Origin of the sequence: Nevskia soli DSM 19509, from assembly GCF_000711955.1 — a bacterium.
GTDB lineage: Bacteria > Pseudomonadota > Gammaproteobacteria > Nevskiales > Nevskiaceae > Nevskia > Nevskia soli.
Genome location: NZ_JONR01000023.1, coordinates 56,868 through 101,057 on the forward strand (window position 1 = coordinate 56,868; position 44,190 = coordinate 101,057).

Below are 44,190 nucleotides of genomic sequence, written 5' to 3' on the forward strand. Positions count from 1 at the left end.
AAATAGGCGTTGGCCTGCAGCACCAGCCGGTGCACCAGGCAGATGAACACCACCAGCAGGGCGCCCAGCCACTGCGCGTGGGCCACCAGGAATTCGACGGTCGCGTCCAGCCTCGGCGGTGCCAGCCAGTAGTCCCCGTTGGGCAGGTTCATGCGTTCGCGCGAGTTGCGGTAGACGCTGCTCATCACGGTCACCACCAGCGAGGGGAAGCCGGTGACGAAGATCAGCATGAAGGCCACGTAGTTGACGCGCGACATGAAACCATTGGCTTCGCCGCTGGCCGCGAAATGCGAAGCCACCAGGCTGGGCAGGGTGTTCGAGGTCGCGGCGACATAGCCAAGCCCGCCCACCATGATGGCGATGAACAGGCTGCGCGACAGCGTGCGGCGCACGGCGGAACCCCGGCCCGGCCGGAGCGTTCGGCGCCGCCTCAGCCCTGCCTGGGCGGCAGCGGCACGCCGCGGCGGGTGAGCAGGTCCTTCAGGCGCTGGATGGCGGGGAAGATTTCCTGGTTGCGGTCGGCGCCCTGCTGGTCGTAGGCGCGCTGCTCGGCTTCGACGATCTCGCGGTCCTGGCCGAAGATGCCCTCGGTGAACCAGTGGATGAAGGGCCACAGCAGGTGGATCATGCCGGGGATGCCCGGCTTGCGGATCATGATCAGGCCGTAGGTCTGGTTGGCGCGCTGGTCGACGTCGGTCGGCATGTAGGCGTTCCACAGGTCCAGCGCCGGCTGGTCGGTGCCGGAGCCCGCGGTCCAGAACTTCAGCGTCTGGTAGGGATAGCCGGTGCGGATGGTCATCAGGTCGTGGCCGTCCTTCGCCACGTCGTGCTTGCCGCGGCCGATCATGAAGCGCTCGCCCAGCGGCTGCTTGCCGGCGGCGCGCGAGAAGGTGTAGTCGGCTTCCAGCCAGTCGTCGCCCTCGCGCACGTCGAGCAGGGTCGGGCGGATGCTGCCCATCAGGCTGCGGTGCAGGAACTGATGGTTCATGTCCATCAGGTTCTCGTGCATGAACGAGTAGTGGCAGTTGATGGTGCGGTCCAGCAGGCGGTGCTTGTAGGCCGGGTTGGAATAGGTCGGCAGGTCCGGGAACGGCGTGGTCTCGGCCAGGGCCTGGTTGCCGGTGAAGACGAAGATGAAGCCGTACTGCTCGCGGGCGGCGTAGCTGCGCACGCCGTTGGGCAGGGTCTGCTTTTCGTCGAGGTAGGGCACGTTGATGCACTTGCCGCTGCGGTTGTAGGCCCAGCAGTGGTAGCTGCACAGCAGGCGGTCGCCTTTCACCACGCCCAGGTGCAGCGGCACCTGGCGGTGCGCGCAGCGGTCTTCCAGCGCGAACACGTCGCCCTGGCCTTCGAGCGGCCGCACCAGCACGATCGGCTCGCCGCCGAAGGTCACGCCCAGGGTCTTGCCCGGCTTGAGGTCGCGGGCGCGGGCCAGCGGGTACCAGTGATCCGGATGCAGACCGGTGCGGCGCAGGTCGCGCGGACCCCCGCGTTCGGTGGCATCGATGCGGTGCAGCGTGTGTACGGAAGACATGGTCCGGCGTGCTCCATTGGAAATGGCCCGGATCAGGCCGGGAAAAAAACCGCCTTGCACCAAATAAGGAGTGCGGCGTTCCAAGATGCTAGCACGGGGCTTGCCAAAGCCGAACCCTGGGCCCGGCGCCGGGGGCCAGGGCGGCCGGATCGACGCGGACCGGCGCGGGTTTGCGGCAGGGGGGGCCAAGGCTTTTATACTGGACCCCACAGGCCACCCGAGTGGCCGCCAACATCCGGGAATATCCATGACTCGCACCGTTGAACCGTGGGGTCGGCGTCTGCGCCGGCCCGGACTTGCCGTTGTCGCGGCCCTGCTGCCGCTCGCCGCCGCCCATGCCGCCGAAGGCATGTGGACCCTGGACAAGCTGCCGGCCAAGGATCTGCAGGCGCGCTACGGCTTCACGCCGGACGCGGCCTGGGTGCAGCATGCGCAGCGCTCCTCCCTGCGACTGGCCGGCGGCTGTTCCGGGTCCTTCGTCTCGCCGGACGGCCTGGTGCTGACCAATCACCACTGCGTGCGCGAGTGCGTGCAGCAGCTCTCCACCGCCAAGAAGAATTTCGTCGCCGATGGCTTCTACGCGAAGGAGCAGAAGGACGAGGTGCTGTGCCCGACCATCGAGTTGAACCGCCTCGATGAAATCAGCGACGTCACCGCCCGCGTCAAGAAGGCCACCAGCGGCCTGCAGGGCGCCGCCTTCAGCAAGGCGCAGAAAGCCGAGCAGTCGAAGATCGAGGCCGAGTGTGTCGGCGCCGACAAGGAGCGCACCCGCTGCGACGTGGTCGAGCTGTACCACGGCGGCGTCTACGACGTGTACAAGTACCACCGCTTCCAGGACGCGCGCCTGGTGTTCGCGCCGGACGAATCGATCGCCTTCTTCGGCGGCGACCCGGACAACTTCAACTTCCCGCGCTATGACCTCGACATGGGCATCCTGCGCGCCTACGAGGACGGCAAGCCGGCCAAGGTCGCCGACTACTTCCCGTTCTCCAAGAACGGCGCCGAGGAAAACGAGCTGACCATGGTGCTGGGCCACCCCGGTTCCACCCAGCGCCAGCTGACCATTGCCCAGCTCGAGCGTCGCCGCGATGTCGACCTGCCGTCGCGCCTGATGTATGCCGCGGAAGAACGCGGCATGCTCAACCAGTTTGCCTCGGAAAGTCCGGAGTCGGCGCGCACCAGCGAAGCCGACCGTTTTTATCTTGAGAACAGCATCAAGGCGCTGAAGGGCCAGGAGCAGGCGCTGCTCGATCCGGAAGTGTTCAACTACAAGCGCAAGCAGGAAAGCGAGCTGCGCGCCTTCGTCAACGGCAGCCCGGCGCGCAAGGCCAAGTACGGCAAGGCCTGGGACGAGATCGCTGCGGTGCAGGCCAATTACCGCGAGTTCGAGATGCGCTGGAAATTCATCGAAGGCCAGCGCGGCTTCCAGTCGGATTATTTCGGCTTTGCCCGTGACCTGGTGCGCGGCGCTGCCGAACGCGGCAAGCCCAATTCGGAGCGCCTGCACGAGTTCACCGACGGTGCGCTGCCGACGCTGACGCAGGAGCTGTTCTCCGATGCGCCGATCTATCCCGCGTTCGAGCAGGTCGAGCTCGGCTGGTCGCTGACCAAGCTGCGTGAATGGCTCGGCGCCGACGACGCCACCGTGCGCCAGGTGCTGGGCAAGGAAGCGCCAGAGCTGATGGCCAAGCGCCTGGTCGAGACCACCAAACTGGGTGATCCGGCGGTGCGCAAGGCGCTGTGGGATGGCGGCCAGGCTGCAATCGACGCCTCCACCGATCCCTTCATCCTGCTGGCCAGGCAGGTCGATCCGGAAGCGCGCGCCCTGCGCAAGCGTTACGAGGATGAAGTGGAAGCGGTGGAAAAGAAGAACGCTGAACTGCTGGCCCAGGCGCGCTTCGAGAAGTACGGCACCAGCGTCTATCCCGATGCCACCTTCACCCTGCGCCTGTCCGACGGCGTGGTCAAAGGCTGGAACGAGAAAGGCGTGCCGGTGAAGCCCTTCACCGAAATCGCCGGCGCCTTCGACCGCGCCACCGGCTTCGATCCGTTCAAGCTGCCGGACTCCTGGATCAAGGCCAAGGACCAGCTCAACGGCGCGCAGCGCTTCGACTTCGTCACCAGCAACGACATCATCGGCGGCAATTCCGGCAGCCCGATGATCAACCGCAAGGGCGAGATCGTCGGCCTGGTGTTCGACGGCAACATCGAATCCCTCGGCGGCGCCTACTGGTTCGACGAGCGCGTCAACCGCACCGTGGCCGTGCACAGCGGCGCCATCGTCGAGGCCCTGCGCAAGGTCTACGGCGCGGACCGCATCGTCAACGAGATCGAGGCCGGCCGCAACAAGTAGCCGCCATATCGCGGACGCTGCACGGTCCGTGAACTGAAGTACCAGGCCTCCGGCCGGCGCAATGCCAGCCGGAGGCCTTTTTTTGCTTTAGGCTGTCGGTACATTCGCAGGGAAGCAAGAATGTGCTGCGTTTGCTGAAACTCCTGGCCTGCTGTTGCCTGCTGCCGCTGCTCGCCGCGTGCAGCACCACGCGGCTGGCCTACGATCACCTCGACACCCTGCTGCGCTGGCAGGTTTCGAAATACGTCGATCTCGATGCGCAGCAGCGGCAGTACCTGGACACCGAGTTGCAGCAGCTGTGGATCTGGCACCGGCATACGCAATTGCCGTCGTACGCCACCGACCTGCGGCAGCTGGCCGCCGCGGCGCAGACGGGGCCGCTCAGCCGCGAGCAGCTCGAAACCGTCAGCGTGAAGATCCGTAACGACTGGGACCGCTTGGTGGAACACGCGCTGCCCGACTACGCCCGGGCCCATGTGCTGCTCAGCGATGCGCAGGTGGCGGACATGATCCGGCGCATCGGTGCGGAAATCGAGCGCCGCTCGCGCAAATCCCTGAACCGCAGCGAGCCGGAACGCCGGGCACGCCTCGTTGAACGGATGGACGACAGCCTGCGCGACTGGATCGGCCGGCCCAATGCCCGGCAACGTGAACTGGTCGAGCAGTGGGCCGCGCAGGTGCAGCTCGCCACGCCGGAACTGACGCGGGGACGGCTCAACTCCCTGGACCACTATGCCGCGGTGCTGGGCACCCGGGCGCAGCCCGGCTTCGAACAGCGCATGCGCGAATATTTCCTCGGCCCGCACCCGGCGGACGATCCGCAGTCGCTGGAATCCGTGGAACGCCGGCGCTGGCTGCAACTGCTGGCCGATCTCTCCGCCACCCTGGACGCGGCCCAGCGCGAGCACCTGTGCAAGCGGCTGCTCGGTTATGCGGCTGATTTCGAAGCCCTGGCAGCCGAGCCTGGATAGCGCTACGCGCTTCCGGATCCGGGGGCGCTGGAGCCCCATGCATGAAAACACCGCGCCTTGACCGAATCCTTGTGTTCATGATTATATAGACCAGTCGTTATAATACAGATCGAGTTGAAGTCCATGGAACCCGCAGCCCGCACCCGCCTGATCGAAACCACCGCCCGCCTGCTGCAAACCCAGGGCTACCACAACACCGGCCTGAACCAGATCGTGAGCGAGAGCGCGGCCCCCAAGGGCTCGCTCTACCACTACTTTCCCGGCGGCAAGGTCGATCTCGCGGTGGCGGCCATCCGCCATTCCGCCGCCGCCACCGCGCAGCAGCTGGCCGCCCTGTCCATGGCCCAGCCCAGCGCGCTGCTCGGGCTGAGCGCCGTGATCGACCATTTCATCGCCGAGTTCGAATCCTCCGCTTTCCAGAAAGGCTGCCCGATCGCCACTGTCACCCTGGAACAGGCCGCGCTCGACGATGCCATCCAGGCCGCCTGCGCCGGGGCCTACGCGTTATGGCAGCAGGGGCTCGAAGCCTGGCTGGGCGCGCTCAAGGTTCCCAACGCCGCTTTCCTCGCCGAACACCTGCTGGTCCTGATCGAGGGCGCCATGCTGCTGTCGCGCGCCCAGCGCGATTGCGCGCCGCTGCGCCGGGTCAGGAGCGGCCTGCCTCTTCTGCTCAACCTTTCCGGGAGTGCCGCATGAACAAGTACCTGCACCCGCTGCTGGGCCTGCTGCTGTCCTGCACCATCGGCGGCGCTCTCGCCGATACACCCGCGTCACCGGCAACGCCGGCCCCATCCGCCGGCGTCGCCTTCTCCCTGATCAAGACCGGTCACACCCATGCGCAGGCCGGCATGGTCTATTCGGGCGGCAGCTTCTTCCAGAAGCTGGAGATCAACCACGTCGCCGTGCTGGTGCAGCATCCGCGCGGCAGCTTCCTGTTCGACAGCGGCTTGGGCAAGGACATCGCGGCGCAGTACCGGCAGGACATGCCCTGGTGGGCCAAGCCCTCGTTCTATTACGAGCCGCCGGTGAATCCCGCCCGCACCCAGCTCGATCAGGCCGGCATCGCCGTGCCGCGCATCATCCTCAGCCACAGCCACTGGGACCATGCCAGCGGCCTGGTGGATTTCCCCGAGGCCGAGGTGTGGATCACCGCCGAGGAGCGCAACTGGGATCGCCGGCATCCCGGCTTCCCAGGTTCTTTCCCCTCCCAGGTCGGCCCGCCGTCGATCCAGTGGCACACCTACGCGCTGGAAGACAAACCCTACTTCGGCTTCCCCCGCAGCCTGGATCTGTTCGGCGACGGCAGCGCCGTGCTGCTGCCCTTGCCCGGCCACACGCCCGGCGCCGTCGGCCTGCTGCTGACGCTCGCTTCCGGCAAGCAGTACCTGTTCTGCGGTGACACCGTATGGTCGGCCGAGGCCTTGAAGGACTCGAGTCCCAAGTCCTTCCTCGCCAGCCTCATCGCCGACAATGATCGTGAAGGCACGCAGCACGCCATCGAGCTGCTGCACAAGCTGATGCTCCAGCACCCGGGCCTGGTGGTGATGCCGGCGCACGATGCGGCGCTGCAGGACACGCTGGGCTATTTCCCGCAGTGGGTGCGATGATGGATTGGGGCGCGTAAAAGCGCTCCAATCCAGGATCATGTCATCCTGAGCGCAGAAGGATCTGACAGGCATCTCAATAGAGGAATCCGCGAAGTGCTGAAGCGCGCACTGCTGTTCGTAGTCATCCTGATCGGTACGCTTGTCGTCATCGCGGTGGCGCACACCGCGCTGACGCCGCGGGTCAGCGTTGCTGTGGTCCCGCTGAGCCAGCTACCCGTCGACAAGCAGGCCGTGGCCGAACGGCTGGCCGCCGCCGTGCGCTTCAGCACCATCTCCTGGGAAGATCCCAAGGCTCAACCCGATTCGCAATTGCCCCAGCTCATCGCCTTCCTGCGCAGCAGCTATCCCCTGGTCTTCTCGAAACTCCAGCAGGAGGAATTTCCCGGCCTGGGCCTGCTGCTGAAATGGCCGGGCCGCGACGCGCAGGCCTTGCCGGTCCTGCTCGCCGCGCACCTGGATGTGGTGCCGGTGGAGCCGGGCACCGAAGCCGGCTGGCAGCATCCGCCGTTCTCCGGCGATATCGCCGATGGCTACATCTGGGGACGCGGCACACTCGACGACAAGCTGGTGGCCTTGTCGATCCTGGAAGCGGCGGAAGCCATGCTGGCCCAGGGCCTGCAGCCTCGCCAGACGCTTTACTTCGCCTTCGGCGGCGACGAGGAAATCGGCGGTGAACAGGGGGCGGCGCATATCGCGGAACATCTGCGCCAGCAGGGCGTAAAGCTGGACTACGTGCTCGACGAAGGCCTCAGCATCACCGACGGCTTCATCGCGGGCCTGAAGAAACCGGCGGCGCTGATCGGCATCGGACAGAAGGGCTACGCCACCTTCGCCCTGAGCGCCAGCGGACCCGGCGGCCATTCCTCCGTGCCGGTGGATCTCAATCCCCTGGTGCTGGTGTCGCGCGCCGTGGCGCGCATCGATGCGTCCAAACCGCAGCTGACCATGCCGGAGCCGGTGCGGCAGATGCTGGCCGGCATCGCGCCGGAGACGCCGCCGGCGATGCGGGTGGCCTTGAGCAATCTATGGCTGAGCAAGCCGCTGGTGCAGGCCATCTTCAAATCGCAACCGGCGACGCGGGCGATGCTGCAGACCGTGGTGTCGCCGACCGTGTTCCGCTCGGGGGAGAAGGACAATATCGTGCCGCAGCAGGCGCGGGCGGAGATCAATGTGCGGATCCTGCCGGGGGATACCGTGGCGGCCGTGCGGCAGCGGTTCGTCAAGGCGGTGGATGATCCGCGGGTGAGCATCGAGCTGGTGGCGGGCTCGACCGAGCCTACGCCGGTATCGGATAGTGGGAGTCCGGGCTATCGCACGCTGGCTGGCGCTATCCATTCCACCTATCCCGACGTCGTTGTTGCGCCGGGGTTGGTATTGGCTTTGACCGATTCGCGGCATTACGTCGATATCGCGCAGAACATTTATCGGTTTGGGCCGATGCGGTTGAGGCCGGAAGATCTTGCGCGGATTCATGGGAGCAATGAGCGGATTTCGGTGGAGGACTATGCGGCGGCGGTGCGGTTCTTTGCTACGTTGATGTCGGCGCCGGCGCTCTGATCGAAACTTTTATGTTCGCGCTTGCGCGCGCGGCATTGACCGCGCCGGCACATACGCCAAGGTTTCGAAGTGAGGGGCAAAACCGCGATTGATGCGCTTCGCCCAGCACATCCTACGAACCGACGCGAACCCCACCTTGAATTCTTCGCGGATACGGATTGAATCCCGACACGACACTTCCAATCAATGAATCAAGGTCATGCCGCAAGTCTTTGCAGCACCACGGTCAAACGTCATCGTATGCTCGCATCCCGCGGCGGCAGCACAACGCTCGATCAGGCAATCGGCGAAATCAGCCGGGCCATCCCGGAAAATGCGAACGGCTTTCCAGATCGTTTCAGCGCGTTCCACTACGAATTCCTTGGTACGGAGAAGACCTTCCAGGGCATCGCCAAGTTGAGCACGCTCTATCGCGTAGCAGGACTCCATGACCCAAATCAATTCCACTATTGAAACAAGAGCGATAAAGCCAGGTGCGTCCACGGTCAGCGATTCGATAAGCTTTGATGCCAGAAGCGATTGCTTCGCATCGTCCTGCATGATGTAGCGCACCAGGACATTCGTATCCAGGCCGATCACCGCGCGGATGCTCCGCGGGCGCTGATCGCCGCATTCATGTCTTCGATCGACACCGCTTTTCTGGACTTTCCGAACATGCCCTTGAGCGCAGTTACCGGACGCGTCGCCGCGATGAATTCGTACCTGCCCGGCCCCACTTCGACGAACTCGACGCGATCGCCGGCATCGATATGCAATGCATCCCGAACTGAGGCAGGGATGGTGATCTGCCCTTTGCTGGTCAGTGTTGCGGTGGCCATGATCCGATCTCCGAATATTCCTTACATTATAGTAAGGAATATTAAATTTACAACGCCCGGCTCGGGACGAAGCGGATCATCGCTGACAGGTCGGGCAATAAAAACTCGACCGCTGCCCCAACACCAAGCGCTTGATCGGCGTCTTGCAAACATAGCAAGGCAATCCCTCGCGGTCATAAACCCGCAGCTCCTGCTTGAAGTACCCGTTGGACCCATCGCTGCCGCGAAAATCCCGCAGCGTGGTCCCGCCATGCTCGATGGCGACACGCAGCACATCGAGTATCGCCTTGGCCAGCTTGCCGTATTGCGCCCGCGTGACCTTGCCGGCCGGAGTCTTGGGCCGGATGCCGGCATGGAACAGCGCCTCGGAGGCGTAGATGTTGCCGACGCCGACCACGATGCGTCCATCCATGATGAACAGCTTCACGGCGGCACTGCGTCCGCGCGAGCGCTCGAACAGGTAGTCGCCGGAGAATTCATCCGAGAAGGGCTCCGGTCCCATCTCGGCGAGCAGCACGTGATGCATGTCCGCCGCCGGCCACGGCAGCACGGCGCCGAATCTTCGCGGATCGTTGAAGCGCAACAAGACCTTGCCGGAGAGCAGCAGGTCGACGTGATCGTGCTTCTTCAGCGGCGTGCCGGGCTCGAGCACCAGGAGCCGGCCAGTCATGCCGAGGTGCACGATCAGGCGGTCGCCGCCGAGATCGAAGATCAGGTACTTGCCGCGTCTTGATACGCCGTGGATTTTCTTGCCGCGGGCGAAGTCGGCGAATTCCGCGGGGATGGGCCAGCGCAGGCGCGAGTCGCGCACGGTGACTTCGCGGATGGTGTGGCCGACGACATGCGGCTCGACGCCGCGGCGGATGGTTTCGACTTCGGGGAGTTCGGGCATGTATGCAGTTTCGCCGATTCGGACGGCGGCGCAAATCGGCGACCTGTTTGCCTCTCCCTCCGCGACCGAAGGGAGTCCCCTTCTCGGGAGGAGAGGCCGCGCCGCGAGGCGCGGGTGAGGGGCGCATAGGAATAACGCGCCTACTTCGTCGATGCTGCGTCCCTCACCCCAACCCCTCTCCCGAGGGGAGAGGGGCTTTTGTGCCAGCGGCCGGTTTCGGTGCTGTGACTCAAAAAGAAACCCGCCTTGCGGCGGGTTTCGGAATCACGATTTGGCGGGTGCCGGCGCTGGAACCGGCGGCACCGCTTCGACCTTCTTGTCGGGCGCCGGCACCGTCTGCGGCGTGGCCGGTGGCGGCGGCGGTTCCGGCAGCTTCAGCAGCTTGTCGGCGTCGCCCTTGGCCAGGTCGTACTGCACCTTGAGGTCGGCGCGCTCCAGCACCAGCTGCGGATCGCGGCCGGCGATGTTGAACGTGAGAACCGTGCCGTCCTTGAGCGTGATCAAAGCGGTCTGCGGATTCGCGGCCGGCTTGGCGTCGGCCGGGGTGGCGGCGTTCCACAGCGCGCGCGCCGAGGTCCAGGTGTCGACGAACTTCTGCAATTCGTCGCTGCCGGCCTTGGCGTCGGCCGGGTCCGTGGTCCAGGCCTTGCCGTCGGCGGTGCGGGCCACCTTGAGACCGGGCACGGCGATGGCGGCGATCTGCGCGCCTTCCGGCAGCAGGGTCTTGGCCACGAGGTCCGAGTAGTCGGCATCCAGCGCCGAGGCGGGCGGATCGTCGATCAGGCCGATCTTGCCGCCGGTTTCCACATAGCGCCGATAGTTGAGCGGCTCGGTGCCGCCGAAGTCCACCTCGACGTCGTTGAGCGTCAGGCTGAACCCGGGCGGATCGAGGCCGAGGTCGGACAGCTTCTTCACGTCCTTCGGATCGATGCTGGTCTTGGCTTCCGCCGTGGCCACGCCGAGCAGGGAATTCAGCTCGTAGGGATCGGCGGCCACCTGCACCGGCGCGGTCAGCGCCCACTGGCGGCCTTTCTTCTCCAGCACGATGTCCGCGGCGTTGGGATGGTGCAGCGTCAGCTTGTCGATGGCCTCGGCTTTCAGCGCGGTCAGCGGCAGGCCTTTCGGCGCTTCCTTCTTCTTGCCGAAGTACAGCGCGCCGACCAGGGCCACCACGATGGCCATCAGGATCAGGTTGAGTCGCAACTGCTTCACTTGGGTCTCCGCAGGATCATGCCGATGGAATCACTTGCGGCGCCGCCGCACCCAGCGCGTGATGCCGTAGCCGAGCAGCAGCACCGGCAGCACCAGGGTGTAGCCGACGGCCACCAGCCAGGTGGTCCAGCCCGGCAGGTAGAGCGAGGTGTCCGGCGCCTTGGGCACGTCGATGTTGAGCAGGGCGTCGCGCGAGGCCAGCCACTGGATCAGGTTCAGGCCCAGCTGCTTGTTGCCGAGCTGGCCCAGGTTGGCGTCGGCGAGGAAATCGGAATCGCCCACCACCGCCACGCGCTGCACGCGCGCGCCGGGCTTGTCTGCGTCCGGCTTGGCCTTGGCGTCCGGCGCAGTGGATTGCGGCGCTGGACGCGACATCGTCAGGCCGATGGTCAGCGGGCCGATCTTGTCGCCGGCCTTGTCGTCGAAGGTGATCGGGCCCTGCATCGGGCCGGTTTCCAGCCAGGAGCGGTCGCTGGTCTGCAGCAGCGGCAGCACGTCCCAGCCGGCGGCGCGGTCGGCGTCCTGGTCGAAGGTCAGCGGGCGCACCAGCGGGAAGGCGGTGACATCGACGAAATCGCGCGTCACCGGGTTCGGCGGGTAGTCGGTGGCGAGGTAGACCGCCGGGCTGCCGGAGCCCAGCTCCTTGTAGTCCGGGAACACGGCGAAGCCATTCTCCCAGGTGATGCCCAGCGTCTTGCCCACGGCTTCCAGGCCGGGGGGCTGCGCCGGATCGTTCAGCCACAGCAGGTTGCCGCCTTCCTTGACGTACTCGTCGATGATCCTGATCTCGCCGTCGAGCAGCTTCTGCGTCGGGCTCGCCACCACCAGCACCGAAGTGTTGTCCGGCACCTTGGGGGTCTTCACCAGGTTCAGGCCTTGCACCTTGAGGCCCTTCTCGCGCAGGGCCTGCGCCAGCTGCACGTAGCCGTTCTGCGAGGCGCCTTCCTCTTCACTGCTGCTCGGATTCAGCGTGCGCTCGCCGTGGCCTTCGAGGAACACCACGTAGTGCTCGCCCGAATCCATCAGGCGCTGCAGCGCGCCGGTGACGGTGGATTCGGACAGCACGCGCAGCGACTCGCGGCGGCCCTGGTACTCGACCACCACCTCGCCCGGCTGGTCGATCTTGTAGTCCTTGACCTTGACCGGATCCTTCGACGGATCGACGAACTCGATCTCGATATCGGGCTTCACCCGCTTGTAGCGGTTGATCCACATATCGATGTCGCGGCGCATCTCCGAGTCCGGATAGAGGAAGCCGGTGAACTTGATCGGCTCCTTCATCTGCGCCAGCAGTTTCTGGCTGGCGGGCGTCAGCGTGTTGCGGCCGCCCGCGGTCCAGTCCGCCTCCAGCTTGTAGCGGACGGAGAGGAAGCCGAGCAGGCCGATGACCACGGCGATCAGCAGGCCATTGAGCAGTTGTTGCAGCAGTTTGGAATTCTTGGGATTCATAGGGCTTTGATCAGTGCGTTGAGCATCCGGCGGCCGGCATTGCCGGCCGCCGGGCGATCCGCTTCAGTTGCGCTCGATATCCAGCCGCAGCACGGCCAGCCACAGGAAGAACACGGTGAACAGCAGGTAATAGACGACGTCCGCCGTATTGAAAATGCCCCTGCGGAGGCTCTCGAAATGCCCGATCAGGGACAGGTAGCCGAACACCGGCGCGAACGGGATCTGCTGGTTGGCCACGATCTGGATCAGCCACACCAGCAGCAGCAGGCCGAAGCTCAACACCGCGGCGATGGTCGGCTCGCGCGTCAGCGTCGATACGAACAGGCCGGCCGAGCCGAAGGCCAGCATCATCAGAAACAGGCCGAGCAGGCCGGCGGCGATGAAGCCCAGGTCCAGGTGCGTGCCGGAGAGCAGGGTCAGCGGCATGATCGCCAGCAGCAGCAGCGTCGCCAGCATGAACACCACCAGGCCGAGGAACTTGCCCAGCACGATCTCGATCAGCGAGGCCGGCGCCGAGAACAGCAGGGTGATGCTGCCGTTCTTGCGCTCCTCGGCGAACAGCCGCATGGTCATCAGCGGCATCACCAGCAGCAGCAGCACCGTGGCGAAGCCGAACAGGCCGCCGCCGATGTAGTCCGCCACGCCCTGGTACTGGTCGGCGACCTGCGCGTTCTGCGCGTAGCCGAACAGCATGGTGGCGAAGATGAAGCCGAGGATCAGCTGCAACACGAACAGCACCGCCCAGGCCAGCGGTGAGACGAAGATGCGGCGTGCTTCGACGCGCGCGATAGTCAGGACTGTGCTCATGCCGGTAGCTCCGCGAGTAGCGTGGAGGGGCCCTGTGCGCAGCACGGGGATCCTAGCGTTACGAGTCGGTGCCGGCATGAACGCAATGAAACTTCTCCAAGGGTGATGGTCATGTTCATGCCGCCTTCTGGGTTTCATGGACCGTGATGTCGCCGGAGGTGAGTTCCACGAACACCTCCTCCAGCGTCTTGGATTGTGAACGCAGCTCGAACAGGCCCCAGCCGTTCTTTGCCGCGGCTTCCGCCAATGCCTCGCGCGGGTCGGTGCCCGGGTCCACGCCCAGGCGGAACAGCCCGCCGTCCAGTGCCTCGGCGCGGTTCACGCCGGCCAGGCCTTTCAGGGTTTCGATGGAGGGCGGCCGGCGCAGGCCGGCGATGACGCTCTCGACGCGATGCTGCGCGGTGTTCTCGATCGACTCCGAGTAGACCGAGCGGCCCTTGTTGATGATCATCACGCGGCTGCACACCGCCTGGATCTCCGGCAGGATGTGGCTGGACAGGATCACGCTGTGGCTTTCGCCCAGCTGCTTGATCAGGGCGCGGATCTCGCGGATCTGGATCGGATCCAGGCCCACGGTGGGCTCGTCGAGGATGATCACCGGCGGCCGGTGGATGATGGCCTGGGCCAGGCCGACGCGCTGCTGGTAGCCCTTGGACAGGTTGTGGATCAGCCGCTCCGCCACTTCGACCAGGCCGCAGGCCTGCTTCGAACGCGTCACCGCGGCTTCGCGCTCGGCGGCCGGGATGCGGTGCAGACCGGCGCAGAAGCGCAGGTACTCGTCCACCGTCAGTTCGGGATACAGCGGCGGCTGTTCCGGCAGGTAGCCGAGGCTGGACTTGGCGCCCTTCGCGTCCTGCGCGAGGTCGATGCCGTTGATCGTCACCGTGCCGCCGCTGGGGGCCAGGCAGCCGGCCAGCATCTTCATGGTGGTGGATTTGCCGGCGCCGTTGGGGCCGAGCAGGCCGAGGATTTCACCCTTGCGCAGGGTCAGGTTGAGGCCGCTTACCGCCATCGTCGCGCCGTAGCGCCGCGACAGCTCACGCGCCTCGATGAGGATCTGGTTTTCCATGGATGGGGATGGTTGGCTTGTTTTTTGGGAGTGACGCGGGCCTGTGTGACCGGCCCCGCTGGCCCGGAGTTCCCGGGCGCGCCGTACTATAAAGCAGTGGCTAGTGGTTAGTGATTAGTGGCTGGTAAAAAGCCAAAAACGGCAAGGCCTGGTATAGACGCGCCTTTTACTGGCCACTAATCACTAACCACTGGCCACTGTCTTCACTACGAAAGATTGATGTAAGGGTCCGGATCCCCGGGCGGACGCCGCCGGTAGCGCTTGTAGCTCCACCAATACTGCTCCGGCAGGCGCATGACGCAGCCTTCCACGCCCTGGTTGAGGGCCACCGGGCTCAGCGTAGGGTTGTCGATGCCGGGCGGGGCGCGTTCGAGCTGGAAGCGGAAGCCGCGGCCCCAGGACAGGCGCTCGGCGACGATGAACCACACCGGCGCGGCATTGCGGGCGGCCAGCTTGCCGACCAGGTCCATGGTGTTGGCGGGAATGCCGAACAGCGGCGCGAAGCGGGTGCCGGACTCTTCCGGCGGATCGTGGTCCGGCAGGATGCCGACCAGCTCGCCGCGCTTCAGCGCCCCCAGCAGGGCTTTGACCCCGCCGCCGGTGGTCGGCACCGGCTTCACCCCGGGCAGGCGGCTGCGGCCCCGCAGGATCACCGCGTCGGAGGCGCCTTTCTGCGGCTTGTACAGCACCGTGATCGGGCCGGCCTGCGAGCAGAAGAAGCTGGCGATCTCCCAGGCGCCCAGGTGGGGCGTCAGCATGATCGCGCCCTTGCCGCCGGCCACGGCCGTGCGCAGGGTGCGCAGGGCCACCTCGTCGCCGATCCAGCGGCGCAGCCTTCGCTCCGGGCCGAACCAGATGGCCGGCGCCTCGCACACCGCCTTGCCGCTCTCGATCAGGCTGCGGCGCACGATATGCTCCCGCTCCGCCGGCGAGCGCTCGGGAAAGCACAGCTCCAGGTGCCGCCGGGTGACGGCGCGGAAGCCGTTGGGCGTCAGCCACAACAGGCTGCCCAGCAGCCAGCCGAGGCCGTGCAGCAGGGGCAGGGGCGCCTGGCCGAGGACGATCAGCGTCCAGCGCAGTAAAGTTTGCATCCGTCGATTATCAGGGGCATGCGCGTGATTGGGCTACTGCAAAGGGTGCGGCGGGCCGCGGTGGAGGTGGCGGGCGAGACTGTCGGCGCCATCGGCCCGGGCCTGCTGGTGCTGGTCGGGGTGCAGCGGGGCGATGGCGAACCCCAGGGCCAGCGCCTGCTCGAACGCCTGCTGGGCTACCGCGTCTTCCCCGACGCCGAAGGCCGCATGAACCTCAGCCTGCGCGACACCGGGGGCGGCCTGCTGCTGGTGCCGCAGTTCACCCTGGCCGCGGACACGGCCAAGGGGACCCGCGCCAGCTTCACCACGGCCGCCGAGCCGGCCCAGGCCCGGGCCCTGTTCGAAGCCCTGCTGGCGCAGGCCCGGCGCGAATGGCCGGGTACCGGCAGCGGCGTGTTCGGGGCCGACATGCAGGTGAGCCTGGTCAACGACGGGCCGGTGACGTTCTGGCTGGAGACGGCCTGAGTCCTGGGACCGACTTCAAAGCGGCCCGCCGAATGCCTCGGGAAAATCCCGCGCGCCATGCAGGATGCGCTCGATCAGCAAATGGTCCCCGGCGACGCTGTAGAGGATCAGGTAGCGCCCGAATGGCGCGGCGCGGACTCCTTCCGCGATATCCGGACGCGAAGCCCCGCTTGCGGGAAAGGCGGCGAGCTGTTCGCAGCGTTCGCGCATCTCGTCGATGAAGCTCAAGGCCCGCTGGGGGTTGTCGCGGGCGATGTACTCGGCGATGTCGTCGAGATCGTCGGCGGCACGCGCCGAGTAAAGACAGCGCATCAGGTCTTGGCCTGCGCCGGGGAACGTCCCTTGTACTTGCGCTTGAGCCGGTCGAACACCTCTTCCGCCGGGATCGCCGGCCGCGGATCGGTGCGGCTTTCATCAACCGCCTTGCGGAGTTCGAGGATGCGCAGCTGGCGCAGCTGCTCCTGTTCTTCGAGCAGGCGCAGGCCGTCGCGAACGACTTCGCTGGCGCTGGAATAGCGTCCACCCTGGAGCTGATCCTTGATGAAGTGCTCGAAATGCTCTCCGATGACGTAACTGGAAGGCATGGTGATCTCTTGATGAAAAGGCCTTCCCGAAAACTATCAACTATTGATAGTCGAGACAAGATACAAGGTGCCGGGCGCCGATTTCCCCGACATATCCAACGGCTTGGTCCGGGGCTTGCTTAGACAAGCCGCAGCGCTTTCGCGCATTATTTAGCCATCAGTGCGGCTCAGCCGCCCCTCACAGAACGATTCCATGACCGCCACCACCCAGTCCGCCGAGCGGATGCCGCCCGGTATCCCGTTCATCATTGCCAACGAATTGGCCGAGCGTTTCTGCTACTACGGCATCAATTCCATCCTTACCGTCTACATGGTGCAGCATCTGCACTTCGGCGACGCCAAGGCCACCATCTGGCAGTCGCTGTTCAAGTTCGGCGCTTATTTCTTCCCGTTCTTCGCCGCCATCCTGGCGGACGTGTTCTGGGGCAAGTTCAAGACCATCATGTTCCTGGCGTTGTTCTATTGCGCCGGCTGCGCCGTGGTGGCGCTGGTCAGCGGGCCCTCGGCGCTTGCGGCGGGCCTGTTCCTCACCGCCTTCGGCACCGGCATCAAGTCCTGCGTCTCGACCAATGTGGGCGACCAGTTCACGGAGAAGAACCAGCACCTGATCTCCAAGGCCTTCAGCTACTTCTATTTCTCGATCAACCTGGGTTCCTCCGTCTCCATCTTCATGTGCCCGATCTGGCTGGAGACCTACGGCCCCAAGGTGGCCTTCGGCATTCCCGCCGCCATGATGCTGCTGGCCACGGCGGTGTTCTGGGCCGGGCGCAAGCGTTTCACCGTGATCCCTCCGGCCATGAAGCAGCGCCAGAACCGCGGCGCGCTGATGTTCGCCCTGTGCTTCGCGCCGGTGCTGGGCATCACCATGTGGGTGTGGCAGGCCACCAACAGCACCGCGTACGCGGTGCTGGCCCTGCTGGGACAGATGGCCCTGGTGATCTGGCTGTGCCTCAAGACCGGCCTGCGCAAGGCGCTGCCGCCGGAACTGGTCGGCTGGCTGGAGCAGTCCTTCACCGGCGACGCGCTCAAGCTGGTGCTGAAACTGGCCTTCATCTACTACATCTTCATCGCCATCTTCTGGTCGCTGTGGGAGCAGTCCAACGGCCAGACCTGGACCCTGCAGGCCACTTCGGACTTGATGGACAAGCACATCTTCGCCTTCCTGCAGGGCGTACCGTTGTTGGGCGCGCTGTCCGGCTACGAGATGCTGCCGGCGCAGCTCACGGTGGTGAACGGCCTGTTCATCCTGCTGATGATCCCGATCTTCACCTTCGGCATCTTTCCGCTGTGGCAGCGCCTGTTCAGGATCACCGCGCTGCGCAAGATCTGCGTCGGCCTGTTCGTCATCGCCGCTTCCTTCGGCATCATCGCCTGGATCGAAAACCGCATCGTCCACGGCCACGTCGTCAGCGCCTGGTGGCAGATCCTGGCATATGGCGTGCTCAGCGCCTCCGAAGTGCTGATCTCCATCACCGCGCTGGAGTTCGCCTACAGCCAGGCGCCGCTGAAGATGAAGAGCTTCATGATGGCGGCGATGTACCTGTTCTCGGTCAGCGTCGGCCAGGCCTTCACCGTCCAGGTCAACACCAGCATGATCAAGCCGCTGGCGGCCAGCGCGGTGCAGTCCGGCGCCGAAACCTGGGTCTCGCTGCCCGACGTCTCCGGTATGCAGACCGGCCAGAAGATCGATTTCGCCGGCGACACCGGCCTGACCGTTTCCGGCGACGACGGCAAACCCGCCGAACTGGCCGGCACCTTCCTCATTTCCGAAATCGATACCTCCGGCAGCCGCGTCAAGCTGATGGACGTGGTCCACCGCCAGCCGCTGGCCAGCACCGGCGAGTACAAGGCCGCCACCGCCAAGGTCACCACCTACCGGCTGGTCGGCGCCGACTACTTCCTGTTCTTCGCCGGAGCCGCGGCCCTGGCCGGATTCCTCTTCATTTTCGTCATCGGCCTGTATCGTGAGAAAATCCACGTACGGCAGGACGACACGGTGGCCGGCGAGGCGGCCTAGGGCCGCCGCAACAGGTGCCTGACAGCGAGAGTGCAGTGAGCGAAGCAGTGATTCATCCGATGACGGCGCCGGGCCGGGTCCCGGCGGCGCCGGCGCACCCGGCGCAGGCTCCGGCCCATGGCCGGGAACGGGGCGAGGCCAACAAGCTGGTCAAGCGGCTGCGCCGCCAGGTCGGCCAGGCGATCCAGGACTACGCCATGATCCGCGCCGGCGACAAGGTGATGGTGTGCCTGTCCGGCGGCAAGGATTCCTACACCATGCTGGACATCCTGCTGCTGTTGCGCGAGGCGGCGCCGGTGCCGTTCGAGCTGGTGGCGGTGAACCTGGACCAGAAGCAGCCGGATTTTCCGGAGCATGTGCTGCCGGAGTACCTGAAGGCGCGCGGCGTGCCGTACCACATCATCGAGCAGGATACGTACTCGGTGGTGAAGCGGGTCATTCCCGAAGGGAAGACGATGTGCAGCCTGTGCTCGCGGCTGCGGCGCGGCGCGCTGTACACCTACGCGGCGGAAAACGGCTTCAACAAGATCGCCCTTGGGCATCACCGTGACGACATCGTCGCCACCTTCTTCCTCAACATGTTCCACGGCTCCAAGCTCAAGGCGATGCCGCCCAAGCTGCTCAGCGACGACGGCCGCAACATCGTCATCCGCCCGCTGGCCTACGTGCGCGAGCAGGACATCGTGGCGTACGCCGCCATGCGCCAGTTTCCCATCATCCCCTGCAACCTGTGCGGCTCGCAGGAGCAGCTGCAGCGCAAGCAGATCCGCCGCATGCTGGACGAGTGGGAGAAGCAGAGCCCGGGCCGCATCGAGAACATCTTCGGCGCGCTGCAGAACGTGGCGCCGTCGCAGCTGGCCGACGCGAAGCTGTTCGACTTTGGCGGGCTCGACGGCGGCGCCGAGGCGGGCGGCTGGTTGATGCAGAACCGCGCCGGCGAGCCCGGCGACCTCTAGTAGCTCAACACTTCGTCGTGGTTGCGCCCGTGCCAGGCATAGAACGGCCCGGCCAGCGCGATCGGCAGCACCAGCATCGCGGCCAGCAGGTGCATGCTGGCGAAGCACCAGGCGAATGCGGCCCAGCCGAACTGGATGCCCAGGCCGGCCAGCGAACGTCCAGGAGACCGGCTGCCGCGGCGGAAGCGGCGGCGGATGTCCTTGCGGGAACCCGGCGTCGGCAGCCACAGGTGGAACATGCCCATGCTCAGGCTGCTGCCGCCGATGCAGATCACCAGTGCCAGGAACATCCAGGCCTGGGTCCAGGCGAGCCATGACGACAAGGCCAGCGCCGCCAGCCACAGCGGCAGCAGCACCACGATCAGCTTGATGCGCCGCAACTCGCCGCGCGGACGCGGCGCACAGGCCAGCAGTTCCGGCATGTCCTCGGCGCACACCGCCAGCCAGACCAGCGTGGCGGCCAGCACCCCGGCGACGACCGTGGCGAAACACACCAGGGTCCCCTGCCGCGCCGCCGCCGAGAGGCCGATGCTGCGGTGGCCCAGGATCAGGACGCCGGGAATGAAGGCGATCAGTTGCTGCAACAGCATCACCAGCAACTGCGGATCGCGGTAGATCAGGCGCCACTCCTTCAGGAACATGACCCGCCACAGCCGCGGACGGAACCGCCGCGCGGGCCGCTTGCGGGCGCCCCCTTGCTCCGCCATGCCGGCGGTGCGGCCAAGGGCGAAGGCAAAGCCGCGCGGCAGCAGCATGGCGGCCGCCGCGAAGAACAGCGCGGCGGCGATCAGGCTCAGGCACAGCGGGCCGGCTTCACCCCTGGCCGCGCGCGCAGGCAGCCAGATCCAGCTGTCCGCGGCCGCCAGCGGCGAATCCCGCAGCCAGTTGCCGACGCCGAGGCTCAGCTGGTGCTGGCGTTCCCCGCCCAGGAGATTCGGGCTTTGCACGCCCAGCAGGAAGGAGGCGCCGAGCAGCATGCTCAGCACCAGGGCGGCGGTGCGCGCCTTCGCCGGCCCGATGAGGCGCACCAGCAGGATGGTCAGCGCCAGGCCCGAGGCGGTCGCCACCAGGCCGATGCCCAGGGTCACCGGATATGCGGCCAGCCAGCGCGGCCCGGAGAGGACCGCGGCGATATTGGCGGCGGGCAGGAACATCATTGCCGGAAAGGCGACCGCCTGCACCGCGATGCTCAGGGCGCGGGCCGCGAAGACGTTGCGCACCGGCACCGGCGTCGAACACAGCAGATCGAGATCGCTGCGTACGAACAGCAGGTTCACGGCGGTGGCCAGCGCCGCACCGGTAGCGCTGAACAGCGCCACGCACAGTACCGCGCTCAGCAGCGCGAGCTGCATCGGCGGATCGGGATGGCCGGCGCGCGCCACCATCACGATGCTCCAGCCGAACAGGTGCAACAGGACCAGTACCGCCAGCAGGTTGAAGCCCAGGCGCAGCGTGCCGATGGCCTTGCTGCCGCGGTCGAATTTGCCGCTGAAGGTGCGCCAGGCCAGGCGCAGGTCCCACCACAGCAACCACCACAGGCTGCCCGGCCGCAGCATCAGCCGGCCTGCTGCGCGGTGAGGCTCAGGAACACGTCTTCCAGCGTGCCCTGGCTGTCGCCCTGCAATGCACGCAACTGGTCGAGCGTGCCCTCCGCGATGAGGCGGCCGGAAGCGATGATGCCGATGCGCTCGGCCAGGCGTTCCGCCACTTCCAGGATGTGCGTGGTCAACACCACCGTGGCGCCCTTGCGCACGATGTCCTTCAGCAGGTCCTTGACCTGGCGCGCTGCCGCCGCGTCGAGGCCGGTGAGCGGCTCGTCCAGAATCAGCAGCTTCGGTTCGTGCATCAGCGCGCCGGCCAGCGCCAGCTTCTGGCGCATGCCCTTGGAGTAGGTTTCGGCGTAGGCGTCGCGCTGCTCCCACAGCCCCAGCCATTCGAGCAGCTGCTGCGCCCGGGGGGCGGCAGCGGCCGCGCCCATGCCCCACAGGCCGGCGACGAACTCCAGGTACTCCAGGCCGCGCAGCTTGTCGTAGAGCATCGGTTCGTCCGGCACCCAGGCCAGGGGCCGCTTGGCCTGTTCCGGCTGCTCGACCACGTCGACGCCGAAAATCCGCACCTGCCCGGCGTCGGGCCGGAGCAGGCCGGCGACCATTCTCAGGGTGGTGGTCTTGCCGGCGCCGTTGGGGCCGAGCAGGGCATAGAACTCCCCGGTGCGGATGCCGAGGCGGAGCCCCTGCACCGCATGCGTGGCGCCGAACTTCTTGTGCAGGTTCACCACTTCCAGCGCCAGGGCGGGACTGGTTTCGATATCCATATGGGTCTGCCGGTCGGATTGCTTGACGGGTACCGCGGTAGCGCCGGGCCGTTCGCCACGGTCCAGCCCCGTGAAATATAGAATGACGTTCCTGAAGAGGCCTCCGGACGGAGACAATTGAAGATGAGCCGCCGCGGTTTGCAGTCCCTGCTGCTGTTACTTTTTACGGCATTCGCCGCCGGCAGCGCCAGCGCCGATGCGGACGCGCCGTTCCTGTGGCAGGTGCACGGTCCGAAGGCGACGCACTTCCTGCTCGGCTCGGTGCACCTGCTGCCCGAGGCCGCCGAGGAGTTGCCGGGCGGCATCCAGGACGCCTATGACGCCGCCGACGGGGTGGTGTTCGAGACCGATATCGGCGCCCTCGAACAGCCCCAGGTGCAGATCGCCATGCTGGCCGCGGCCCGCTCGCAGCAGGGCCTGAAGTCGGAGATCGGCGACAAGATGTACGCCGAGCTGGTCAAGCACAGCGCGCGGATCGGCATGCCGGTATCGGCCTGCGATCCGTTCCGCCCCTGGTTCTGCGCCATGACCATCGAGGTGTTCAGCTACCGCAAGGCCGGCTTCAGCGGCGACAACGGCATCGACAAGCAGATCTACGTCTGGGCCCACACCGACGGCAAGGCGCTGCGCTGGCTGGAACCGCCGGCCGCCCACATCGGCCTGTTCACCGGCATGAGCGATGCGCTGTCGCGCCAGTTCCTGGCCTCGGCCCTGGACGACGGCGCCGCCAACGCGGGCGACGATCCGGCGCAGCTGCTGCGCGCCTGGCGCGACAACGACGTCGGCGCCATCGAGAAGCTCGACCAGCAGCTCAAGGCCGGCTATCCCGAGATCTACCAGCGCCTGCTGTCCGACCGCAACCGCAGCTGGATGCCGCAGCTCAAGCGCCTGCTGGACGGCGGCGAGCCGCAGATGGTGGTGGTGGGCGCCGCCCACCTGGTCGGCCCGGACGGTCTCGTCGCCCAGCTGCGCGCGCGCGGCTACAAGGTGCTGCCCTATGTCGGCATCGAATCGCAGCTGGTGACGATGAACCGGGCGCCGCTGGTGAAGGCCGCGCTGCACCGCTAGGGACGGCCGCAGGCCTGGTTGCCTGAATCCGGCCGCAAGTCGCATCGGGAAGTCGCCGCCCTCACGTATCATTCAGGGGCATGATCCGTACCCGCCTGCTCCTGCTCTTCTGTGCCCTCTGCGTGAGCGCGCCCGCGCTCGCCGGCATCGACGTGCGCGTACGCGGCCTGGGCTCGGACGAGGAGGACAACGCCTACGCGCAGATCCGCGTCCTGGACTACGCCAAGGGCATCGACGCCGGCAAGGGCCCCGACAAGCCGCAATACGATCCGTCCGAGGTGCAGCGCCTGGCCAAGCAGGGCGAGGACGACATCCGCAAGGCCTTGCAGCCGTTCGGCTGGTACAACCCGGTCATCACCTCCAAGCTGGAGGGCGAGTCGCCTGACTGGATCGTCACCTACCAGGTCAACGCCGGCCCGGAAACGGACATCACGAACATCGAGATCCTCATCACCGGCGAGGGCAAGGATTTCGCGCCATTGCAGAGGATCGTCAGCCGGCCGCGCCTGAAGACCGGCACGCGCCTGATGCACGCCGACTACGAGGCGCTCAAGGCGCGCCTGATGCAGGCGGCCAATACGGGGGGCTTTCTCGACGCCACCTTCAGCCGCCGCGAACTGCGCGTCGATGTCGACAACAACACCGCCGAGGTGTTGCTGACGCTGGATACCGGCCCACGCTGGTACTTCGGCGAGGTCACCATCGAGCAGGACGGCCGGCTCAAGGACAAGCTGCTGCGCCGCTACGTCAAGATCGTGCCGGGCGAGCCCTTCGACTCGGCCCAGGTGTTGAACACCCAGTTCGCGCTGAGCGACCTGGACTACTTCAAGCTGGTGGAGATGGAGCCGCAGAAGGCCAAGGCCGGCGCCGACCGGCGCATCCCGGTGCTGATCCACACCACCTCCAAGGCGCCGCGCGTCTACAAGTTCGGCGGCGGCTACGGCACCGACACCGGCCCGCGCGCCCTGGCTGGCGTCGAGTTCCGCCGCCTCAACGAGGATGGCCACAAGCTGCGCCTGACGCTGCAGCCCTCGCAGAACATCAGCACCGCCATCGCCGAATACCGCATCCCCTTCGGACGCACGCCAGGCGACGCCATCAGCTTCACCGCCCAGGGCCTGAAGCAGAATTTCCAGGGTGTGCACGAAAACCTGTGGTCGCTCGGCACCGCCTACAACGAGCAGGACGGTGCCTGGCAGAAGCGCTACTACCTGATCTACGCCAACGACCAGTACAACCTGCAGGACGAGACCGGCAACACCAGCAAGCTGCTCACTCCCGGCATCTCTTACAGCCGCACGCAGGTCAACGATCCGATCTTCCCGCGCCGCGGCTGGTTCGCCTTCTTCGACCTGCACGGCGGCAGCAGCAAGCTGCTGTCGGATACCGATTTCGTCGAAGGCCTGGTCCGGCTGCGCGGCGTCTATCCGCTCGCGCGCAAGCTGCGCCTGCTGGGGCGCATCGAGGAAGGCGCGTTGTTCGTGTCCGGCTTCGACAACCTGCCGCCGTCGCAGCGTTTCTTTGCCGGCGGCGACGAAAGCGTGCGCGGCTACAGCTACCACTCGCTGGCGCCGCATGATCCGCAGGGCAACCTGATCGGCGGCCGCTACCTCACCACCGGCAGCGTCGAGCTCGACTGGGATGTGTTCAAGAGCTACGGCCTGGCCGTGTTCGGCGACGCCGGCGGCGCCGACGACGTGCCGGAAGTGAAGCTGCACTTCGGCGCCGGCATCGGCTTCCGCTACCGCCTGCCGTTCGGTGCCGTGGCCATCGACCTGGCCCATCCCTTCGATCCCGGCGCCGAAGCGGTGCGCCTGCACATCGGCGTAAGGGTGGGCATCTGATGCGCCGCATCCTGCTGTGGACCTTGGCGGCGCTACTCGTGCTGCTTCTGCTGCTTGGCGGCGGCGCCTGGTGGCTGCTCGACAGCGACGGCGGCCTGCGCGGACTCGCCGCGCTGACCAACCGCTACAGCGGCGGTATGGTGCGCCTCGGCACCACCCAGGGCCGGTTGCTGGGCGAGTTCATCATCGAGGATCTCCATTACCAGGGCGGCGACGGTACCCGCGTCGACGTGGAACGCGTACACCTGCGCCTGGTGCCGCGCGAGCTGCTGTCGTACCGCCTGCACCTGGAAGTGGCCGAAGTGCAGGCCCTGCAGGTCTCGTTGCCGCCGCCGCGCGAAACCGCGCCGACCGGCGAGACGCAGCTGCCCAGCCGCCTGCCGTTCGACACCGTCATCGATGCGCTCTCGCTCAAGGACTTCCAGCTGCACCAGCCGGGCGAGACCGGGCCCTTCCGCATCGCCAGCGCCGCGCTCAAAGGCAGCTGGATCGGCGAGGACATCGTGGTCGAGCGCCTCAGCGCCGAGTTGACGGAGACCGGGCCCTTGCTGCTCAGCGCCAAGGCCCGCATGGCGGACGACCGCATCGTCTTCAGCGCGCTCAATCTCAAGGGTCCCGGTGAAATCGAAGGCAGCGGCACCTTCGCGTTCGGCAAGTCCGCCAACGATCTCAGGCTGAGCTGGAAGGACCTGCGCTGGCCCCTGACCGGCGACGCGGCCGAACGGCGGGCGCGCGGGGTCGACGGCGAGGTGAAATTCAGCGGCCCGCTGCATCGTTATCACGTGGAACTGAGCAGCGCCGCGGTGCTGCATGAATTGCCGATCCGGCTTGCCGCCACGGGCGACGGCGACCTGCAGCAGATCCAGATCGCCGACCTGGGCCTGACCGCCGGCAAGGGTTCGGCCCATGTGCAGGGCAAGCTGGCCTGGGCGCCGTTGCTGCGCGCCGACCTCAAGGGCACCATTTCGCAGATCGATCCGGCGTTGTTCGTGGCCGACTGGGCAGCCTCTTGCGTGCAGCCGCCTGCCGCACCCGCCTTGCAGACGGCGGCGGCTGCACCGACCACGCAGCAGCCGACCATGCAGCAACCGACCGGTGAGCGGCCCGCCCCGCCGCCGCGCGGCAAGGGGAAGGCTGTCGCCGGCTGCGCCGCCGGCTCAGGTCCGAGCTCGATCAACGGCAGCTTCAACACACAGACCACGGTGCAGAACGGCCAGACCGATATCGCTTTCACCGCGAACATCGACAAGTCGCAGCTGCGCGGCTACCCGCTGAGCCTGTCGGCGCAGGGCGATACCGACACGCGCAGCGTGCGGCTCAAGCAGTTCCTGTTGCAGTCCGGCAAGGGCAGCCTCTCCGCCACCGGTGTGGTTGGCTGGGCGCCGGCCCTGCGCGCCGATCTCCAGGCGCAGCTGAGCAACTTCGATCCGACGCAGTTCGTCGCCGCTTTCCCCGGATCGATCAACGGCAGCATCGTCACCCGGACCACCGGCACCAAGGCCAAGCCGGACATCGCCCTGGCGGTGAAGGTGGATCGTTCGCAACTGCGCGGCCATCCCCTGAACCTGGATGCCGATGCCAGCCTCAGCGGCGAAACCGTGATGGTGCAGAAGCTCTTGCTGGTCTCTGGCTCCACCCGCGTGGAAGCCAGCGGCCAGGCCACGCCGCCGTTCGATCTGAAGGGCAAGGTCGCCAGTCCCAATCTGAGCGAACTGGCGCCGGAGCTCGGCGGCCGTGCCGATTTCGATTTCACCCTGCAGGGTCCGCTCGATAGTCCGCACCTGGTCAGCAAGGGCCATGCCGACAGCCTGCGCTACCTGGCGTACCGGGTGAACAAGCTGGACTGGGACGCGGACATCGATCCGTCCAAGCCTTCGCACCTGAGCGTCAACGCCAGCGAAGCCCAGGCCGGCATCCTCATTCACACGGCGAAGTTGAGTCTCACCGGGCAGGAGACTTATCACCATGCCCAGGTGGACGTAGTCAGCGAGCGCGGCGACGTCAGCCTGGCGGTGGACGGCGGCTTCGACCGGCGCAAGCTCGAGTGGGGCGGCCAGGTCAGCTCCGGCCGCCTGGCGCCCACCGACCTGCCGCCGTGGACCCTGGAGAAGGCCGCCGGCCTGCTGCTCGGCTCCAAGCGGCAGAGCCTGGAGCCGACCTGCTTCTCCGGCGGCGCCGGCCGCGCCTGCGTCCGCCTGGAGCAGAACGTCACCGCCACCGGCCTGCGCCTGTCGCTGGATATCGACAAGCTGCTGCTCGCCGCCTTCAAGCCGCTGCTGCCGCCGAAATACGATCTCTCCGGCGAGATCAGCGGCAACGCCAACATCGAAATCGCCCACGGCGACGTCGCGGCGATGAACGCCGACCTGCACACCGACGGCATCCACATCCAGGCGCCCAAGGCGCCGGCGGTGGAGATCCAGGCCAGCACGCTCAAGGCCGACGACAAGGGCGGCACCCTGCACGCGCTGCTCGACCTGCGGCTGCTGCAAGGCTCGATCGGCGCCGATGTCACCGCCGCGCCCGGCGCCGACTTCCAGGCGCGGCCGCTCAGCGGCCATGTGCAGACCACCATCCCGGACCTGGGCTTCGTGCAGTCCTTCGTGCCGGATCTGCAAGCGGTCGGCGGCTCCATCAGCGGTACGCTGGACCTGGGCGGCACCATCGGCCTGCCGCGCCTGCAAGGCCAGATCGCCCTGGTCGACGGCCGCGCCAAGGTGCCGCGCGCCGGCATCGAATTGCAGCAGGTGCAGTTGCGCCTCACCGGCAAGGGCGAGGGCCCCCTGGCCATCGACGGCTCGCTGCAATCCGGCGGCGGCAACGTCGCCATCAACGGCACGCTCGATCCTTCGGTGGCGCCGCCCCGCGCCGATCTCAAGCTGCAGGGCGAGAACTTCCAGGCCCTGGCCACCACCGACGCGCGCATCTGGGTCAGCCCGGACCTGCACCTGCTCAGCGACGCCGACGGCATGCACCTGGAAGGCACCCTGACCGTGCCGAAGGCGGAGATCACGCCGCAGGGCCTGGGCAACAACGGTGTGGCGATCAGCGAAGACCAGGTCATCGTCGGTGCCGAGCCCACCGCCGAAGAGCAGCCGCTGAAACTCTACAGCCGCGTTACCGTGACGCTGGGCGACGCGGTGAGCTTCAAGGGTTTCGGCCTCACCACCCGGCTCGAGGGCGGCGTCACCGTCGCCGAGGAGCCGCAGCGCGTCGCCACCGGCAACGGCGAACTGCGCCTGGTCGAAGGCCGCTACCAGGCTTACGGCCAGGACCTGACCATCGAAACCGGCCGCCTCATCTTCGACGGCGGTGCCATCACCGAGCCGGCGGTGGACCTTTACGCCACGCGCCATCCGCAGGCGGACGTCACCGTCGGCGTGCGCGTGCGCGGCACCCTCGACAAGCCCCTGCTGACGCTGCAGTCCGAGCCGAGCATGCCGCGCGAGCAGCAGCTGTCCTGGCTGGTGCTGGGCCGCTCGCTCGACCAGAGCTCCTCCAGCGACCGCAGCGCGGTGTCGCAGGCGGCGCTGTCGCTGGGCCTTTCCGGCGGCGACTACTTCGCGCAGAAATTCGGCAAGAGCATCGGCCTCGATCAGATCTCCATCGGCCAGGGCCCGATCAGCGACTCCAGCGTCGCCGCCAACGCCACCACCATCCAGGGCTCGCAGGCGGCGCAGAACGCCGGCACCAGCACCGCCTACAGTTCGCAGGCGGCGCAGCTCACCCTCGGCAAGTACCTCACGCCGAAACTGTTCATCAGCTACGGCGTCAGCCTGTTCCAGCCCGGCCAGACCTTCCGCCTGCTCTACGACCTCGGCCACGGCTTCAAGCTGCAGACCGAGTCGGGCGTGGCCAGCGGCGGGGATTTGATTTACACGTTCGAGCGGGGGAAGTGAGTGCCGTGCTGAGTTTGCAGGCCGGATCAAGCGAAGCGGATCCGACGGCGCACTTTCAAACCGGGCAGGTCGGATCCGCTACGCTTGATCCGACCTGCCGTCGAGCGATCAAATCGCTCAGATCACCGGCGTCCACCGCGGCGCAAGGCCATGGCTTGCGGCGCGATGGCGGACTCGAAGCGGAAGCCGATCCGTCCGCAGTGGCAGCGGCCCTGGATGGCGCCGCCGCCTGCGCTCACGGCAGCCGTGCCCGCAGCCAGGTGGCTATCTCCACGATCTCTTCCTCGCAGACCTGGTGCCGCATCGGGTAATCGCGCCATTCCACCTGGCAGCCGAGCTGGCGCAGGCCGTCGCGGCTGGTGCTGCCCAGCGCCAGCGGCAGCACGTTGTCGTAGAGGCCGTGGCACATCAGGATCGGCGTGGCGCGGCCGGCGGCGGTCAGCTCGGTGAAGATGCTGGTGTGCAGCGGCAGGTAGGTGGACAGCGCCAGGATGCCGGCCAGCGCTTGCGTCTGCCGCAGGCCAGCATGCAGGGCGATGGCGCCGCCCTGCGAAAAGCCGGCCAGCACGATGCGGTGGCGCGGCACGCCCGCCGCCACCTCGCGCTCGATGTAGCCCTGCGCGATCGCCGCCGAGGCGCGGATGCCGGTCTCGTCCTGCTGGTCGCTGCGGGTCAGGCTGGTGATGTCGTACCAGCCGCGCATGCGCATGCCGCCGTTGATGGTGATCGGCCGCACCGGCGCATGGGGGAAGACGAAGCGCGCGGCGATCGTCGCCGGCAGCTTCAGCTCCGGCACCAGCGGCACGAAATCCTTGCCGTCGGCGCCCAGCCCGTGCAGCCAGATCACGGCCGCGTTGGCCGGGCCGTCCGGTTCCAGTTGCACCGCTTCAGCGGATTCGATGACTTTCATAGCGTCCATGTGGGGGTTGTCGGGGCCGATTGTGCCGAGACCCCTGCTCCAAGGGCAACCGCTGTTAAACTGCGGCCCTGGCTTTCCCGGCTTCACCCTTCCACCGGAACGAGACGATGAAACGCTGCATCCTCTGCCTGGCCGCGCTGCTGCTGGCCGCCTGCGGCGCTTCCGGCCCGCTGTACCTGCCGGGCACGCAGCCGCATAAAAGCCCCCTGAAGAAGGAACATCGCAAGACCGACGGCACCCCCGCCGCCCCGGAAGATGCGCCGCCCGCCACGCCCGAGGCCCAGCCGGCGCCGGCCGCCCCGGAATCCACGACGAACCCGCCGCCCGCCGCACCGCAACCGTAAATGGATCACTTCAACTACAAGAACGGCGAACTCCACGCCGAAGACGTACCGCTGTCCGCCATCGCCGCAAAGTACGGCACGCCGGCCTACGTCTACTCCCGCGCCACCCTGAGCCGCCACTACCGCGCCTTCGACGAGGCCCTGGCCGGCATCGACCACCGCATCTGCTACGCGGTGAAGGCCAACTCCACCCTGGCCGTATTGCAGGTGCTGGCGCGCCTCGGCGCCGGCTTCGACATCGTCTCCGGCGGCGAGCTGCAGCGCGTGCTGCGCGCCGGCGGCGACGCGGCGAAAGTCGTGTTCTCCGGCGTCGGCAAGAGCGCCGCGGAAATCGTCCAGGCCCTGGATGCGAAGATCTACTGCTTCAACGTCGAATCCGAAACCGAGCTGCAGCGCCTGAGCGCCATTGCCGCCCAACGCGGAGAACGGGCGCGCATCGCCCTGCGCGTCAACCCGGACGTCGACGCCCGCACCCATCCCTACATCTCCACCGGTCTCAAGGAGAACAAGTTCGGTGTGGACATCGGCGAGGCCGAGCGGCTCTACGCCCTGGCGCAGGGCCTGCCCGGCATCGAAGTGCACGGCGTGGCCTGCCACATCGGCTCGCAGCTGCTCGAGCTGTCGCCCTTCCTCGACGCGCTCGACCGCGTGCTGGCCCTGATCGACCGCCTCGCCGCCAACGGCATCCGTCTCCAGCACATCGACGTCGGCGGCGGCCTCGGCGTGCGCTACCACGACGAAACCCCGCCCGAGCCGGCGCAGTGGGCCCGCGCCCTGCGGCCCAAGCTGGAAGGCCGCGGCCTCACCGTGATGACCGAGCCGGGCCGCGCCATCGCCGGCAATGCCGGCATCCTGCTGACCCGGGTCGAGCTGCTCAAGCCCACCGCGCACAAGAACTTCGCCGTGATCGACGCGGCCATGAACGACCTGATCCGCCCCTCCTTCTACGACGCCTGGCATGAAGTGCTGCCGGTGCGGGAAAAGGCGATGGCGCAGGCGCAGACCTGGGACCTCGTCGGCCCGGTCTGCGAAAGCGGCGACTGGCTGGCGCGCGACCGTTCCCTGGCCCTGGCCGAGGGCGACCTGCTGGCTTTCCGCACCGCGGGGGCTTACGGTTTCGTCATGAGTTCCAACTACAACACGCGGCCGCGCGCGGCCGAAGTGCTGGTCGATGGCGGGCAGATGCACCTGGCCCGCGCCCGCGAGACCATCGACGACCTGCTGCGCGGCGAAGCCCTGCTGCCGTGAGCGCATCCCCGAGCCAGCCGGTCCGCCCGCTGATCCTGATCGACGCATCGGGCTGGCTGTTCCGCGCCTACCACGCGCTGCCGCCGCTCACCACCGCGCGCGGCGAGCACACCGGCGGCGTGCTGGGCATGGCCAACATGCTGCGGCGCCTGCTGCGCGACTATGCGCCGGAGGAGATCGCCGTGGTGTTCGACGCGCCGGGCAAGACCTTCCGCGACGAGATCTACACCGAATACAAGGCCAACCGCGACGCCACGCCGGAAGACCTCAACGCCCAGTTCCCGATGATCGCCGAGCTGGTGCAGGCCATGGGCCTGCCGCTGCTGGCCATCACCGGTGTGGAGGCGGACGACGTCATCGGCACCCTGGCCAGTCAGGCCGCCGCGGCCGGCAAGGACGTGCTGATCGTCACCAGCGACAAGGACCTGGCGCAGCTGGTCAACGAACGCATCAGCCTGCTCGACACCATGAAGAACCGGCGCATGGATCCGGCCGGCGTGGTGGAGAAATTCGGCGTGCCGCCGAAGTGCATCATCGACTACCTGGCCCTGGTCGGCGACACCAGCGACAACATCCCCGGCGTGCCCCTGGTCGGCCCCAAGACCGCCGCCAAGTGGCTGGTCGAGCACGGCTCGCTCGACGCCATCATCGAACATGCCGCCGAGATCAAGGGCAAGGCCGGCGAGAACCTGCGCGCCGCGCTGCCGCAGATCCCGATGGCGCGCCAGCTCGCCACCATCCGCTGCGACGTCGAGCTGCCGCTGCGCTTCGACCAGCTGCACCCGGCGGCGGCGGACGTGGACAAGCTAGCCGGCCTCTACCGCCGCTTCGAATTCCGCCGCCTGCTGGAAGAGCTGGAAGCCGGCGCGCCGCCGCCGCCCGCCCTGGAAGCCGCGGCGCCCGCCTTGGTCGTCGGCGAAGTGCCGGCCGAAGCGCCCGCCGCTCCTGCTGCCGCGGCCGTCGCCGATGCGCCGTCGCCCGTGCTGCCGGAATCGAAGAAGACCCGCGACGAACTGGTGGTCGACGAAGCCAGCTTCGCCGCCATGCTGGAAAAGCTCGAAGCCGCCGACGTGATCTGCGTCGATACCGAAACCGACGCCCTCTCCGCCATGCAGTCCGGCCTGGTGGGCCTGGCCTTCGCGGTGGAACCGGGTCACGGCTGGTACGTGCCGGTCGCCCACAACTACCTCGGCGCGCCCCGGCAGCTGCCGATGCAGGAAGTGCTGACGCGGCTCAAGCCGATCCTGGAAGATCCGCGCAAACCCAAGCTCGGCCAGCACATCAAGTACGACCTCAACGTACTCTTCCGCCACGGCATCGACGTGAAGGGCGTGGCGTTCGACACCATGCTGGAAAGCTACGTGCTCGACGCCGCCGGCAACCGCCACGACATGGATACCCTGGCGGACAAGTACCTCAACCACACCACCATCCATTTCTCGGATGTCGCGGGCAAAGGCAAGTCGCAGATCACCTTCAACCAGGTCTCGCTCGACATCGCCTCCGCCTACTCGGCCGAGGACGCGGACATCACCCTGCGCCTGCACCACGCGCTGTATCCGCGCCTGTGCGAAATCCCGGCGCTCAAGAAAGTGTTCGAGGAGATCGAGATGCCGCTGGTGCCGGTACTGGCCGGCATCGAGCGCAACGGCGTGAAGGTCGACGGCCCCCTGCTCGGCCGCATCAGCACCGAGCTGGCGCGCCGCATGGACGAGCTGCAGGCCCAGGCCTGGCAGATGGCCGAAGGCGAGTTCAACCTCGGCTCGCCCAAGCAATTGCAGGCCATCCTCTACGGCAAGTTCAACCTGCCGGTGCTGGGCAAGACGCCGAAGGGCGAGCCCTCCACCGCCGAAGACGTGCTGGAGGAACTGGCGGCGCAGCACGAGCTGCCGCGCCTGATTCTCGACTGGCGCGCCATGCAGAAGCTGCGCAGCACCTACACCGACAACCTGCCGCGCGAGATCAATCCGCAGACCGGCCGCATCCACACCTCCTATCACCAGGCCGTGGCCGCCACCGGCCGCCTGTCCTCGCAGGACCCCAACCTGCAGAACATCCCGGTGCGCACCGCCGAAGGCCGGCGCATCCGCCAGGCCTTCATCGCCGAGCCCGGCAACGCTGTCTTGTCGATCGACTACTCGCAGATCGAGCTGCGCCTGATGGCGCATTTCTCCGGCGACGCGCGCCTGCAGGACGCTTTCGCCAAGGGCCTGGACATCCACCAGGCCACCGCCGCCGAAGTCTTCGGCATCCCGCTGGAAGAAGTGGGCGAGCAGCGCCGCGCCGCCAAGGCCATCAACTTCGGTTTGATCTACGGCATGTCCGCCTTCGGCCTGGCGCGCCAGCTCGGCATCGGCCGCGGCGAGGCGCAGGACTACATCGACCGCTTCTTCGCCCGCTATCCCGGCGTGAAGCAGTTCATGGACAACACCCGCGAGCAGGCCAAGACCCGCGGTTACGTCGAAACCCTGTACGGCCGCCGCCTGTACCTGCCCAACATCCTGTCGCGCAACGGCGCGCAGCGGCAGTACGCCGAGCGCACCGCCATCAACGCCCCCCTGCAGGGCACGGCGGCGGACCTGATCAAGCTCGCCATGATCGACGTCGCCGCCTGGATCGCCGCCGAGGCGCCGGAACTGCGCATGATCATGCAGGTCCACGACGAACTCGTCTTCGAAGGCCCCAAGGACCAGTTGCAGGTCTTCGCCCCGCAACTGGCCGACCGCATGTGCCGGGTGGCCAGGCTGGCCGTGCCCCTGGTGGCCGATTGGGGCACCGGCCCCAACTGGGACGAGGCGCATACCGCCCAGGGTCATGCCAGCAGCGCCGCCCCGAAGAAATAAACGGAGTTGTCCGCAGTTAGGCGAAAATGATGATCGCAGCGGGTTCTTCAGCCGGCATTTGCACGCAAAATCACAAAAAGAATCGATTCATTTTCAAGCCCTTGCGGACTTCTTATTGGGTTTTTTGGCGCAGTGCAATAAAAATGTTGCGTTGCGTTTGAACTAAGCCGCTCCGACCCCATCTAATCCTGCGAATGGTGACTCCCTTTCCCATTCTCCGTCTTCACTCCCTAGACGGATGTTTCCGGTTCCCCCAAGCCGGAGCTCGTTGCCCGGTGGGTTCCCCCGACTCACCGGGCATTTTTTTGGGCCCGCCAAACGCAAGGGGCGGAAGGATATCTAGGCTTTTCAGCCACTTTCGATATCCGATGCAAAATTTCCGCAAAACCGTTGAACTTATCCGCAACGCCCGCGTCCAATTCTGCGAACGGTGACTCCCTTTCCCGTTCTCCGTCCCCATCCCTGGACGGAATATCCGGTTCCCCCAAGCCGGAGTCGTTGCCCGGTGGATTCCCCCGATCCATCGGGCAATTTTTTGCCTGTCGTTCCGGCGCGCGCACGTAAAAGCGCGGTCAGCCCTGGCTGCCGCACTGCCACAAATGCCTTTTTCCGAGAGTTTCCAGCGCCTTGCGGAAATATGCCGCCATACCCTTGAACTTCATGCCCCAGGCCGCATCTAAGTCTGCGAACGGTGATTCCCCTTTCCCGTTCTCCGTCTCCACTCCCTGGACGGATGTTTCCGGTTCCCCCAAGCCGGAATACCTTGCCCGGCGGATCCCCCCGATCCACCGGGCATTTTTTTGGCCGACGGCCGGAGCTGTACCGGAAGGGCTGGATGGAGAGCCTGGGTTCACAGGCCGTTGAGGACATAAATTCAAGCTTTTCCAGCAGCTTGCAATCAAAGCCGGCGCTGGCCTTGAACTTCTGCCCGCAAGCCGCATCTAAAGTTGCGAACGGTGACTCCCTTTCCCGTTCTCCGTCCTCACTCCCTGGACGGACATTCCGGTTCCCCCAAGCCGGAACTCGTTGCCCGGTGAATTTCCCCCGATTCACCGGGCATCTTTTTTTGCATCGTCCCCAACGCCGAATCAGACGCGGGCCTGCCCCGCACTCAAACCGGCTGATCGCCGCTCGCCGGCGCTTCCAGCCAGGCCGTCAGGATCGCCCGCACCGTCTCCGCGCCCATCTGCGCGTGCGCCGAAAAGGTCTGCACCGTCATCGCGGGGTCCAGTTCGCGCAATTCCTTCTGCACCTTGAGCAGCACGTTCTTCCCCGCGCCATGGCCCAGCTTGTCCGCCTTGGTCAGCAGGATGTGGGTGGGCAGGCCGCGTGCTTCGCACCAGCCCAGCATCTGCAGATCCAGGTCGGTCATCGGGTGGCGGATGTCCATCACCACCACCAGGCCGCGCAGATTGATGCGCTGCTCCACGAAGCCGCCTACCAGCAGGCCCCAGTTGCGGCGGATCTCCAGCGGTACCTGGGCGAAGCCGTAGCCGGGCAGATCCACCAGGCGGGCGCGGACCGAAGCTTGCGGCGCGGCCTCGGTCGCCGCCGCCGCCGTCACCGGCAGGTCGAACAGGTTGATCAACTGCGTGCGCCCCGGCGTCTTGCTCACCCGGGCCAGCTGCTTCTGCTGGCAGATCAGGTTCAGCGCGCTGGATTTGCCGGCGTTGGAGCGGCCGACGAAGGCCACCTCCGCCACGTGGTCCTGCGGCAGCTGCGTCAGCTTGGCCGCCGAAAGCAGGAAACGCGCGTGCGCGAACGGATTGGGCGCCTGGCTGGCGGGCGGGCTGGAAGGCACTGGGGAAGTCACAACGGTGCGGCCATGGTGTAATATTCTCGGCCGAAACTTAGCCATATATTAAGTGAGCAAGCGCGCATCTTACTCGCTTGCGCGCCAAGCCCCTTGCCAGGTTGCCATTGGAGTTTTGAATGAAGCGCGTTCTGATCGCCCTCGCTTTGTGTGCGCCCCTGTTTATCGCAGCGGCCGACGAAGCTGCCCCCGCCGCAGCGGCCAAGGATGCCTTCACCCAGGGCGATGCCGGCGCCGGCGCCGCCAAGGCCCCGGTCTGCTTCGCCTGCCACGGCCCCGGCGGCAATGGCGCCATCAACCCGGAATGGCCCAAGCTGGCCGGCCAGCATTCCGCCTACATCCGTGAACAGCTCAGCGACTTCAAGGCTGCCAAGCGCAAGAATCCGGTGATGCAGGGCCAGGCCGCCGCCCTGTCGGATGACGACATGAAGAACGTCGCCGCCTACTTCGCCACGCAGAAAGCCGTCCCCGGCGTGGCCAGCAAGGACGCCGTGGCCGTCGCCCAGAAGCTCTACCGCGCCGGCGACAGCGCCCGCGGCATCCCGGCCTGCGCCGCCTGCCACGGCCCCACCGGCGCCGGCAACGCTGCAGGTGGCTTCCCCCGCGTCGGCGGCCAGAACGCCGGTTATGCCGCCAATCAGCTGCATGCCTACGCCACCTGCGGCAACAACCAGCTGCAGAACTGCGACCGCGGCTCCGGCCCCAAGGGCCAGATCATGTCCACCGTCGCCTCCAAGCTGAAAGAGAACGAAATCCAGGCGCTGGCGTCCTACCTCTCCGGACTGCAATAAGGGCTTCTTGAAGTCGCAGCCCGGATCGCCGTTCCGGGTTGGTCAACAAAGGAATACACGATGCGCTTGCTGAAACAAGGGCTGCTGTTCGGATTCTTCAGCCTCTTCGCCGTTGCCTGCTCCGCCGCCGACTCCAGCTCGGCCTACACCCTCGGCAAGCAGTACCGGCAGGTCGGCGAAGTGCAGAAGCCCGACAACGCCAAGCGCATCACCGTCGAGGAATTCTTCTGGTACGGCTGCCCGCACTGCTACCACCTCGAGCCCGAGATCAACAAGTGGCTCGAGCACAAGCCGGCGGACGTCGATTACGTGCGCGTCCCCAACACCCTCGGCCGCGATATCGGCGTGCTGCATGAGCGCGCCTTCTACATCGCCCAGGCCCTCGGCATCCTCGACAAGACCCACCAGCCGCTGTTCGACGCCATCCACGCCCAAGGCTTCCCGATGAGCTCGATGGAATCGATCCGCGACCTCTACGTCGAGAAAGCCGGCATCAAGCCGCAGGACTTCGACGCCATCGCCAACAGCTTCGTCGTCGAAGGCAACATGCGCCGCGCCGATGCCCTGGCCGTCTCCTACGGCATCACCGGCACCCCGACCATCGTCGTCGGCGGCAAGTACCTCGTCGATGCCCAGAACGACATGTTCAAGGTCGTCGACTTTGTCATCGACAAGGTCCGCAAGGAACGCAAGTAAGCCAGCCGGCTCCGCGCCCGCCGTGTTGTCCCGTGCAGCACGCAGCACCCTGTACGCCGCGCTCGTCCTGACAGCAGCTTCCGCCGGCGCCGCCGTTCCCACGGCAGCCGTGCCGCCGGTGGACACCCTGTGCAGTCAGCTGGCCGAGCGCATCAGCGGCTTCAATCCCGAGCAGTGCCGCCTCGCCGGCCTCAAGCCCAGCGCCAGCAGCAGCGAAGGCCGCCCCCTGTTGCAGGCCGATGTGCCGGCTGCCCAGGCCGGCATCAAATCGCCGCGGCGCGTGCTGGTGCTCGGCGGCATTCACGGCGATGAATTCTCCGCCGTGGTCGTCGCCTTCCAGTGGATGGAGCGCCTGCGCGGCGACCGCTTCCAGCGCTTCCAGTGGCGCTTCCTGCCCTGCGCCAACCCGGACGGCGCACTGGCCGACAAGGCCCACCGCACCAACGCCCACGGGGTCGATCTCAACCGCAACTTCCCCACGCCCGACTGGACCACCAAAGCCGTCAGCTACTGGAAGAACAAGACCCGCAGCGACCCGCGCCGCTTCCCCGGCAAGCAGGCCGCCTCCGAACCGGAAACGCGCTGGCTCATCAGCCAGATCGAGAGCTACAAGCCCGACGCCATCATCTCCATCCACGCCCCCCTCAACGTGCTGGACTTCGACGGCCCCTACACCCCGCCGCCCAAGCTCGGCTACCTGCGCCTCGCCCCCATCGGCACCTACCCCGGCTCCCTCGGCGGCTACGGCGGCATGTTCCTGCGGCTCCCCGTCATCACCCCCGAACTGCCCACCGCCACGCATACACCGTCCGCGGAACAATCCGGCCGCATCCTCAGCGACCTGATCGAGTGGTTGAACAAGAGCCTGCCGGCGAAGGGCTGAGCAGCCTGGTTTCGTAGGCGCCGCCCCCTCATCAATGTCATACCGGCGAAAGCCGGTATCCAGGGATTCGGAGTGCATCCCTCGCAACTCTGGATACCGGCTTTCGCCGGTATGACGCGGCTTTTGTAGGGCGGCCCGTGGCCGCCGGCTTTTCCTCATCGATGCACCAAACCCCGTTCGTCCCGAGTGCCCGCGAAGCGGGTGTTGCACCGAATGTCCCGAGTAGCCCAGCAAAGCTGGGCGTATCGAGGGAGGGACCAAGGCGAGAACTGGCCTAAGCTCATTTTCTTGTCCCTGACCCTTGCCAACCCAGGCGTATACTGGGCCCGATCAGCACTGCGGAGCGCAGCCATGGAAAAGACCGCCGGTTTCAGCACGTTCAGCCAGTTCTACCCGTTCTACCTGAGCGAACACGCCGACCGCACCTGCCGCCGCCTGCATTTCGTCGGCACCAGCCTGGTCATCCTCGTCGCCGTGTCCGCCATCGCCAGCGGGCGCCTGGAGCTGCTCTGGCTGCTGCCCATCCTCGGCTACGGCTTCGCCTGGGTCGGCCACTTCTATTTCGAGAAGAACCGCCCGGCCACCTTCAAGTACCCCTTTTACAGCTTCATGGGCGATTTCGTCATGTACAAGGACATCTGGACCGGCAAGATCCGCTTCTAGGGGGTAGGGCGGCGCGGCAGCCCCACTGCTGATAAAATCGCCACCCGCAAAACCCGACCCCGGCACCCGCGCCGGACGGCAGGCCGCTTCCATGTCTGACCAGCAGCACTTCGACATCATCGTCATCGGCGGCGGCCACGCCGGCACCGAGGCCGCGCTCGCGGCCGCCCGCATGGGCCGGAGCACCCTGCTGCTCACCCAGAACATCGAAACCCTGGGCCAGATGTCCTGCAATCCCGCCATCGGCGGCATCGGCAAGGGCCACCTGGTCAAGGAAATCGACGCCCTCGGCGGCCTCATGGCCCACGCCGCCGACCGCGCCGGCATCCACTTCCGCATCCTCAACGCCAGCAAGGGCCCGGCCGTGCGCGCCACCCGCGCCCAGGCCGACCGCATGCTCTACAAGTGGGCCGTGCGCGAAGCGCTGGAAAGCCAGCCGAACCTGTCCCTGTTCCAGCAGGAAGCCGAAGACCTCATCGTCGAAGGCGACCGCGTCACCGGCGTCGTCTGCCGCCTCGGCCTGCGCTTCACCGCCCGCGCGGTGGTTCTCACCGTCGGCACCTTCCTCGGCGGCAAGATCCACGTCGGCCTGTCCAACTACTCCGGCGGCCGCGCCGGCGATGCGCCCTCGCTGCCGCTGGCCGCGCGCCTGCGCGAACTGCCCCTGCGCGTCGGCCGCCTCAAGACCGGCACCCCGCCGCGCATCGACGGCCGCAGCATCGACTTCACCCATCTCCAGGAACAGCCCGGCGACGTCCCCGTGCCGGTGTTCTCCTTCATGGGCACGGCCGCCGAGCATCCGCGCCAGGTCTCCTGCTGGATCACCCGCACCAACGCGCAGACCCACGACATCATCCGCGCCGCCTTCGACCGCAGCCCCATGTTCACCGGCGTCATCGAAGGCACCGGCCCGCGCTACTGCCCCAGCGTCGAAGACAAGATCAACCGCTTCGCCGGCAAGGACTCGCACCAGATCTTCATCGAGCCCGAGGGCCTGAACACCCGCGAGATCTACCCCAACGGCATCTCCACCAGCCTGCCCTACGACGTGCAGCAGGCCTTCGTGCGCAGCATCCAGGGCTTCGAGCAGGCGCACATCACGCGCCCCGGCTACGCCATCGAATACGACTACTTCGATCCGCGCGACCTCAAGCGCAGCCTCGAGACCAAGCCCATCGCCGGCCTGTTCTTCGCCGGCCAGATCAACGGTACCACCGGGTACGAAGAAGCCGCCGCGCAGGGCCTGCTCGCCGGCATCAACGCCGCGCGCCTGGCCAACGATGAGTCGCCCTGGACCCCGCAGCGCCACGAGGCCTACATCGGCGTGCTGGTCGACGACCTCATCACCCGCGGCACCGCCGAGCCCTACCGCATGTTCACCTCCCGCGCCGAGCATCGCCTGCTCCTGCGCGAGGACAATGCCGACCTGCGCCTCACCCCCACCGGCCGCGAACTCGGCCTGGTCGACGACGCCCGCTGGGACGCCTTCGAGCGCAAGCGCGCCGCCATCACCCGCGAACACACGCGCCTCGACACCCTGCGCCTCAAGCCCGCCCAGCTCGCCGAGGCGGCCTTCGTCGAAACCTTCGGCCTGCCCCAGGAAAGCACCGGCACCACCGCGCTCGAACTCCTGCGCCGTCCCGAAGGCAGCTACGCCATACTGGCCAATCTGGGCCTGGCCGAAACCGGCATAGACCCGGCCGTCGCCGAGCAGGTCGAGATCCAGTGCAAGTACGCCGGCTACATCGACCGCCAGCAACTGGAGATCGACCGCGCCCGCCGTTATGAGGAAGCGCCCCTGCCGCTGGACCTCGATTACGCCACCGTCAGCGGCCTCTCCAACGAAGTCCGCCAGAAACTCGCCACGCATCGCCCCGACACCGTGGCGCAGGCCGGCCGCATCTCCGGCATTACCCCCGCCGCCGTGTCCCTGCTCCTGGTTCACCTCAAGAAAACCGGCCAGCTCCGCAAAAGCGCCTGAGCTTCCGTCGCGCCCGCGAGCCGGCGCCGCAAGGCGCCGATTGATCCTGATCAATGTGCCCCGGCGGCCTCCCGGCTACGCTGAATGCCGTTGAACAGACCGGGAATTGAAGAACGACATGTCGAACCTGACGGCGGCCAACGGCGCGAACGCCGGCAGGGCCGCACCGCGGCAAGCCGCCTTCGTGGTGCTCGCCGACGGCGCCAAGCTGACCTTGAGCGACCAGCCCAAACGCCTGGCCAGCGGCGATTGGGAATTGGCCACGGTATCGGGCGGCACCACCGTGCACGACGCCGACCTGTGGCTGAGCGAGACCCTGCTGCCGCTGCCCTCGGGACTGGTCTCCGCCGCACGGCCGATCCAGACCTCCATCGTCCTCCCCGACGGCGGCCGCATCGAGGGCAAACTGCTGGCCGGCGATGTCGCGAAGGATGCGATCCTGCTGAGCTGGCAACGCAGAGGAAGGGGACATTCGCTGCGCCTCTGCAATGCCGCGCTCGCCGGGCTGGAAATCCATCTGCGGCCGCCGGGTGTGCCGGCGCTGCATCGCTTCGCCGCGCGCCGCAATCCGCTGGAGGTCCATGAGCAGGATTATCACGCCGCGCTCGGCGACGCCACCTGCGGCTTCGCCATCGTCGGCGACGGCCAGCCCCTGCTCCCCGACGTCATGCCAAAGCTGCTTCCGGACGGCAACTGGCACCTGAGCGTGGCAGGTCAGAGCCGCATGGTACTGCAGGCCGACATCTGGATCGTCGAAACCGATGTCGTCCCCGAAGGGGAGCTTGTAAGCAGGGCCTCGCCGCTGCCGACCATCGTGGTGCTGCCCGATGGCCAGCGCCTGCAGGGTGAACTGCTCGGCACCCGGCTCGGCACCGAAGGCACCTGGCTGCGCTGGCGCCGCAATGGCCGCGAATTGACTTTGCATCTGGCGGCGCACGCGGTAGCGTCGATCGAGTACACCATGCAGCCGCCGCGGCGCGGCAGCGAGCCGGAATTGGCCGGCCCGAAAAACCGTGTGCCGCAGCTGCGCAGCAACGCCGATCTCGATGCCTATCTGGCCGCCGTCCTGCAAAGTCCGCAAGTGGTCGAGCCGGGCCTGCTGGCGGATCTTCCCATCTGGCTGGAGAATCACGGCGGTTCGGCCGCCGCCAGAGACATCTTCACCCTGGCGCAGCGGCTTGGACTGGCCCTGATAGATCCGCACGAAGTCACTTGCGCGCCGCCTGCCGTCGCCGCGGTGCCGCCGCAGCTGGTGCGGCGCACACGCATGGTGCCGCTGCGCATCCGGCAGGGCGTGCTGGCGGTCGCCACCGACCAGCCGCAGAACCGGGAAGCGCATTCCAGCATTGAATTCGCCACCGGCCTGCGCGTCCTGCCCCTGCTTGCCCTGGCCCCGGCGATCGACGCCCTGCTCGGCCGCCAGTTCAACCAGGTCGAAGATGCGACCTTGCTGAAATCGCTGGACCTGGGTCCCGACTCCGCCGAGGACAGCGAGCAGACCACGCGCGAAAACGAACGGCTCGCCCTGCAAAAGCCGGTGGTGGGTCTGGTCACCGGCCTGATCGAAGACGCCGTGCGTCGGCGCGCCTCGGACATCCACGTCCGCCCCCGCGCCGAGGACTTCGAGGTCCTGTTCCGCATCGACGGCGCGCTGGTCGCCGTCCGCAATTTCGCCAAGCCGCTGCTGCGCGCCGTGGTCAGCCGCATCAAGGTCATCGCCGGCATGGACCTGGCCGAACATCGCCTGCCGCAGGATGGCCGTGTCTCGGTGAGCTACGCCGGCACGCAGATCGACCTGCGCATCTCGGTGCTGCCCTCGGTCTACGGCGAGAGCGTGGTGCTGCGCCTGCTCAATTCCAGCGGCGCATTGCGCAACATCGCCGAGATCGGCTTCAGCGCCCACGACGAAGACGTATTCCGCGACATCCTCGCGCACAGCAACGGCATGCTGCTGGTCACCGGTCCCACCGGCTGCGGCAAATCCACCACCCTGTATGCCGCGCTGATGGAAGTGCGCAAGCAGAACCTCAACATCATCACCGTGGAAAATCCGGTCGAGTACCACATCCCGGATGTGACCCAGATCCAGGTCAGGCCCGAAATCGAGCTGGATTTCGCGCGCATCCTGCGCAACATCCTGCGGCACGACCCCAACGTCATCATGATCGGCGAGATCCGCGACCACGAGACGGCCGGCATCGCCGTCGAGTGCGCCCTCACCGGGCACCTCGTGCTCAGCACCCTGCACACCAACAACGCCGCCACCACCATCACCCGCCTGCTCGACCTCGGCGTGGAGTCGTACCTGCTCAGCTCCACCCTGCTGGGCGTGCTGGCGCAACGGTTGGCGCGGCGCAACTGCCCGCACTGCCTGGAGCCGGAGCAGGTGCCGCCGTTCGTGCGCGCCGCCCTCGGTGTCGGCGCGGACGAAACGTTCTACCACGGCATCGGCTGTTCGCAATGCAATGGCAGCGGCGTGCATGGGCGGATGGCGGTCTACGAATTGCTGCCGGTCACCCCCGAGATCCGCAAGCTGATCGTCCCCAACGCCGACGGCGACGCCATCCATGCGAGCGCCCTGGCAACGGGCATGGTGCCCATCACCACGCATGCGGTCGAGCTGGCGCGGACGGGGACGATCTCGCTGGCGGAGGCGTATCGGATCCGGGTCGAATAACCGGTGCCATCGCTGGATATCGGCAGCGCCGAACCCGCAAGCGGCGCACGCCATTCAGGGCAACAGCGGCTGTGCGATTCCTGCAAACGCAGCATCGTGCAAAAGATCGGGCCGGCGCATGGGCGTGGTCCGGATGAGCCATCCGGGGGCTCGAGCGGCGGTCCGGCATCGCGGAGCTTGTGTGATACCTTGTTGCCGGAATCCGTTGCGGTGGAGGTCCGGTAACAACCCGTGAGAACCCTTTTCCTGCTCGTCGGCTGGTGCCTGCTGTTCGTCCTGTGCTGGCCGGTGGCCTTGCTGGCTATCGTGCTCTGGCCCTTCGTCTGGCTGATCTCGCTGCCGTTCCGGCTGGTCGGCATCACCTTCGATGCGCTGTTCGCGCTGCTCCGCGCGGTGCTGTTCCTGCCGGCGCGCATCTTCGGCTATCGCAGTCCCGCGGCGACTCGCTCCTCTTTCTGAGCGCCCACCCATTCCCCATCGTCATTCCGGCGAAAGCCGGAATCCAGGCTTCGGTGAACTTGGGTGCTGGATGAACTCGCCTTGGACGCTGAAACCTCCGTGTACGCGCTAGCGCGCGAGGCATTGACCGCGCTTGCTGAGAGCCCCGTAGGGTGGAATAAGCGAAGCGCATTCCACCTTCCGCCGTAGGCGGAACGCGGCTTGTCTTCTCGCTCTCACACACGCTCTCTCTGAAACTTCTGTGTACGCGCTTGCGCGCGGCTCCTTGACCGCGCTACCTGAAACCCTGGTTCCGCCCTGATGGCGGGTTACTTTTCTTTGGGTTTCGCCCAAAGAAAAGTAACCAAAAGAAATGCGACCCGATGT

General features: G+C 66.8%; 37 protein-coding genes (1 of these 37 cut by a window edge). 21 read left to right on the top strand and 16 right to left on the bottom strand.

Annotation, left to right across the window (positions count from 1 at the left end):
• Both BP26_RS0113155 and BP26_RS0113160 read right to left on the bottom strand, forming a co-directional pair.
• Window positions 1-392: the 5' portion of a DUF1648 domain-containing protein gene (locus tag BP26_RS0113155; protein ID WP_029921046.1), read on the bottom strand. It extends 118 nt beyond the left edge of the window; 392 of the gene's 510 nt are visible here — the first part of the coding sequence; the start codon lies at window positions 390-392; the stop codon falls past the left edge of the window.
• A 38-nt stretch (window positions 393-430) separates the two neighbouring features.
• Complete coding sequence (locus tag BP26_RS0113160; protein WP_051748942.1) at window positions 431-1,534, bottom strand: Rieske 2Fe-2S domain-containing protein; 1,104 nt, start codon at window positions 1,532-1,534, stop codon at window positions 431-433.
• 247 nt (window positions 1,535-1,781) lie between these two features.
• Between BP26_RS0113160 and BP26_RS0113165 the strand changes: the two genes are divergently transcribed.
• From BP26_RS0113165 to BP26_RS0113185, 5 genes are all read left to right on the top strand, one after another.
• The gene (locus tag BP26_RS0113165) at window positions 1,782-3,887 is read left to right on the top strand and encodes a S46 family peptidase (protein ID WP_051748936.1); all 2,106 of its coding nucleotides are present in this window, start codon (window positions 1,782-1,784) and stop codon (window positions 3,885-3,887) included.
• Window positions 3,888-4,009: 122 nt separating this feature from the next.
• Window positions 4,010-4,858 (top strand): DUF6279 family lipoprotein, encoded by an 849-nt coding sequence (locus BP26_RS0113170; protein WP_029921049.1) that lies wholly within the window; start codon window positions 4,010-4,012, stop codon window positions 4,856-4,858.
• 123 nt (window positions 4,859-4,981) lie between these two features.
• Complete coding sequence (locus tag BP26_RS0113175; protein ID WP_029921050.1) at window positions 4,982-5,554, top strand: TetR/AcrR family transcriptional regulator; 573 nt, start codon at window positions 4,982-4,984, stop codon at window positions 5,552-5,554.
• Window positions 5,551-6,465 carry an MBL fold metallo-hydrolase gene (locus tag BP26_RS0113180; protein ID WP_051748938.1) on the top strand — a complete coding sequence of 305 codons (915 nt, stop codon included), beginning with the start codon at window positions 5,551-5,553 and terminating at the stop codon, window positions 6,463-6,465. Before BP26_RS0113175 ends, BP26_RS0113180 begins: the two co-directional genes overlap by 4 nt.
• A 93-nt stretch (window positions 6,466-6,558) precedes the next feature.
• Window positions 6,559-8,022, top strand: a complete 1,464-nt coding sequence (locus tag BP26_RS0113185; RefSeq protein ID WP_029921052.1) for a M20 family peptidase — start codon at window positions 6,559-6,561, stop codon at window positions 8,020-8,022.
• A 183-nt stretch (window positions 8,023-8,205) separates the two neighbouring features.
• Here the strand turns inward: BP26_RS0113185 and BP26_RS0113190 are convergent, their stop codons facing one another.
• From BP26_RS0113190 to BP26_RS0113225, 8 genes are all read right to left on the bottom strand, one after another.
• Window positions 8,206-8,601, bottom strand: a complete 396-nt coding sequence (locus tag BP26_RS0113190) for a type II toxin-antitoxin system VapC family toxin (protein WP_029921053.1) — start codon at window positions 8,599-8,601, stop codon at window positions 8,206-8,208.
• Window positions 8,598-8,840, bottom strand: coding sequence for an AbrB/MazE/SpoVT family DNA-binding domain-containing protein (locus BP26_RS0113195; RefSeq protein ID WP_029921054.1), 243 nt, complete (start codon window positions 8,838-8,840; stop codon window positions 8,598-8,600). Before BP26_RS0113195 ends, BP26_RS0113190 begins: the two co-directional genes overlap by 4 nt.
• Before the next feature lie 76 nt (window positions 8,841-8,916).
• Window positions 8,917-9,732, bottom strand: coding sequence for a bifunctional DNA-formamidopyrimidine glycosylase/DNA-(apurinic or apyrimidinic site) lyase (gene mutM / locus BP26_RS0113200; RefSeq protein ID WP_029921055.1), 816 nt, complete (start codon window positions 9,730-9,732; stop codon window positions 8,917-8,919).
• A gap of 264 nt (window positions 9,733-9,996) precedes the next feature.
• Window positions 9,997-10,944: a DUF4340 domain-containing protein gene (locus BP26_RS0113205; protein ID WP_029921056.1), complete on the bottom strand. Its 948-nt coding sequence runs from the start codon at window positions 10,942-10,944 to the stop codon at window positions 9,997-9,999.
• A gap of 30 nt (window positions 10,945-10,974) precedes the next feature.
• Window positions 10,975-12,393 carry a GldG family protein gene (locus BP26_RS0113210; protein ID WP_029921057.1) on the bottom strand — a complete coding sequence of 473 codons (1,419 nt, stop codon included), beginning with the start codon at window positions 12,391-12,393 and terminating at the stop codon, window positions 10,975-10,977.
• A gap of 63 nt (window positions 12,394-12,456) precedes the next feature.
• Window positions 12,457-13,200 carry an ABC transporter permease gene (locus BP26_RS0113215; protein ID WP_029921058.1) on the bottom strand — a complete coding sequence of 248 codons (744 nt, stop codon included), beginning with the start codon at window positions 13,198-13,200 and terminating at the stop codon, window positions 12,457-12,459.
• Window positions 13,201-13,315: 115 nt separating this feature from the next.
• The gene (locus BP26_RS0113220) at window positions 13,316-14,269 is read right to left on the bottom strand and encodes an ABC transporter ATP-binding protein (protein WP_029921059.1); all 954 of its coding nucleotides are present in this window, start codon (window positions 14,267-14,269) and stop codon (window positions 13,316-13,318) included.
• Window positions 14,270-14,475: 206 nt separating this feature from the next.
• Window positions 14,476-15,360 (bottom strand): lysophospholipid acyltransferase family protein, encoded by an 885-nt coding sequence (locus BP26_RS0113225; RefSeq protein WP_029921060.1) that lies wholly within the window; start codon window positions 15,358-15,360, stop codon window positions 14,476-14,478.
• Window positions 15,361-15,384: 24 nt separating this feature from the next.
• On the opposite strand from BP26_RS0113225, the gene dtd reads away from it, so the two are divergent.
• Window positions 15,385-15,825: a D-aminoacyl-tRNA deacylase gene (gene dtd / locus BP26_RS0113230; protein ID WP_029921061.1), complete on the top strand. Its 441-nt coding sequence runs from the start codon at window positions 15,385-15,387 to the stop codon at window positions 15,823-15,825.
• A 15-nt stretch (window positions 15,826-15,840) separates the two neighbouring features.
• Here the strand turns inward: dtd and BP26_RS0113235 are convergent, their stop codons facing one another.
• Window positions 15,841-16,137: a type II toxin-antitoxin system RelE/ParE family toxin gene (locus BP26_RS0113235; RefSeq protein WP_029921062.1), complete on the bottom strand. Its 297-nt coding sequence runs from the start codon at window positions 16,135-16,137 to the stop codon at window positions 15,841-15,843.
• Window positions 16,137-16,409, bottom strand: coding sequence for a type II toxin-antitoxin system ParD family antitoxin (locus BP26_RS0113240; protein WP_029921063.1), 273 nt, complete (start codon window positions 16,407-16,409; stop codon window positions 16,137-16,139). Before BP26_RS0113240 ends, BP26_RS0113235 begins: the two co-directional genes overlap by 1 nt.
• Window positions 16,410-16,602: 193 nt before the next feature.
• On the opposite strand from BP26_RS0113240, the gene BP26_RS0113245 reads away from it, so the two are divergent.
• Window positions 16,603-18,426 (top strand): POT-type proton-dependent oligopeptide transporter, encoded by a 1,824-nt coding sequence (locus tag BP26_RS0113245; protein ID WP_029921064.1) that lies wholly within the window; start codon window positions 16,603-16,605, stop codon window positions 18,424-18,426.
• 59 nt (window positions 18,427-18,485) lie between these two features.
• On the top strand, window positions 18,486-19,382 hold the full coding sequence (ttcA, locus tag BP26_RS0113250; RefSeq protein ID WP_036516836.1) for a tRNA 2-thiocytidine(32) synthetase TtcA: 897 nt from the start codon (window positions 18,486-18,488) through the stop codon (window positions 19,380-19,382).
• On the opposite strand, the gene BP26_RS0113255 is transcribed toward ttcA, so the two are convergent.
• Together BP26_RS0113255 and BP26_RS0113260 are read right to left on the bottom strand one after the other, a co-directional pair.
• Window positions 19,379-20,938, bottom strand: coding sequence for a hypothetical protein (locus BP26_RS0113255; RefSeq protein ID WP_029921066.1), 1,560 nt, complete (start codon window positions 20,936-20,938; stop codon window positions 19,379-19,381). The genes ttcA and BP26_RS0113255 overlap by 4 nt on opposite strands.
• A complete protein-coding gene (locus BP26_RS0113260; protein ID WP_029921067.1) occupies window positions 20,938-21,696 on the bottom strand; it encodes an ABC transporter ATP-binding protein in 759 nt (252 codons plus the stop codon). The genes BP26_RS0113255 and BP26_RS0113260 overlap by 1 nt, the downstream gene beginning before the upstream one ends.
• Window positions 21,697-21,819: 123 nt before the next feature.
• Here BP26_RS0113260 and BP26_RS0113265 point away from each other — a divergent pair, with 123 nt between their 5' ends.
• The 3 genes from BP26_RS0113265 (at window position 21,820) to BP26_RS0113275 (ending at window position 28,507) form a co-directional block, all read left to right on the top strand.
• A complete protein-coding gene (locus tag BP26_RS0113265) occupies window positions 21,820-22,764 on the top strand; it encodes a TraB/GumN family protein (RefSeq protein ID WP_157572514.1) in 945 nt (314 codons plus the stop codon).
• Window positions 22,765-22,844: 80 nt separating this feature from the next.
• Complete coding sequence (locus tag BP26_RS0113270; protein ID WP_029921069.1) at window positions 22,845-24,608, top strand: autotransporter assembly complex protein TamA; 1,764 nt, start codon at window positions 22,845-22,847, stop codon at window positions 24,606-24,608.
• A complete protein-coding gene (locus tag BP26_RS0113275; protein ID WP_029921070.1) occupies window positions 24,608-28,507 on the top strand; it encodes a translocation/assembly module TamB domain-containing protein in 3,900 nt (1,299 codons plus the stop codon). Before BP26_RS0113270 ends, BP26_RS0113275 begins: the two co-directional genes overlap by 1 nt.
• 235 nt (window positions 28,508-28,742) lie before the next feature.
• Here BP26_RS0113275 and BP26_RS0113285 read toward each other — a convergent pair whose 3' ends face one another.
• Window positions 28,743-29,417 (bottom strand): alpha/beta hydrolase, encoded by a 675-nt coding sequence (locus tag BP26_RS0113285; protein WP_029921071.1) that lies wholly within the window; start codon window positions 29,415-29,417, stop codon window positions 28,743-28,745.
• Between the two features lie 116 nt (window positions 29,418-29,533).
• Here BP26_RS0113285 and lptM point away from each other — a divergent pair, with 116 nt between their 5' ends.
• The 3 genes from lptM to polA are packed head-to-tail and all read left to right on the top strand — an operon-like array spanning window position 29,534 to window position 33,861.
• On the top strand, window positions 29,534-29,770 hold the full coding sequence (lptM, locus tag BP26_RS0113290; protein ID WP_029921072.1) for an LPS translocon maturation chaperone LptM: 237 nt from the start codon (window positions 29,534-29,536) through the stop codon (window positions 29,768-29,770).
• Window positions 29,771-31,018 (top strand): diaminopimelate decarboxylase, encoded by a 1,248-nt coding sequence (gene lysA / locus BP26_RS0113295; protein ID WP_029921073.1) that lies wholly within the window; start codon window positions 29,771-29,773, stop codon window positions 31,016-31,018. It begins immediately after the preceding gene.
• Entirely contained in the window at window positions 31,015-33,861 is a 2,847-nt protein-coding gene (gene polA / locus BP26_RS0113300) for a DNA polymerase I (protein WP_036516838.1), read from the top strand. The genes lysA and polA overlap by 4 nt, the downstream gene beginning before the upstream one ends.
• A 1,111-nt stretch (window positions 33,862-34,972) precedes the next feature.
• On the opposite strand, the gene yihA is transcribed toward polA, so the two are convergent.
• A complete protein-coding gene (yihA, locus tag BP26_RS0113310) occupies window positions 34,973-35,674 on the bottom strand; it encodes a ribosome biogenesis GTP-binding protein YihA/YsxC (RefSeq protein WP_245611798.1) in 702 nt (233 codons plus the stop codon).
• A 119-nt stretch (window positions 35,675-35,793) separates the two neighbouring features.
• Between yihA and BP26_RS0113315 the strand changes: the two genes are divergently transcribed.
• From BP26_RS0113315 to BP26_RS0113345, 7 genes are all read left to right on the top strand, one after another.
• A complete protein-coding gene (locus BP26_RS0113315; protein WP_029921076.1) occupies window positions 35,794-36,465 on the top strand; it encodes a c-type cytochrome in 672 nt (223 codons plus the stop codon).
• A 60-nt stretch (window positions 36,466-36,525) separates the two neighbouring features.
• Window positions 36,526-37,161, top strand: a complete 636-nt coding sequence (locus BP26_RS0113320; protein WP_029921077.1) for a thiol:disulfide interchange protein DsbA/DsbL — start codon at window positions 36,526-36,528, stop codon at window positions 37,159-37,161.
• 22 nt (window positions 37,162-37,183) lie between these two features.
• A complete protein-coding gene (locus tag BP26_RS0113325) occupies window positions 37,184-38,044 on the top strand; it encodes a M14 family zinc carboxypeptidase (protein WP_169740703.1) in 861 nt (286 codons plus the stop codon).
• Window positions 38,045-38,395: 351 nt separating this feature from the next.
• Window positions 38,396-38,707 carry an Mpo1-like protein gene (locus tag BP26_RS0113330; protein ID WP_029921079.1) on the top strand — a complete coding sequence of 104 codons (312 nt, stop codon included), beginning with the start codon at window positions 38,396-38,398 and terminating at the stop codon, window positions 38,705-38,707.
• 91 nt (window positions 38,708-38,798) lie between these two features.
• Window positions 38,799-40,688 carry a tRNA uridine-5-carboxymethylaminomethyl(34) synthesis enzyme MnmG gene (gene mnmG / locus BP26_RS0113335; RefSeq protein WP_029921080.1) on the top strand — a complete coding sequence of 630 codons (1,890 nt, stop codon included), beginning with the start codon at window positions 38,799-38,801 and terminating at the stop codon, window positions 40,686-40,688.
• A gap of 118 nt (window positions 40,689-40,806) precedes the next feature.
• Window positions 40,807-43,365, top strand: coding sequence for a GspE/PulE family protein (locus BP26_RS27625; protein ID WP_157572516.1), 2,559 nt, complete (start codon window positions 40,807-40,809; stop codon window positions 43,363-43,365).
• Between the two features lie 231 nt (window positions 43,366-43,596).
• The gene (locus BP26_RS0113345; protein WP_029921082.1) at window positions 43,597-43,824 is read left to right on the top strand and encodes a hypothetical protein; all 228 of its coding nucleotides are present in this window, start codon (window positions 43,597-43,599) and stop codon (window positions 43,822-43,824) included.
• The last annotated feature ends 366 nt before the right edge of the window (window positions 43,825-44,190 follow it).

Excerpts from the sequence above, each read along its gene's own strand:
- BP26_RS0113160 (WP_051748942.1), bottom strand. The coding sequence starts at position 1,534 with ATGTCTTCCGTACACACGCTGCACCGCATCGATGCCACCGAACGCGGG.
- BP26_RS0113165 (WP_051748936.1), top strand. The coding sequence starts at position 1,782 with ATGACTCGCACCGTTGAACCGTGGGGTCGGCGTCTGCGCCGGCCCGGA.
- BP26_RS0113175 (WP_029921050.1), top strand. The coding sequence starts at position 4,982 with ATGGAACCCGCAGCCCGCACCCGCCTGATCGAAACCACCGCCCGCCTG.
- BP26_RS0113180 (WP_051748938.1), top strand. The coding sequence starts at position 5,551 with ATGAACAAGTACCTGCACCCGCTGCTGGGCCTGCTGCTGTCCTGCACC.
- BP26_RS0113195 (WP_029921054.1), bottom strand. The coding sequence starts at position 8,840 with ATGGCCACCGCAACACTGACCAGCAAAGGGCAGATCACCATCCCTGCC.
- mutM (WP_029921055.1), bottom strand. The coding sequence starts at position 9,732 with ATGCCCGAACTCCCCGAAGTCGAAACCATCCGCCGCGGCGTCGAGCCG.
- BP26_RS0113210 (WP_029921057.1), bottom strand. The coding sequence starts at position 12,393 with ATGAATCCCAAGAATTCCAAACTGCTGCAACAACTGCTCAATGGCCTG.
- BP26_RS0113215 (WP_029921058.1), bottom strand. The coding sequence starts at position 13,200 with ATGAGCACAGTCCTGACTATCGCGCGCGTCGAAGCACGCCGCATCTTC.
- BP26_RS0113220 (WP_029921059.1), bottom strand. The coding sequence starts at position 14,269 with ATGGAAAACCAGATCCTCATCGAGGCGCGTGAGCTGTCGCGGCGCTAC.
- BP26_RS0113225 (WP_029921060.1), bottom strand. The coding sequence starts at position 15,360 with ATGCAAACTTTACTGCGCTGGACGCTGATCGTCCTCGGCCAGGCGCCC.
- BP26_RS0113235 (WP_029921062.1), bottom strand. The coding sequence starts at position 16,137 with ATGCGCTGTCTTTACTCGGCGCGTGCCGCCGACGATCTCGACGACATC.
- BP26_RS0113240 (WP_029921063.1), bottom strand. The coding sequence starts at position 16,409 with ATGCCTTCCAGTTACGTCATCGGAGAGCATTTCGAGCACTTCATCAAG.
- BP26_RS0113245 (WP_029921064.1), top strand. The coding sequence starts at position 16,603 with ATGACCGCCACCACCCAGTCCGCCGAGCGGATGCCGCCCGGTATCCCG.
- ttcA (WP_036516836.1), top strand. The coding sequence starts at position 18,486 with ATGACGGCGCCGGGCCGGGTCCCGGCGGCGCCGGCGCACCCGGCGCAG.
- BP26_RS0113255 (WP_029921066.1), bottom strand. The coding sequence starts at position 20,938 with ATGCTGCGGCCGGGCAGCCTGTGGTGGTTGCTGTGGTGGGACCTGCGC.
- BP26_RS0113260 (WP_029921067.1), bottom strand. The coding sequence starts at position 21,696 with ATGGATATCGAAACCAGTCCCGCCCTGGCGCTGGAAGTGGTGAACCTG.
- BP26_RS0113265 (WP_157572514.1), top strand. The coding sequence starts at position 21,820 with ATGAGCCGCCGCGGTTTGCAGTCCCTGCTGCTGTTACTTTTTACGGCA.
- BP26_RS0113270 (WP_029921069.1), top strand. The coding sequence starts at position 22,845 with ATGATCCGTACCCGCCTGCTCCTGCTCTTCTGTGCCCTCTGCGTGAGC.
- BP26_RS0113275 (WP_029921070.1), top strand. The coding sequence starts at position 24,608 with ATGCGCCGCATCCTGCTGTGGACCTTGGCGGCGCTACTCGTGCTGCTT.
- BP26_RS0113285 (WP_029921071.1), bottom strand. The coding sequence starts at position 29,417 with ATGAAAGTCATCGAATCCGCTGAAGCGGTGCAACTGGAACCGGACGGC.
- lptM (WP_029921072.1), top strand. The coding sequence starts at position 29,534 with ATGAAACGCTGCATCCTCTGCCTGGCCGCGCTGCTGCTGGCCGCCTGC.
- lysA (WP_029921073.1), top strand. The coding sequence starts at position 29,771 with ATGGATCACTTCAACTACAAGAACGGCGAACTCCACGCCGAAGACGTA.
- BP26_RS0113315 (WP_029921076.1), top strand. The coding sequence starts at position 35,794 with ATGAAGCGCGTTCTGATCGCCCTCGCTTTGTGTGCGCCCCTGTTTATC.
- BP26_RS0113320 (WP_029921077.1), top strand. The coding sequence starts at position 36,526 with ATGCGCTTGCTGAAACAAGGGCTGCTGTTCGGATTCTTCAGCCTCTTC.
- BP26_RS0113330 (WP_029921079.1), top strand. The coding sequence starts at position 38,396 with ATGGAAAAGACCGCCGGTTTCAGCACGTTCAGCCAGTTCTACCCGTTC.
- mnmG (WP_029921080.1), top strand. The coding sequence starts at position 38,799 with ATGTCTGACCAGCAGCACTTCGACATCATCGTCATCGGCGGCGGCCAC.
- BP26_RS27625 (WP_157572516.1), top strand. The coding sequence starts at position 40,807 with ATGTCGAACCTGACGGCGGCCAACGGCGCGAACGCCGGCAGGGCCGCA.